Annotated in this window: 48 protein-coding genes (1 of these 48 running past the window's edge); 31 read left to right on the top strand and 17 right to left on the bottom strand. The window is 46.3% G+C overall.

Annotated elements, in window-relative coordinates; translation table 11 throughout:
- Nucleotides 1-347: 347 nt before the first annotated feature.
- The 7 genes from trpA to trpB all read right to left on the bottom strand — a co-directional run bounded on the left by trpA (nt 348) and on the right by trpB (nt 6,906).
- Nucleotides 348-1,124, bottom strand: coding sequence for a tryptophan synthase subunit alpha (trpA, locus tag M2134_RS13660; RefSeq protein WP_280752035.1), 777 nt, complete (start codon nt 1,122-1,124; stop codon nt 348-350).
- Nucleotides 1,125-1,126: 2 nt separating this feature from the next.
- On the bottom strand, nt 1,127-1,759 hold the full coding sequence (locus M2134_RS13665; protein ID WP_280752034.1) for a phosphoribosylanthranilate isomerase: 633 nt from the start codon (nt 1,757-1,759) through the stop codon (nt 1,127-1,129).
- Nucleotides 1,756-2,568, bottom strand: coding sequence for an indole-3-glycerol phosphate synthase TrpC (trpC, locus tag M2134_RS13670; protein ID WP_280752033.1), 813 nt, complete (start codon nt 2,566-2,568; stop codon nt 1,756-1,758). The genes M2134_RS13665 and trpC overlap by 4 nt, the downstream gene beginning before the upstream one ends.
- Before the next feature lie 85 nt (nt 2,569-2,653).
- Nucleotides 2,654-3,649, bottom strand: coding sequence for an anthranilate phosphoribosyltransferase (gene trpD / locus M2134_RS13675; protein WP_280752032.1), 996 nt, complete (start codon nt 3,647-3,649; stop codon nt 2,654-2,656).
- Nucleotides 3,646-4,221 carry an aminodeoxychorismate/anthranilate synthase component II gene (locus tag M2134_RS13680; RefSeq protein WP_280752031.1) on the bottom strand — a complete coding sequence of 192 codons (576 nt, stop codon included), beginning with the start codon at nt 4,219-4,221 and terminating at the stop codon, nt 3,646-3,648. Before M2134_RS13680 ends, trpD begins: the two co-directional genes overlap by 4 nt.
- Nucleotides 4,222-4,260: 39 nt before the next feature.
- A complete protein-coding gene (locus M2134_RS13685) occupies nt 4,261-5,682 on the bottom strand; it encodes an anthranilate synthase component I family protein (protein WP_280752030.1) in 1,422 nt (473 codons plus the stop codon).
- A gap of 36 nt (nt 5,683-5,718) precedes the next feature.
- Nucleotides 5,719-6,906 carry a tryptophan synthase subunit beta gene (trpB, locus tag M2134_RS13690; RefSeq protein ID WP_280752029.1) on the bottom strand — a complete coding sequence of 396 codons (1,188 nt, stop codon included), beginning with the start codon at nt 6,904-6,906 and terminating at the stop codon, nt 5,719-5,721.
- 355 nt (nt 6,907-7,261) lie between these two features.
- Here trpB and M2134_RS13695 point away from each other — a divergent pair, with 355 nt between their 5' ends.
- Nucleotides 7,262-8,530 carry a hemolysin family protein gene (locus M2134_RS13695; protein ID WP_280752028.1) on the top strand — a complete coding sequence of 423 codons (1,269 nt, stop codon included), beginning with the start codon at nt 7,262-7,264 and terminating at the stop codon, nt 8,528-8,530.
- Between the two features lie 17 nt (nt 8,531-8,547).
- Here the strand turns inward: M2134_RS13695 and M2134_RS13700 are convergent, their stop codons facing one another.
- Nucleotides 8,548-9,708: an MFS transporter gene (locus tag M2134_RS13700; protein ID WP_280752027.1), complete on the bottom strand. Its 1,161-nt coding sequence runs from the start codon at nt 9,706-9,708 to the stop codon at nt 8,548-8,550.
- A gap of 28 nt (nt 9,709-9,736) precedes the next feature.
- Entirely contained in the window at nt 9,737-10,615 is an 879-nt protein-coding gene (locus M2134_RS13705) for an AraC family transcriptional regulator (RefSeq protein ID WP_280752026.1), read from the bottom strand.
- Nucleotides 10,616-10,773: 158 nt separating this feature from the next.
- Between M2134_RS13705 and ftsH the strand changes: the two genes are divergently transcribed.
- Together ftsH and M2134_RS13715 are read left to right on the top strand one after the other, a co-directional pair.
- Nucleotides 10,774-12,606 carry an ATP-dependent zinc metalloprotease FtsH gene (gene ftsH / locus M2134_RS13710; protein ID WP_280752025.1) on the top strand — a complete coding sequence of 611 codons (1,833 nt, stop codon included), beginning with the start codon at nt 10,774-10,776 and terminating at the stop codon, nt 12,604-12,606.
- An 11-nt stretch (nt 12,607-12,617) separates the two neighbouring features.
- Nucleotides 12,618-12,929, top strand: coding sequence for a hypothetical protein (locus tag M2134_RS13715; RefSeq protein WP_280752024.1), 312 nt, complete (start codon nt 12,618-12,620; stop codon nt 12,927-12,929).
- 146 nt (nt 12,930-13,075) lie between these two features.
- Here the strand turns inward: M2134_RS13715 and M2134_RS13720 are convergent, their stop codons facing one another.
- Nucleotides 13,076-14,146, bottom strand: coding sequence for a nitronate monooxygenase family protein (locus M2134_RS13720; protein WP_280752023.1), 1,071 nt, complete (start codon nt 14,144-14,146; stop codon nt 13,076-13,078).
- A gap of 277 nt (nt 14,147-14,423) precedes the next feature.
- Here M2134_RS13720 and M2134_RS13725 point away from each other — a divergent pair, with 277 nt between their 5' ends.
- Entirely contained in the window at nt 14,424-14,975 is a 552-nt protein-coding gene (locus tag M2134_RS13725; protein ID WP_280752022.1) for a DUF3332 domain-containing protein, read from the top strand.
- Between the two features lie 132 nt (nt 14,976-15,107).
- Complete coding sequence (locus tag M2134_RS13730) at nt 15,108-15,938, top strand: TerC family protein (RefSeq protein WP_280752021.1); 831 nt, start codon at nt 15,108-15,110, stop codon at nt 15,936-15,938.
- Here the strand turns inward: M2134_RS13730 and M2134_RS13735 are convergent, their stop codons facing one another.
- The 3 genes from M2134_RS13735 to M2134_RS13745 are packed head-to-tail and all read right to left on the bottom strand — an operon-like array spanning nt 15,939 to nt 19,330.
- Entirely contained in the window at nt 15,939-16,742 is an 804-nt protein-coding gene (locus M2134_RS13735) for an EFR1 family ferrodoxin (RefSeq protein ID WP_280752020.1), read from the bottom strand.
- A 31-nt stretch (nt 16,743-16,773) separates the two neighbouring features.
- Nucleotides 16,774-17,958, bottom strand: a complete 1,185-nt coding sequence (locus M2134_RS13740) for a DUF418 domain-containing protein (protein WP_280752019.1) — start codon at nt 17,956-17,958, stop codon at nt 16,774-16,776.
- Between the two features lie 34 nt (nt 17,959-17,992).
- A complete protein-coding gene (locus tag M2134_RS13745; protein ID WP_280752018.1) occupies nt 17,993-19,330 on the bottom strand; it encodes a sigma-54 dependent transcriptional regulator in 1,338 nt (445 codons plus the stop codon).
- 502 nt (nt 19,331-19,832) lie between these two features.
- Between M2134_RS13745 and M2134_RS13750 the strand changes: the two genes are divergently transcribed.
- The 4 genes from M2134_RS13750 to M2134_RS13765 are packed head-to-tail and all read left to right on the top strand — an operon-like array spanning nt 19,833 to nt 24,842.
- Complete coding sequence (locus M2134_RS13750; RefSeq protein WP_280752017.1) at nt 19,833-20,432, top strand: rhomboid family intramembrane serine protease; 600 nt, start codon at nt 19,833-19,835, stop codon at nt 20,430-20,432.
- A 52-nt stretch (nt 20,433-20,484) separates the two neighbouring features.
- Nucleotides 20,485-21,936: a hypothetical protein gene (locus tag M2134_RS13755; protein ID WP_280752016.1), complete on the top strand. Its 1,452-nt coding sequence runs from the start codon at nt 20,485-20,487 to the stop codon at nt 21,934-21,936.
- Nucleotides 21,911-23,287: a GDSL-type esterase/lipase family protein gene (locus M2134_RS13760; protein ID WP_280758209.1), complete on the top strand. Its 1,377-nt coding sequence runs from the start codon at nt 21,911-21,913 to the stop codon at nt 23,285-23,287. Before M2134_RS13755 ends, M2134_RS13760 begins: the two co-directional genes overlap by 26 nt.
- Nucleotides 23,274-24,842, top strand: a complete 1,569-nt coding sequence (locus M2134_RS13765; protein WP_280752014.1) for an MBOAT family O-acyltransferase — start codon at nt 23,274-23,276, stop codon at nt 24,840-24,842. Before M2134_RS13760 ends, M2134_RS13765 begins: the two co-directional genes overlap by 14 nt.
- Before the next feature lie 63 nt (nt 24,843-24,905).
- Here M2134_RS13765 and M2134_RS13770 read toward each other — a convergent pair whose 3' ends face one another.
- Entirely contained in the window at nt 24,906-25,481 is a 576-nt protein-coding gene (locus tag M2134_RS13770) for a superoxide dismutase (protein WP_280752013.1), read from the bottom strand.
- Between the two features lie 196 nt (nt 25,482-25,677).
- On the opposite strand from M2134_RS13770, the gene nfo reads away from it, so the two are divergent.
- The 7 genes from nfo (at nt 25,678) to M2134_RS13805 (ending at nt 36,216) form a co-directional block, all read left to right on the top strand.
- Nucleotides 25,678-26,514, top strand: coding sequence for a deoxyribonuclease IV (gene nfo, locus M2134_RS13775; protein ID WP_280752012.1), 837 nt, complete (start codon nt 25,678-25,680; stop codon nt 26,512-26,514).
- Between the two features lie 194 nt (nt 26,515-26,708).
- The gene (nhaD, locus tag M2134_RS13780) at nt 26,709-28,118 is read left to right on the top strand and encodes a sodium:proton antiporter NhaD (protein WP_280752011.1); all 1,410 of its coding nucleotides are present in this window, start codon (nt 26,709-26,711) and stop codon (nt 28,116-28,118) included.
- A 12-nt stretch (nt 28,119-28,130) separates the two neighbouring features.
- Nucleotides 28,131-29,786: a C69 family dipeptidase gene (locus M2134_RS13785; protein WP_280752010.1), complete on the top strand. Its 1,656-nt coding sequence runs from the start codon at nt 28,131-28,133 to the stop codon at nt 29,784-29,786.
- Nucleotides 29,787-29,816: 30 nt separating this feature from the next.
- Nucleotides 29,817-30,305: a porin family protein gene (locus tag M2134_RS13790; RefSeq protein WP_280752009.1), complete on the top strand. Its 489-nt coding sequence runs from the start codon at nt 29,817-29,819 to the stop codon at nt 30,303-30,305.
- Between the two features lie 216 nt (nt 30,306-30,521).
- A complete protein-coding gene (locus M2134_RS13795) occupies nt 30,522-31,202 on the top strand; it encodes an ABC transporter ATP-binding protein (RefSeq protein ID WP_280752008.1) in 681 nt (226 codons plus the stop codon).
- A 156-nt stretch (nt 31,203-31,358) separates the two neighbouring features.
- On the top strand, nt 31,359-33,704 hold the full coding sequence (locus M2134_RS13800; RefSeq protein WP_280752007.1) for an ABC transporter permease: 2,346 nt from the start codon (nt 31,359-31,361) through the stop codon (nt 33,702-33,704).
- Between the two features lie 136 nt (nt 33,705-33,840).
- Nucleotides 33,841-36,216, top strand: a complete 2,376-nt coding sequence (locus M2134_RS13805) for an ABC transporter permease (protein WP_280752006.1) — start codon at nt 33,841-33,843, stop codon at nt 36,214-36,216.
- Nucleotides 36,217-36,407: 191 nt separating this feature from the next.
- Here M2134_RS13805 and M2134_RS13810 read toward each other — a convergent pair whose 3' ends face one another.
- The gene (locus M2134_RS13810) at nt 36,408-36,872 is read right to left on the bottom strand and encodes a hypothetical protein (protein WP_280752005.1); all 465 of its coding nucleotides are present in this window, start codon (nt 36,870-36,872) and stop codon (nt 36,408-36,410) included.
- 212 nt (nt 36,873-37,084) lie between these two features.
- Here M2134_RS13810 and M2134_RS13815 point away from each other — a divergent pair, with 212 nt between their 5' ends.
- The 5 genes from M2134_RS13815 to M2134_RS13835 all read left to right on the top strand — a co-directional run bounded on the left by M2134_RS13815 (nt 37,085) and on the right by M2134_RS13835 (nt 44,206).
- Entirely contained in the window at nt 37,085-37,318 is a 234-nt protein-coding gene (locus tag M2134_RS13815) for a hypothetical protein (RefSeq protein ID WP_280752004.1), read from the top strand.
- A 134-nt stretch (nt 37,319-37,452) separates the two neighbouring features.
- Entirely contained in the window at nt 37,453-38,277 is an 825-nt protein-coding gene (panB, locus tag M2134_RS13820; protein ID WP_280752003.1) for a 3-methyl-2-oxobutanoate hydroxymethyltransferase, read from the top strand.
- A gap of 35 nt (nt 38,278-38,312) precedes the next feature.
- Nucleotides 38,313-41,165 carry a M16 family metallopeptidase gene (locus tag M2134_RS13825; protein ID WP_280752036.1) on the top strand — a complete coding sequence of 951 codons (2,853 nt, stop codon included), beginning with the start codon at nt 38,313-38,315 and terminating at the stop codon, nt 41,163-41,165.
- A complete protein-coding gene (locus M2134_RS13830) occupies nt 41,165-41,617 on the top strand; it encodes a DUF4268 domain-containing protein (RefSeq protein ID WP_280752002.1) in 453 nt (150 codons plus the stop codon). The genes M2134_RS13825 and M2134_RS13830 overlap by 1 nt, the downstream gene beginning before the upstream one ends.
- Before the next feature lie 60 nt (nt 41,618-41,677).
- Nucleotides 41,678-44,206, top strand: coding sequence for a M1 family aminopeptidase (locus M2134_RS13835; protein WP_280752001.1), 2,529 nt, complete (start codon nt 41,678-41,680; stop codon nt 44,204-44,206).
- A gap of 322 nt (nt 44,207-44,528) precedes the next feature.
- Here the strand turns inward: M2134_RS13835 and M2134_RS13840 are convergent, their stop codons facing one another.
- Nucleotides 44,529-45,716: a DUF4861 domain-containing protein gene (locus tag M2134_RS13840; protein ID WP_280752000.1), complete on the bottom strand. Its 1,188-nt coding sequence runs from the start codon at nt 45,714-45,716 to the stop codon at nt 44,529-44,531.
- 166 nt (nt 45,717-45,882) lie between these two features.
- On the opposite strand from M2134_RS13840, the gene M2134_RS13845 reads away from it, so the two are divergent.
- Nucleotides 45,883-46,920 (top strand): DUF6383 domain-containing protein, encoded by a 1,038-nt coding sequence (locus M2134_RS13845; protein ID WP_280751999.1) that lies wholly within the window; start codon nt 45,883-45,885, stop codon nt 46,918-46,920.
- Between the two features lie 95 nt (nt 46,921-47,015).
- Here M2134_RS13845 and M2134_RS13850 read toward each other — a convergent pair whose 3' ends face one another.
- Nucleotides 47,016-49,322, bottom strand: coding sequence for a TonB-dependent receptor (locus M2134_RS13850; protein WP_280751998.1), 2,307 nt, complete (start codon nt 49,320-49,322; stop codon nt 47,016-47,018).
- A 625-nt stretch (nt 49,323-49,947) separates the two neighbouring features.
- Between M2134_RS13850 and M2134_RS13855 the strand changes: the two genes are divergently transcribed.
- From M2134_RS13855 to M2134_RS13895, 9 genes are all read left to right on the top strand, one after another.
- On the top strand, nt 49,948-50,826 hold the full coding sequence (locus tag M2134_RS13855) for a DUF3078 domain-containing protein (protein WP_280751997.1): 879 nt from the start codon (nt 49,948-49,950) through the stop codon (nt 50,824-50,826).
- A gap of 143 nt (nt 50,827-50,969) precedes the next feature.
- Nucleotides 50,970-51,479 carry a TlpA disulfide reductase family protein gene (locus tag M2134_RS13860; protein ID WP_280751996.1) on the top strand — a complete coding sequence of 170 codons (510 nt, stop codon included), beginning with the start codon at nt 50,970-50,972 and terminating at the stop codon, nt 51,477-51,479.
- Between the two features lie 88 nt (nt 51,480-51,567).
- Nucleotides 51,568-53,262, top strand: a complete 1,695-nt coding sequence (locus tag M2134_RS13865; protein ID WP_280751995.1) for a 5'-nucleotidase C-terminal domain-containing protein — start codon at nt 51,568-51,570, stop codon at nt 53,260-53,262.
- Between the two features lie 12 nt (nt 53,263-53,274).
- On the top strand, nt 53,275-53,940 hold the full coding sequence (lipB, locus tag M2134_RS13870; RefSeq protein ID WP_280751994.1) for a lipoyl(octanoyl) transferase LipB: 666 nt from the start codon (nt 53,275-53,277) through the stop codon (nt 53,938-53,940).
- A gap of 205 nt (nt 53,941-54,145) precedes the next feature.
- A complete protein-coding gene (locus M2134_RS13875; protein WP_280751993.1) occupies nt 54,146-54,739 on the top strand; it encodes a sigma-70 family RNA polymerase sigma factor in 594 nt (197 codons plus the stop codon).
- Nucleotides 54,740-54,823: 84 nt separating this feature from the next.
- A complete protein-coding gene (locus M2134_RS13880; RefSeq protein WP_280751992.1) occupies nt 54,824-55,000 on the top strand; it encodes a hypothetical protein in 177 nt (58 codons plus the stop codon).
- A gap of 71 nt (nt 55,001-55,071) precedes the next feature.
- Nucleotides 55,072-55,722: a ribulose-phosphate 3-epimerase gene (gene rpe, locus M2134_RS13885; protein ID WP_280751991.1), complete on the top strand. Its 651-nt coding sequence runs from the start codon at nt 55,072-55,074 to the stop codon at nt 55,720-55,722.
- 111 nt (nt 55,723-55,833) lie between these two features.
- The gene (locus M2134_RS13890) at nt 55,834-57,006 is read left to right on the top strand and encodes a ComEC/Rec2 family competence protein (protein WP_280758210.1); all 1,173 of its coding nucleotides are present in this window, start codon (nt 55,834-55,836) and stop codon (nt 57,004-57,006) included.
- Nucleotides 57,007-57,052: 46 nt separating this feature from the next.
- A protein-coding gene (locus tag M2134_RS13895; protein WP_280751989.1) for a bifunctional oligoribonuclease/PAP phosphatase NrnA crosses the window boundary here: on the top strand, nt 57,053-57,671 show its 5' portion. Its footprint extends 431 nt past the window's final position; 619 of the gene's 1,050 nt are visible here — the first part of the coding sequence; its start codon is at nt 57,053-57,055; the stop codon falls past the right edge of the window.

Below are 57,671 nucleotides of genomic sequence, written 5' to 3' on the forward strand. Positions count from 1 at the left end.
GCTTCGGGGTTGCTTGTATAGTAGGTCTTGTCTATCTGCCTACCTACCACGGGTTTGCTTCGCTACACCCGCGGTTACGAATAGGAAATCCCTGCAGGATTTATATGAAAACCTTCCAATTTTGTAAGATTTGGGAAGATTTCTTAGTGATAAAGTAGTATCAAAATTTCTCCTCCTTTGCTAAGGAGGAGAAATTTTGTCACTACTTTTATATTCTTTATGATTGTAAAATCTTCAATTTTTCTCCGATTTGAAGAAAAAGCCCGATACCATCTGTGCCAACCTTTCCTATTTCCTTTCTTCTTTCTTCTTTCTCCCTTCTCCCTTCTCCTTTTTCCTATTTCCTCTCAATTCCGGCCTATTGCTGTCAGTAATTGTGTGACGGCTTCTTGAGGGGTGTTGTTGTCTTTCAACAGGCGTACGAATTTGCTGCCAATGATTGCGCCGGACGAATGGGCTGCGGCGCTGTCGAATGTCGTCTTGTTGCTGATGCCAAAACCTACTAAGCGTGGATTACGCAGTTGCATGGCGTTGATGCGGCGGAAATAGGCTTGCTTTTGTTCGTTGAAATCGGCTTGCGCTCCGGTGGTGGAGGCACTCGAAACCATATAGATAAAGCCATCCGTGTTTGCATCGATTTGTCGTATTCTCTCTTCCGATGTTTCGGGAGTGATCAGCATAACTATCTTTAGGTCATACTTTTCAGCGATAGGCTTGTAGTCCTTTATATAATCTTCGTAGGGCAGATCCGGGATGATCACGCCATCGACCCCCACTGCCTGGCAGTTTTGACAGAAGGCGTCAAAGCCATATTGCATAATGGGATTCAGGTATCCCATAAAGAGGATCGGTATGGTGATCTCGCGGCGGACGTTGGCGAGCTGTTCGAATAATAGCTTTAGCGACATACCGTTGCGAAGCGCCTGCGTGGAGGATTGTTGAATCACTTCGCCATCGGCCATCGGATCGGAAAAGGGAATGCCGATCTCAACCATATCAATGCCTCCTGCTTGTAGGGCATGTAATACCGGGATTGTATCGTTCAGATGAGGGAAACCGGCTGTGTAATAGACCGACAGTATGTCGCGTCCTTTTGTTTGCAATAGATGTGTAATGCGATTCATGTTTACTTATTTTTATTTGTTTGAATAGATTGAATAAACTTATTGAGTTTGTGGGGCTCTTTGAGTCCCGGAGCGGTTTCGAAACCACTATTCAGATCGATACCGGCCCAAGCGGGGTGGTGGAATCGTTGTATGTGTTCCGTGTCTTCCGGCCCAATGCCCCCGCTTAACAGGAATGGGGTAGCTCCTTTGTAATGGGCTAAGAGCGACCAGTCGAACTGTTTGCCGGAGCCTCCATAGTATTTGCTTTTGGTGTCGAAGAGAAAATAGTCCGCATGATCTTCATAGACGGCCGTTTGTTGCAGATCGTCTGCCGTTTCGATGGAAAAGGCTTTGATGACAGCGATGCCCAGCTCTTGCAGGTGGCGGCAAAAGGCTGCCGACTCATTCCCGTGAAGCTGTACATAGTCCAGCCGAAACGCTGCGACTCTCTCCCTGATCTCTTGAAGCGAGGGATTCACAAAAACACCAACCCGTTTTGGTTCCTTACCCGCAAGGGATGTGGGGAGGACAGGCACTTCGGAGAGATACCTGGGCGATTTCTTATAAAAGATAAAACCCATCCAGTGGATGTTCAAGGCTGCCACCGCCCGGATATTTTCCGGATCCGTCATGCCACATACTTTGATAATCATGATAGTTCACTTATAAAGTTCGACAAAGCGATTCCCGGATCGGGCCTTTTCATAAAGGTCTCTCCGATTAGGAATCCTTGGAATCCCACCTTTTTCAGGGCTTTTACATCGGCGGGCGAAGAGATTCCACTCTCCGCGATCAGTAGCGGGACCTTGCCGCTATCGAAGGTGCTACCGGCCTGCTGCATCTTCTCTGCCAGACGAAACGAGTTATCGATTCGGGTGTCGAAGGTGCCCAGGTTGCGGTTGTTGACGCCGAGCATATCGACGTAGGGGTTCAGGTAGGTCAGTTCGCTTTCCCGGTGAATCTCCAGTAATACCTCCAGTTGCAAGGTGTGAGCTGTTTCCGCCAGGGTGAAACACTCCTCTGTGGTGAGGCATGAGGCGATCAGCAACACGGCGTCCGCTCCCATGATACGGGCCTGAAAAAGCTGGTAGGGATCGACGATGAAGTCTTTCCGCAATAGGGGCAGTTTTACCTGCTTGCGCGCCTTTTGCAGATCGCCTAAGGAGCCTCCGAAAAACTTTCCGTCGGTAAGCACGGAGCAGGCAGAGGCGCCTTGTTGTTCATAGAGAGGGACGACATGGTTCACCTCCGCGCCAGGATGTATCCAGCCTTTGGAGGGGCTTTTGCGTTTGAACTCGGCAATGATCCCAAAGGGGGAGGCAGCTAACGACTGCCGCATCGATCGGGTAGGGCGGTCGAGGCGATCGCTACCCATAATAAGCAATGCATTTAAGGGGATGGCCTCTTTCTGTCGTGCCACCTCGATGCGCTTATTGGCTATGATTTGGTCTAAAATGTCCACGTTTTGAATGATGAATGATGAATTGGAGCGAAGCGGAAATCGCTTAGCGAAGCGTAAAGCAATGAAGAATATCAATTATCAACTATCAATTATTAATTAATAAGAATCTATAAAATGTCTCTTGTGCTTTTCCGCTTTCCAGGGATTCCCGGGCTTCGGCGAGGCAGTCTTCGAGGCTCTTTTCAGGGCAGATCACCCGGATGGCAAAAGCTGAGTTGGCTATGACGCAGTTCTTTTGCGCTTCGGTTGCCTGGTTGTGGAGCACCTGATGGAATATTTTCGCAGCCGCTTCCGGCGTATCGCCTCCTTCCAGATCCTTTTCCGTGCAACGCTTGAATCCCAGCTCTTCGGGTGTGTAGATCTTTTCTTTTTCCGGTGTGGCAATCTTAAACGGAGCAGTGAGCGATATCTCGTCGTACCCATCCAGGCTATGCACGACCGTGAAGCGGGTGCCGCTCTCCTGGTAGGTGTAGTTGTAAAGCCGGAGAAGTGATAGGTTGTAGACGCCTAATAACTGATAGGTGGGGATGACCGGATTGACCAATGGCCCCAGCATATTGAAGAAGCTGCGCACGCCGAGATTCTTTCGCACACCCGCGACAGCCTTCAGGGCCGGGTTGAAGAGGGGGGCGTGCAGGTAGGCTATGTTGCAGGCCTCCATGGAACGATGTAGTTGGCCGATGTCGGTGGTGAATCTGACGCCGTGCTGCTCCATCACGTTGCTGGCACCGCTCACGGAGGTAGCACCGTAGCTGCCATGTTTTACTACCTGATAGCCTGCTCCGGCAACCGTGAAACAGGATGCGGTGCTGATGTTGAAGGTGTTTTTGCCATCACCTCCCGTACCGACGATATCGATGGGCCGATAGGCAGAGAAATCGACCGGAACGCGCATCTCCAATAAGGCTTCCCGGAATCCGGTTAACTCCTCGACGGATATGTTACGCATCAGAAAGACGGTGATCAGACTGGCGATCTGTGTGTCGTTGTATTTGCCGGAGGCGATGTTTTCGAGGATATCGCGTGCCTCTTCGCGGCCTAAGTACTGGTGTTCAAATAACCGATATAATAACTGTTTCATTTGCTGGTGTCTCCTATCCAATTTTTGATGATTTGTTTTCCTTGCGGGGTCAGTACCGATTCGGGGTGAAACTGAATCCCTCTCACGTCATATACCTTATGGCGTAAGGCCATGATTTGTTTGTTTTCGTCTTCGGCGGTCACCTCGAGGCAGTCCGGCAGGTTCTTTTGGGAGACGACCCAGGAGTGGTAGCGTCCGGCACGAAAACCGTTTTCCAATCCCCTGAAAATCAGTTCGTCTTTTCGGGTCACCCGTATGTCGGAGCATACGCCGTGGTAGACCGGATCCAGGTTTTCCAAGGTGGCGCCGAAAGCCTCGCCAATGGCTTGCTCGCCCAGACAAACGCCCAGGATGCTTTTGGTGGGTGCGTAATGGCGGATGAGTGGGAGCAGGATGCCTGCTTCGGCGGGAATGCCCGGACCGGGGGAGAGAAGGATTTTATCGTATGCGTCAATCTTCTCTAAGGATATCTTGTCGTTTCGGTACACATCAGCTTCTACACCCAGCTCTTTCAATAGGTGAAGCAGGTTGTAGGTGAACGAATCGTAGTTGTCGATCAATATTGTTTTCATCTCTTTTCTGTATGTATTTTATAAATATCAAAACCGCTATTAATTCTGAAGCTCTTCTGCCAGGCTGATGGCTCTTTTCAGGGCACCCAATTTGCTGTTCACCTCTTCGAGCTCGCGCTCTTCCCGACTCTGGGCCACGATGCCTGCTCCTGCCTGGTAATAGAGCACATTGCCCCGGCTCACAAAGGAGCGGATGGTGATGGCTTGATTGAGGTTGCCATCGAGACCGATCACACCGATGCAGCCGCCATAGGCACCGCGGTTGTGGCGCTCGATTTCACTAATCAGCTGCATGGCACGCACCTTGGGGGCGCCACTTAGGGTACCGGCCGGGAAGGTGTCGATATAGCTTTTGATGGGGTTGCTGCCGGGATTGATCTCGCCGCTGACGCGCGACACCAGATGGATCACATGGCTGTAGTATTGCACCTCTTTGTAGAAATCGACCTGTACGTGGTGTGCGTTGCGGCTTAGGTCATTGCGGGCGAGGTCTACCAGCATCACATGCTCCGCATTCTCTTTCGGATCGGCCAGCAGCTGCTCCGTGCGTTGCTTGTCGATAAGCGTATTACCCGTGCGAAAGGCCGTTCCGGCAATGGGATCGATGGATACTTTGCCCTCTTTCACCTTACAATGTGTTTCGGGCGATGAACCGAATATACGAAATCCGCCGAAGTCGAAATAGAAGAGGTAAGGCGAGGGGTTGATACGCCGTAAGGCGCGGTATACCTTAAAGTCATCCCCTCGGAAGGGCTGCTCAAAGCGGCGGCTTAATACGATCTGGAACACGTCGCCCCGCAGGCAATGTTTGATACCCTGGCGTACCATCTCTTTATACTCCTCATCGGTGATGGGCGATGTCTCCTTGCCTTCGGTCTGAAAATTATAGGAAGAGAAATTCCGGTTTTCTATCAGTGTCTCTATCTCTTTCAGGTTGCTTTTCTCATCGGCGGATAGTAGTTCGACGATGGTGAGTTCGTTTTTGAAGTGATTGAATACCAAGACGTATTTGTAAAGGATGTAGAGCATATCGGGCGCGTCGTTCTCCTCCTGATGCGTCTCTTTTACGGGGATAGGCTCGAAATAGCGTACGGAGTCGAATGCTGTGTACCCAAAGAGGGAACAAACCTCTTTGCCTTTGCCCTCTATCCGGATGCTGGCGATAAAATCGTTGATGGCATCGATGGTGGAGTGTTGTTCGTTTAACTCTCTGACCACCTGCTTTCCGTCGGGAAAGGTCAGGGTGCTTTCGCCGTTGTTTACACTGACGCTGCCTATCGGACAAAGGGCTATATAGGAATGGCTATTCTCATTGCCATGAAAATCGGAACTCTCCAATAGGGCCGACTCCGGATAGATATCTCTAACCTTCAGGTAGAGACTGACCGGGGTATGCATGTCGGACATAACGCATTTGCAACGCGTCGTGTAGGAAAATGGACTATCTATTACTTTCTTCATCTTAAGTATCAATTATCAATTATCAATTATCAATTATCAATTATCAATTGCCGAATCCATATAGGTCTGTATATCCTTATCGCCTCTTCCAGATAGCGTAAGCACGATGATCTCGTCGGGATTAAACCGCAGTTTGGGTAATGCACCCAAGGCATGCGCGCTTTCCAAAGCAGGGATAATACCTTCCAATCGGGTGAGCTCGTAGGCCGCCTGAAGTGCTTCGTCATCGTCAACGGCCAATACCTGGGTGCGTTTGGATGTGTACAGATGCGCGTGGATGGGACCAATACCTGGATAGTCCAGACCGGCTGAAACGGAATAGGGCTCTTCGATCTGTCCGTCTTCGGTTTGCATAATCAACGTACGGGCGCCGTGCAGGATGCCCTCTTTTCCCAAATGGATCGTGGCTGCGCTCATGCCCGAATGGATGCCTTTGCCTGCGGCTTCCGCCAGGATGATCTTTACCCGTTCGTCGTCCACATAGTGATAGATCGTGCCGGCGGCGTTGCTGCCACCGCCTACGCAGGCCAGCAGATAGTCGGGGTAGTCGCGTCCCTCTTTTTCCATCAGTTGCTTTTTGATCTCTTGGCTAATGACCGATTGCAGGCGAGCCACCATGTCCGGATAGGGATGGGGACCGACGGTAGAGCCTATGATGTAGTAAGTGTCTGAGGGGTTACAGCACCAGTCGCGGATGGCTTCGTTCGTGGCATCTTTCAGTGTCATATTACCGGAGGTGACCGGGCGTACCTCCGCTCCCAGCATCTGCATACGCTCCACGTTGATATGCTGGCGTTCTACATCGGTTTTTCCCATATACACCACACAGGGCATATTCATCAGGGCACAGACCGTCGCGGTGGCTACGCCGTGTTGCCCGGCACCGGTTTCGGCGATGATACGGGTTTTCCCCATACGACGAGCCAGCAGGATTTGTCCGATCGTATTGTTGATCTTGTGTGCTCCCGTATGATTCAGGTCCTCCCGTTTCAGGTAGATGCGTCCGCCATAGCGTTCGCTCAGCCGTTTGGCCAGGTAGAGTGGGGAAGGGCGCCCTACATAATCGCGAAGCAATTGGTCGAATTCCTCCCGAAAGCTCTTGCTTTCTAATACTTCCAGGTAGGTGTTTTGCAACTCTTCAACACATCGGTGTAGTATTTCCGGGATGTAAGCTCCACCGAATTGTCCATAAAATCCATTTTTGTCTACTTGATACGTTTTCATTTTCTTATCATTTGATTGAATTGTTTTGATATGCGCACAAAAAAAGAGGTCTGCCGCAGTTGCGACAGACCTCTTCGAATCCTATATTCCTATTTTTAGTATATATACATACGGCCCTCGTTCCCTACGACTCTTTGAGTAGTTTGAAACGCCACCACCAACATGTATTTACTAAATTTGTTCTCATCTGTTTTTTGATATTCTGGCGACAAATATACGGCGTCTTTGATAAAATGCAAACAAATGAGCGATATTTTTTACTTTTTTTCTAAAAGTGACTGTTTCTGAAATCAAATTTACAGTTCGTTTGTTATTAATGTGTATGTTTGTTAGAAACTTTATATTATTCACTTAAATGGAAATTGTCATAATTCTTGGCCTTATCTTATTAAACGGAGTCCTTTCCATGTCAGAAATCGCTTTAGTGTCCGCCCGCAAGGCCCGGTTGGAAATCGATGCAAAAAAAGGAAACAAATCAGCCAAAACAGCCCTGGATCTGGCCAACGAACCGGATCGTTTTCTGTCCACCGTACAGATTGGTATTACCCTGGTTGGCATCTTGACCGGTCTCTATTCGGGTGAGGCGTTTGCTGCCGACTTTGCGGAGGTGATTGCCGGTGTGCCCGCGTTGCAACCCTATGCGCTGGGCATTGCGAAGACAACCATTGTGGTGGTGGTTACCTATCTTACGTTGATTCTCGGCGAGCTGGTGCCGAAGCGTATTGGCCTGCGTTTCGCGGAAGCGGTTTCGAAGCTGATTGCCAAACCGATGAATATACTCTCGAAGATCTCGGCTCCTTTGGTGTGGTTGCTTTCTGTGAGCACTAACTTTGTTGTGCGTCTGTTTGGTCTGAAGCATGTGGAAGAAAATAAAGTGACCGAAGAGGAGATCAAAGCGATCGTGCAGGAAGGCTTGGATGACGGTGAGATTCAAGAGGTGGAGCAGGATATTGTTGAACGTGTCTTCAACCTGGGCGACCGCAATGTCGGTTCGATTATGACGCATCGGAGCGAACTGGTTTGGCTGGATACGGACGATAGCGTGGCGGAGATACGTGAAAAGGTGCAGGAAAACTTATATAATATTTACCCGGTCGCCTCCGGAAAGTTAGACGATCTGCAAGGAGTTGTCTTCCTGAAGGATCTGTTTTTATACCTGGAGAAGCCTGGCTTTGCGTTGAAAGAGATTATTCGGCCGGCCACTTATCTGCCGGAGAATCAAAGCGTGTATAATGCTTTGGCGCAATTCAAGCAGGCATGTGTCAAATACGGTATTGTGACCGATGAGTTTGGCGGAATACAAGGGATCGTGACCATGAAGGATATCCTGGAAGGGCTGATCGGGCAGATGCCCGAAGCCGGTGAGGAGATGGAGATTGTGGAACGTGAAGATGGCTCCTGGCTGGTCGACGGACAGCTTTCTTTCTATGACTTCCTGGCCTATTTCGATTTGGAAGATCTTTATGCCGACCATGATTATAATACCCTAAGTGGTTTGATTCTGGAAATATTGGAGCATGTGCCTCATACCGGTGAGCGACTCGAATGGCTTACCTTCCGCCTGGAAATTGTCGATATGGATGGTGCGCGCATCGACAAGGTATTGGTTTCGAAGAAAGAATAGGTCGCTGCCGGGACGTATCAGGTATTTTTTTTATTCAATTGCAGTAGGACGAAAATCAATCCCGGAATAAAGAATACAGCCGCCGACACCAATAGGGCGGCCCGGAGTGAGTACATATCGTTCAGCCATCCGATGAATGGTGTTACGGCTGCAAATATCAGGCGGATCACGAAGTTGCGGATCGAGAGCACCGTGGCGCGCATTTCCGAGAAGGTCATCTGGTTGATATATCCTTTCAGGATAGGGGTGGCGAATCCGCGGAACAGGTAAAAGATGAACAGTACAGCCAATCCCCAATAACTCAGGTTGTAAGCCAATGCGACATATCCCCCGATAATAAAGAAAAGAATGAGTAGGCTTGTTTTCTGTATCCCGAAATAGCGTTCGATCCGATCGGAATAGAGCGCTGCAATGCCGACGGTCAGATTCAGTACCGTCCAGATAATGCCGAAATACTCCGTCGGTGTTTCCAGATCGATCAGGAAGGGTTGCACAAACCAGGCCATCGTCAGCGTGGCTGCACCGATCACGCCCGAAAACAGAATGTTATAACAAAGCTTCTTGTTCGTGATAAGCGCGTATTTGATAATGCGAAGTATCTCGTTGACCGGGTTCTGTACCTGCGTCTTTCCCGTATATTCTTTGAGAGAAAAAGCCGCCGGAATGCCGATAAAGGCGATCACTACTTGCCCGTAGAAGGGATAGCGAAGCGAAGAAACCGCCAACAGTCCGCCAAGGATACCCGCCACCGCTTCGGCGAAATTGCCGATCATGGTGATGCGTCCTTCATAACGCATATAGAGGTTCTCTTTTTTATAATGTGCCGTGGTGTCGTAGAGCAGGGCGGAGTCGGCACCGTTGACCAGCGTTTGTCCGATACCGAGCAGTAGTTCGGCCAGGATAAAGGCCTCGAATGTATTGGTGCAGGAATAACAAAGGTATCCGCCAAAGAAAAGAAAACATCCGCTTACCAGGCATTTCTTACGTCCCCAGACATCGGCCAGGTAGCCGGAAGGTATTTCCAACGCAACGGCAGCGACGGAATAAACACTCTTCAGGATAAACACATCCTGAAGACCCAGCCCGTGATCTTCGTAAAAGAGTACGATGATCGGCATCACCAGGCTGAACCATTTGGAGAGCTTAATCAGGTAAAGCGCTATGATATTTTTTTGCATCTGTTTTTGAAATCAGACGCGAAGATAGTCAACATTTACTATTTCTGTATTGCATTGGAGTCATCCCCGCGTATTGTTTGAAGTATCGTCCGAAGAACGAAGGGTTGGAAAAGTTATACTCTTCGGAAATCTGCAGGATGGTTTGTTGCGTGGCACGCAGAGAGGTTTTGATGGCGATGATCACTATTTCGTTGATCCAGTCGAGGATGTAACGGCCGGTTACCTGGTGGATTACCGTCGACAGGTATTTAGGCGTAAGACAGAGTTTAGCAGCATAGAAAGCAACGCTCCGTTCTTTTTTATAATGTTCAAAAAGGAGTTTGAAGAAACGATCCGTCAGTTCCTCCTGGCGCGTTTTTGTTTGGGTGAAACTACCTTTGTATTCGGTTTCATAAACGGAAAAAACCATGATCAATAAGGAGAAAATAAGGCTTTTTACCAGTTCTTCCTGGTAAGGATGGTTCGTAAGGTTATGGTGTTTGACTATGAGCGTATGGATATCAAGAATAGATTGCATGGCCTCCTCTTGCACCGTAATACAAGGGTTTTCGTTGAGTTTGAGGATGAAGTCATAATCGGTAGGCGACGGGTAATCGGCGATAAAATCTAACGGGAACAATAAAATTTCACAGAAAAAATTGTCACTCTGCTCTAATCCGCAGATGATCTGTCTGGGGATGATCGTTAGAATCTGCCCCTTTTCTATCTTCATTTCCCGGTGATTCAGGCGGAAACGGGCACCCCCTTTCAGGCAGGCAAGCATCACTACACCATCGAATATAAAAGGCTTTTCGATGGATATTTCTCCGGGGATCAGGGTGGTTGTGTCGAACAATACAAAGTTGGTTACGGCAAATATATTTTCCGTAGAACTGTTTTTTTCCAGTGCAGAGATCGACTTTGCCATAGCGGTGTTATTTAGGCATAATAGTGAATACTATACAATGATACAATATTTCCCTCAAAAAAAGAAATATAGGACATTTCTTTGTCTGCTTCTGTTATCATAGTCCGGCTCAAACTGCCGATTTTTGCTTCGTATTAATCATTAAAAGAGAAATAGTCATGGCAGAAGATAAAAAAATGCAGAACAACTCGTATTATGCTGTCACAATTATGCTGTTAGTATTATTGCTGATGAATATTTTTCTGTTTCCGAAGATCCTGGAGAGACAGATTATAGAAACCGACTACGGTACCTTTATCGGGATGGTTGAAGCGGGAAAGGTGAAGCAGGTGAAGATAGAAGACAATAGGATCTACTTCTTGAGTCTGAACGAAGAAGGTGAAGAGAAGGTTTACCAGACAGGGGTAATCCAGGATCCCAACTTAGTAGAACGGTTGCTTTTGGCAGACAGTGTGAATGAAAATGGGAAAATCATTTTTACCCGGAGTATTCCGCGTGAGAATTCTCCATTATTGAGCTTTCTGATGATGTGGGTGTTGCCCGCTTTGTTATTCTGGATCATCTGGCGTTCGGTCAGCCGGACAATGCAAAACAGGATGGGAGGTGATAATGTGATGTCGTTTGGCAAAAGCGGTGCGAAGATCTATGCCGAATCTGAGGTAAAAACAAGCTTTGATGATGTGGCCGGGCAGGATGAAGCGAAAGAGGCATTAAATGAAATTGTCGACTTCCTGCATAATCCGAAAAGATATGCCGAGATAGGCGCCTCATTGCCTAAGGGCGCTTTGTTGGTAGGTCCTCCGGGAACAGGGAAAACCCTGATTGCCCGTGCGGTTGCCGGTGAAGCCAAGGTGCCGTTCTTTTCGATCTCCGGTTCTGAATTTGTACAGATGTTTGTCGGAATGGGTGCAGCCAAGGTGCGCGATCTTTTTAAACAGGCCAATGAAAAAGCGCCCTGTATCATCTTCATCGATGAGATCGATGCGATCGGCAAGAAGCGGGATACCGGCCTGGGAGGTAACGATGAGCGGGAACAAACCCTGAATCAGCTTCTGACAGAGATGGATGGTTTTGACGGCAAAAAAGGGGTAGTCATCCTGGGTGCAACCAACCGTCCGGAGTCATTGGATAAGGCCTTGTTGCGTCCGGGGCGTTTCGATCGCCGTATCCAGATGGAACTGCCCGATTTGGAAGGGCGTAAAGCTATTTTGGCTGTTCATTTGAAAAAGGTGAAACATGAGGAGGTCAATCTGGAATTGGTAGCCCGCGCTACTGCCGGATCGTCGGGGGCAGAGATTGCCAACATTGTCAATGAAGCAGCCTTGCGTGCTATTCGTCTGGAGCGTAATAGTGTGACGACCGAAGATCTGGAGGAATGTGTGGAGGTGGTGATTGCAGGTGCCCAACGGAAAGGGAAAGTATTATCCGACCAGGAAAAGAAATTGGTGGCATATCATGAAATCGGACATGCCATAGTAGCGGCTAAACAGACCGAATCAGCTCCGGTGCATAAGATTACTATTATTCCACGCACCTCCGGTGCCCTGGGATATACGATGCAGGTGGATGCCGGAGAACAAAATCTACTGAGCAAAACGGAACTGGAGAACCGGATCGCCACCCTCACCGGAGGGCGTGCCGCTGAAGAGGTGATATTCAATACTATTACGACCGGGGCTTCGAACGATATCGAACAGGCAACCAAATTGGCACGTGCCATGGTGACCCGTTTCGGGATGAGTGATGAACATGACATGATGGCGCTCGAGACAGTCAATAATCCCTATCTGGGCAGTGATACGACACTGGCCTGTTCAGCAGATACGGCGGCACAGGTCGACAAAGAGGTATTGCAGATCATTAAAACGGCTCACAAAAAGGCAACGGAGATCATCCGGGACAATATGGACAAGATGCACGCATTGTCCTCTTTCCTAATCGAAAAGGAAACGATTACCGGCGATGAGTTTATGGAAATACTGAACAAGTAAATGCTCGATCGATGCGATTCGCTATTTTTCTGGATAATATCAACCTTGAACATGCTGCCGGTAATGCCAAGCGGGTATATCTGTTCGATCTGTTTGACGACCTGATCGTTGCCGCGGGGAATGAATTGTTATTTATGCGGAACGCGAACTATGTACTTTTGTGGCTATTGAGTAGAAAAGTAATATGTATATATATAGATGGTTTGGATGAGAGCCTGCGAATGTTGTACACGCAGGCCGGAATAGAAGTGAAAACGTTGAGCGAAATAAAAGATAATCCGTTGTTGGAGGCTATTTTATTTGCTGAAGGTGGCAGCCCTTAAGAGCTGACCCAAAAGTTCGGAATTTGAATTAAAACACAGAGACACGGAGAACACGGAGTTTTTATTAGTAAAAAATCAATACTCTGTGCTCTCTGTGTCTCCGTGTTAAATCGCTATATACGTTGTTATCGTCACTTTTGGGGTAGCTACGCCTTCGCTATCGCTTGGGCAAAATCAGCCTTCAGCCTGTCGACAACCTCTTTCACACTGCTGATCTTTTCAGCCAGGTAGGCGTTCTTGCCAGCAAAAGCATATCCTTTGCGCATATTCCCTTTGGCGGCATTATAGAGCGCCAAAATGATGCAGTAGGGGCTTTTGGTGTAGTCGCAGGTGCGGATACAGTTGAAAGGACATTTTTTCGGTTTCTCTTTGCCTTCGGCTACACGTTGGATAAATTCTCCGTCTAACGCGCGGCCAGGCATGCCCACCGGGCTTTGGATAATACGGATATCCTCTTCATGCGCGTCGACGTACACCTTTTTGAAGGCGTCCGCCGCGTCACATTCCTCTGTTGGCACGAAAATCGATCCCATCTGTACGCCGGCTGCGCCCATTTTTATAAAGCGGGCAATGTCTTCACCGGTGGCGATACCTCCGGCAGCAATGACCGGAATATTTTTTTCCTCCTGATAGGAGTTGGCTACTTCCAATACTTCAGGAATGATTTGTTCGAGCGAGAAGTGTTCGTCCTCGATCTGGTTGTTCTTAAAACCGAGATGACCTCCGGCTTTAGGTCCTTCCACTACGATCGCATCCGGCAGGTAGTTGAAGTTATTTTTCCATTTATCGCAAATAAGACGTGCAGCGCGCGATGATGATACGATCGGTACCAGCATGGTTTTGCTGTCTTTTTGCAGGTAGGAGGGAAGGTCGAGCGGCAATCCGGCTCCGGCAAAAATGACATCGGTCTTTTCTGCAATGGCCGTACGCACCATGTCTGAGAAGTTTGAAAGGGCCACCATGATGTTGACACCGATCACCCCTCTTGTTTTTTCGCGTGTCTTGCGGATCTCTTCGCGAAGTCCCTGGATACACTTCTCCATGTAGCTGCCTGCAACATTCGGATAGAGAAGGCCCAGACCGGCTGCGGATATAACACCCACGCCCCCTTCGTTGGCAACAGCCGAAGCTAATCCCGACAGAGAGACACCAACACCCATGCCCCCCTGAATAATTGGCAATTTTATTTCATACTTGCCGATAAAAAATGATTTCATACAATACTTTTTGAGGATAAGATAATACCTGTGCCGATTTGCTTATTGCATACGGCTTTGTGAAAAATAAAGAAGTTTCGTAGTTCCATGTATAAACTAACTTGTTTACGGGGGCAAAGGTAACTATTTCTGCGAACTCCGGGTTATAAATAAACTTAAAGCATTCAGCCTGCCACATATCTTTATATTATGGATAAGTGGAAAAAAGGAATAAAGGCTCTCGGATTCAGGGAAAAGTTTTTATCTTCGCAGGTAATAATTAATAAACGTGTAAATTATGAAAAAAAGAAGTTTGATCTCTTTGGTTGCAGTAGGGTTAGCTTGCAACATGTTGTTTTCTTCCTGTATCGGTTCGTTTGGTTTGTTTAATAAATTATTGGATTGGAACCGTAGCCTCGACAGTAAATTGGTGAATGAGTTGGTCTTTGTCGCTTTCTGTATTGTGCCTGTTTATGGTATTGCGTACGCGGCAGATATTCTGGTGTTGAATTCGATTGAATTCTGGTCGGGAACAAACCCGGTGGCAGATGTTGGCACTGTGAAAAACATTGAGACAGACAAAGGTCTTTATGCTGTGGAAACCAAAGAAAACGGCTACCAGATCCAGAAAGAGGGCGAAGAAGTGATTGACTTGGTTTACAATCAGGAGAATAAAACCTGGAGCGTGGAGGCAAATGGTGAAAGCACCGACCTGCTTCGTTTCGAAAGTGATGACGAAGTGGTGATGTTTCTGCCCGACGGAACAGAGATGCCGGTGGAACTAAACCAGGCAGGCGTATTGGCTTTCAAACAAGCGGTTGAACATTCAACCTATTATGCCGCGCGTTAATAAAACGATCTAACGATTTTAGCTATACAATCCCTGGAAGACCTATTCTTTCAGGGATTTTCTTTGCAACAAATGGCCGGAAAGGAGTGTTCTAACCATATAGAACCGTTTTACACAAAGAAGATATACCCTATGGAAATCTTACAAACCTTCCTTTTGCCAAGCGCCTGGCTGGCCTTGTTGACACTCACTTTTCTGGAGATCGTATTGGGCATCGACAATATCGTCTTTCTCTCCATTATGTCGTCGAAGCTTCCGCTCCATCAGCAGCCACGTGCCCGGGCGATAGGGCTTGGCCTGGCTATGTTGGCTCGGATCGCCCTCCTGTTTGGTATCTCTCTGTTGATGCAATTGACGCAGCCATTGTTTCACTTCCAGACCTCCTGGATTGAAGGGGCGGTGACGGGACAAAGCCTTATTATCTTGGCGGGCGGTCTGTTTTTGTTATACAAGAGTGTGACCGAGGTACACGACAAACTGGAAGGAGGCCAGGAGGAGAGCGGTAGGCCAGGCTCCCGAAGTGGCTTCTGGGCCATCATTCTTCAGATTGTCGCTTTGGATATTGTCTTTTCTTTTGATAGTGTATTGACGGCGGTCGGCATGGTGAGCTTCAGGGATTTTGGTTATGCAGGTGCTATGACCATTATGATAACAGCTATTGTTATTGCGGTTGCTTTGATGCTGTTTTTCTCCGGTCCTATCAGTCGTTTCGTTAATCAGCACCCTACCATACAGATGCTGGCGCTTTCGTTTCTGATACTTATCGGTGTGATGCTGTTGGTCGAAGCTGCCCATCTGTCGCAGTTGGTGGTGTTTGGTCGTGAGGTTAATGAGATACCGAAGGGATATATCTATTTCGCTATCGCTTTCTCATTGGGCGTAGAGGTGCTCAATATGAAATTAAGTAAGAAGTCTAAGCCGGTACAACTGCATGATTCCCGGATAAAACGAAAGAAGACGTAATCAGGAGGAGATGGCCTTTGCCTTAATATCCGGATGGTGGTAGCGCCCTTTCTTGAGTGATACCTTCCCGTATTCGATCGCCCTTTCCGGGCAATAATGAATGCAGGCTACGCATTGCACGCAGCTCTCTTTCGCCCATTGGGGACGACCGGAATCGCCGATTGTGATGGTCGATGTGGGACAAACCTGCTCGCATATGCCGCAGGAGATACAGTTGTCCGTGGCATAAAACTCATTCTGTTTCACGGCAAATCGCTTAAACAGCGGATAAATCAACCGGCTTTTGACAAACGGAAGGCTGCCTTGCTTATAGAGAAGAGCATCGCTGGGATTAGCCTTATTGATCGCTTCCACGATCTTGCGGATCTGCCTGGGCGCTTCCTGCAACTTGCTTTGCTCGATTTCTTTGGAATCTACATCGAATCCGGGCATCAACACATAATTGTTGGGCATGACGATCGAATAGGCGGCGTGTAGTGGAATCCTTCTTTCTTTCAATTCCTTCCGTAACATATCGCCCGTATAGCCACACTCATCTCCGCAAGTCGAAACGGAATAAATCCGCTGATCGGTGTAGTTCTCCAGCTGCAAGCGTGAAACAAACGCAGAAACAAGCAGTGCCGGTCCCCATGAATGAACGGGATAGACAAAGATTATCTTCTCATCCTTTCGCAAAGTGTAGGAGAGGAGAGGAGCCTCTTTCTTCTGTTCATCGGAGATGGAGATCAATGGCTCGCCAAAAGCTTTTGCAAGTTCCCGGGCGACCCATAGGGAATTGCCTGTTCCTGAGAAGTAAAATATCATGTGTTATCTTTTAAGATGAGTAGGTATCTATTTATTTTTTGTTGCTACCAATCCAGGTTGCCTTTCTCCATACCCATTCCGCCGGGCCGTGCGTATGATTTTTTAACCACCAGCGGCAGAAGAGAATTTGGAAAATCAATAACAAGATGCCGACGCCCAGGCTGGCGGTGTCGTTCAATACGCTATACAAGCCTAAGCCGGGACCAAAATAAATCAGCGATCCCATAATCGATTGCATCAGGTAATTGGTCAGACTCATGCGACCGAGCGGCGTGAGTCTCCGCAATATCTTTTGCAGGTTTACGGTTTGCCATGCTATCATGATCACGGATACCCATACCCACATAAAAGCAAAGTTACGCAAGGAGGAGACGATCGTATTCATTGGAGTCAACAGGGCTTTTCTCTCAATGAATCCAGGCAATGCATCGGTCAGGAAATAAAGAGGCACTACGCAAATCAGAGCTACACACAAGCTGGTAATCCAGAAATTACGATTCTTTTCCCAATGCTCGAAAAGTTGTTTGCGTCCCATGACATACCCCAACATAAAGAGGGCAGCCGTCTGGAAGAAACGTCCGTATCCCCAGGCCCAAAGCAGGCTGAATAATTGACCGTTCCACAGATTCGATTTGATCATCTCCCAGAAATTACTTCCTTCCAGGTAGGGATACATGGCCGTGGCATAGGCACCATATGCTGGTCTGCCCGCTTCAAGTGCCGGATTCATCAAAGCATAGATATATTTTCCCCACTCCATCGGTTGAAGCATCAGGATACAAGCAATAATCAGGATCGTCTTGTCTTTTAGTTTACATACGGGTATTAAGGTGAATCCGACAATCGAATAAAGCACCAATACCTCACCGGGAAAGAAGGCCGCGTTGACCTGTCCGATCAGGAAAAGCAAGACCATGCGCCAGGCAAAACGTCCTCGGAAGTCTTTTCCTCGCTTCTCCTGGTTGTTGAACATGATGTAAAAGCTAAAGCCGAACAATAAAGCAAAGATAGCGTACGCTTTTCCGGCAAACAGGAAAAACAGCATGTCCCAGATCGTATTGTCCAATGTCTGCATAAAAGTGGATTCCGGAGTCGGGAAACCATATAGGTTGAAATGCTCTATGTTATGCAATAGCATAATGGCCATCACGGCAAATCCGCGCAAAGCATCGGCAACCTCAATGCGAGGCTTGGAAGATAAAAGTGTGTCGTTCATGTGATTTTTAGATTTTAGAGTAATAGTCTTAAAACTATAATTTATACTGTTTCATTTTATTATAAAGTGTTTTCCGGTCTATACCGAGCAGCTTTGCCGCTTTGGTCCGGTTGTTATCCGATTCTTTCAATGCCTGTTGAATCAGTTCTCGCTCATGATCTTCATTGCGCAGAGAGATGATGGGTGAACTGTTTTTTGTCGGAATGGTCACCTCCTCCGGTAACTCCATGGGGGTGATATAGGGACCGGTCGCCAACAGGGTGGCATAACGGATCACATTCTTCAGCTGTCGCAAATTGCCCGGCCAGGAATAGTCTTCCAGTATACGCATCGCCTGCGTATCGAAGCCGATGATCTCTTTCTGCAATTCCCGGTTAGCCTGTTGTAGGAAGCTATCGGCAAAGAGGTAAAAATCTTTTTGTCGCTCGCGCAGCCCCGGAATACGAAGCGTGAACTCATTGATGCGATGATAGAGGTCTTCGCGGAAGTCTCCTTTGGCGATCGCTTTTTGCAAATCCTCGTTGGTGGCCGAAAGCAGGCGCACATTGATCGATATCTCTTTGTTGCTCCCTACCGGTTTGATCTTCCGCTCCTGCAAAGCGCGCAAGAGCTGCACTTGTATTTCGTATGTCAGGTTTCCGATCTCATCCAAAAAAATGGTTCCGCCATCGGCAGCCACAAAGGCACCGGTTTTGTTTTCGATAGCTCCAGTAAAAGATCCCTTTACGTGTCCGAAAAACTCAGAAGCAGCCAGTTCGCGGGGAATGGCACCACAGTCTACGGCTACGAATGGTTTGTTTTTTCGTTTGCCATGTTCGTGAATATAACGAGCCACATATTCTTTTCCCGTACCACTTGCCCCGGTGATCAGAACCGACATATCAGTGGGTGCTACCAGGCGGGCATGTTCATGCATTAAGATCGATTCGCTGCTCTCGCCAACCACGTAGTTGGCCAGCGGAGAAGAGGATGTGTCTATGGGTTTCTTGGCTGTTTGAGCTGTTTTGGGGGTGTCTTCTTTCAATAGATCATTGATCTTGACCAATAGATCAGTCGGATTGATGGGCTTTTCGATGTAATCGGAAGCGCCCAGTTTGATCGACTTAACGGCGGTTTGGATTTCCGCGTAATTGGTCATCATGATAAAAGGAAGCATGAAAGGAAGCTCGTTTTTCCATTGTAGTAATTCTATTCCATCTCCGTCAGGCAAACGCAGATCAGAGATGACAAGGTCGAAACGCTCGCCTTTAATCTTCAGTTTGGCATCGGCTACCGAGAGAGCTGTGCTTATTCGGAATCCTTTTTTCCCCAACCAGGTTGCCAGCATTAAGGAAAAAGTTACATCATCTTCAACTATTAATATATAAGGCATATTTTTTTATTCCTACAGTTCCCAAAACTACAGCAACAAAGATAAGTCAAAAAGTATAAAAACAAAAAAGAACATCTCGCTAGATGTTCTTTTTTTTTGTGTTCAGTCAGTCGAAAGTCAAACTTTCGCATTTACGGGGATAAATGTAGAAACGTATTTCACTTAATAATATAGAAAATAGCGTGCCAGAAAATAATTGAGAGGAAAATATATGTCTAATCCGTTGTGTGTGAGTCGTTACAAATTTTTCTCCACCAAAAGCTAATTTTGGCATCTTTGAGGTGGGGTGTGGAATAATTCCCCACTACGGGGAAATGTTCCCCGTTTTTTACCCGTAAAACACCTTGATCTATCTCAAGATTACCTTCCGCTTTTTGAGACCTGGTGTATTTTTGTCATGCTCTTTGGGAGGGACTAAAAAAATTCTCACCCGCGTGAGAAAAAATTCTCATGCGGGTGAGAATAAAAAAGACACTATCTTTGCTCCCAAAAAATAGAACTCATGATCACTTATATACTTATTGGTATTACGCTTTTGATTTCTTTCAATTGCTTTTCGAACCGGAACCTGTTTTTGAAACTGGCTTTTGTGCCCTATCGGGCGGTGAAGAATCATGAGTGGTATCGCTTGGTTACGCATGGTTTTGTGCATGCAGACTCGATGCATCTATTGGTTAATATGTTTACATTCTGGTCGTTTGGTACCTATATCGAAAAGTATTTCAACTATATGGGCATGGGGTCTATGGCCTATCTCGGATTGTATTTTGGTGGGATGATTGTGGCTTCGCTCTTCGATGTGGTGAAACAATATAATAATCCCTATTATATTTCGGTAGGAGCTTCGGGGGCTGTGTCTGCTGTGCTCTTTTCATCTATTCTGTTTAATCCCTGGGGGAAAATACTTTTGTTTGCCATTCTGCCGATTCCGGGCATTCTGTTCGGTGTACTCTATCTTGTTTATTGTCAGTATATGGCCAAAAAAGGAGGCGATAATATCAACCATAACGCACATTTTTATGGGGCTGTTTTCGGCTTTGTTTATCCGATCCTGCTCAATCCGATGTTGCTGAAAGGATTTCTATCGCACTTCGGACTGTGATTGATTATTTCCTTTTTCTACCTATCTTTGCACCCTCGTAAAGAAAACGCGCATGAAGAATAATAATTATATGGGGCGATTGCTGGCTTTGTTGGCATTAACAACAGCTATGTGTATAGCTCTATATGGTTTACCCGGAGAAATAGGAGGATTTAAGATTCGGAAGGTAGACCTCCTTTCCGATATCCGCGTGAAACAACAGCAGACCTCTTCGCTGGATTCAATCAAACAACTATTAACGCAACAACCCGATACCCTTGTGGCAGAGGTGGTCGCGGAGCCTGTAGAAGACAAGGCTCAGGCAGATTCCAGTGTTTTGCAACGCCGGGACTCTTTGTATAAAGCCTCACGCCAGGCTGCCAAGAAGTCCTCTGCTGTTTATATCGAGGACTATTCGCCGGAGCATATCGGCCTAAAACGCTTCTATCGCGCTTTGAAAAACTGTCGTAACATGGGGCGTCCGGCGCGTGTTGCCTTTATGGGCGACTCCTTTATTGAAGGTGATATTATGGTGGGCGATTTCCGTGCCGCCATGCAAGAGGAATTTGGTGGACGTGGGGTCGGATTTGTGCCTGTCACCTCGGTGACCGCTCAGTTTCGTCCGACGGTAGAGCATAAAGCCAACGGATGGAAAACCATCTCGATGTTGAAAAACAAGAAGCAGCCTTTTGTATTGCCCGGAACCATTTTCCTGCCGGAAAAAGAGGGTGCTTCGATCTCGCTAAAGAATGTGCGAAACAACGCATTATTACAGGAGGTGGAATCGGTTGGATTGATTTATGAAGAGAATCAGCAAACCACGATGAAGCTGACATGGACCGATGGAGGCGCGCCCGACACCATCGTTGCCCAGCTTCCCTATACGGAGAAGATCGCCTTAAACCAGATAAAAGGGAATATTACCCAGGCCTCGTATAGCTTCACCGACACGAAAGGCTTTCGTGCTTTGGGCGTTGCTCTCGAAGACTTTTCGGGGGTGGTAGTTGATAACTTCTCTTTGCGAGGCAATTCGGGGATGATACTCGATCGCCTGAATAAGGAGAGATGCCTGGAGTTTGCCGAGATACGTCCTTACGACCTGATTGTGTTGCAATATGGATTGAATGTGCTTAGCTCGGAGGTGCTCGATTATGGTTGGTATCGTCAGCGTATGATCAACGTAGTGGAACACTTGAAGGAGTGCTTCCCGGATGCCGATATTCTTTTGCTTGGCGTGACCGACCGCAGCCATCAGGTCGACGGGGAATACGAAACCATGCCGGAGGTATTGACGCTCTTGCATGCCCAACGGCAGATAGCCCAACGCACCGGCATCGCTTTCTGGAATATGTTCGAGGCGATGGGTGGCGAAAACAGTATGGTGCAATATGTGGAGAAAAACTGGGCGAGTAAAGATTACACCCACTTTGGCTTTCGCGGAGGGCGTGAGCTGGCCAATGCTCTTATGAAAGCAATACTTTTTGAAAAGAAATTCTATGATGAGGCAGATACGACACCGAATTAATCCGTTTTTCCTGTTTTGCCTGGGAGGAGCGGCTTTTTTATTGCCTTTTCTATCGATGGCCAGTAAAAACAGCTCCTTTCTGCGATGGATGGAAGGGGAGGAGTTGGCTCCTGTCTTGCCGATATCGCTTGAATCGTTTCCTCCGGTAACGATTCCTGTTGTGGACTCCTTGTGTCGATTGGATGATCAGGCTCATTCGTTGGATGCCTTCTTTAGGGAGTTGGATTTGTTGTCGGGACGAAAAGATACGGTGGTGAATATCGTTCATTTAGGTGATTCGCATATCCAGGCGGGCTACTATAGCGGACGTATCATGAGACGCTTGCACGAAGTGTTCGGCAATGCCGGCAGAGGATGGGTGGCTCCCTTTAAGTTGGGTAAATCTAACGAGCCCGATGATTATTTTATTAAATCGGTCGTACAAGGTTGGGATGTCGGACGTATTATCCAGGATAATCCGAAGGTGCCGGTTGGCCCGGGAGGAGTCGGTATTCAGGTGGTATCCCCGTCGATCAATCTGGATCTTATTATCGGGCCTGTCAACGGAGCCGGTTACGCTTTCAACCAGGCCGTTCTCTATCGCAGTGAAGATTCCATGCCTATGTTGCCGGCAGGAACCTGGAAAGACTCGGTGCGCGTGTCGTTTTCCGATACGACTGTTCGGCATACGATCCTGGCAGATACCTTTCGTCTTTCCTGCCTGACGGATACCCTATTTGTGCAGAGCACGCGCCGCAAACAGGGAACAGATACGCTGCTTCCTGCATCGGCCTTTTCCAATACCTATTATGGTTTCAATATGATGAATGGAGGAGCAGGGCTTCTTTACCATTCCATCGGGGTGAACAGCGCGATGTTTACCCATTACACCCGTTTGGATTACCTACGCCAGTTGTCGATGCTCAAACCCTCCCTGTTGATTGTTTCGTTGGGGACGAATGAGTGCTACGGCAGGCGCTTTAATAGTGCGGAGTTTACGGCACAGGTACGCGACTTTATCCGCCTGGTGAAACAGGAATTGCCTCATACGGCTCTTCTGTTGACAACGCCGGCAGAATCCTATAAGCGGGTGACAATAAATAAGAAACGCACCTATGTACGCAATGAAAATATCGAACGGGTGGCGAAAGCCCTTGTGGATGTAGCCCACGATGAGGGGCTCTCCTGCTGGGATCTGTTCGCGGCAACGGGAGGTAAAAATTCCTGTCGTACCTGGTATAATAAGAGGCTTTTTGGTCGCGACCGCATTCATTTTACCAAAGAGGGGTATTATGAACAGGGCGAATTGTTTTTCAGAGCATTTATCAATAGTTATAATGAGTATATAAATCGTACGCATGTTACATCCTAATTGGTTTCCATCCTTTTTCTCGCCGGATAACTTCCATTTTTCTTCCGAGAAGCTGGTGGATTTGCTTGTATACAACCGGGAGGCTCCCCTGCTATTTAGCAGTGGGTTGTTCTTTTTCCTTTTTATAGGATTCCTGATTATTTATATGTCGTTACGCAACAACCGGACAGCCCGCATTGCCTATGTGGTCTTGTTCTCGCTCTATTTCTATTATAAGAGCAGTGGGTTTTGGTTTATCCTGTTGTTGATCACCGCTACGTCCGATTTCTATATTGCGCAGGGCATAACGAACTTTACTTCCATTACCAAGAAGAAAATGCTGGTAGCGCTCAGTCTGATTATCAACTTAGGCATGTTGGCCTACTTCAAATACTTCAACTTCCTGTATGATATAGGGGTTTCACTGGTGCATCAAATAGGGGCGCTTATCGGAAATGAGGCTTATCAGGCTGTCCCGGTGAAGCGTTTTGATATTTTCCTGCCGGTTGGTATCTCCTTTTTTACTTTTCAGAGTCTTAGCTATGTGATCGATACCTATCGCGGAAAGCTACAACCGCTGAGAAAATGGATGGATTATCTTTTCTATGTATCCTTCTTTCCGCAGCTGGTGGCCGGACCGATTGTGCGTGCCCGTGACTTTATACCTCAAATGTTCAAGCCGCTGAAGGTGACCAAAGCAGAGTATGGTGAAGGCTTGTTTCTGGTATTTTGCGGACTGTTTAAGAAGGTGATCATTTCTGATTATATCAGCATCAACTTTGTGGATCGTATTTTTGATGCGCCCTTGCTCTACACCGGGTTGGAGAACCTGATGGGGGTCTATGGGTATGCCTTGCAGATCTATTGTGACTTTTCCGGTTATTCCGATATGGCCATCGGGATAGCGTTGTTGCTGGGCTTCCGCTTCAATATCAACTTCGATTCGCCTTATCAATCGGCCACCATCACGGAGTTTTGGCGGCGTTGGCATATTTCCCTTTCCTCCTGGCTGAAGGATTACCTCTATATCTCCTTGGGGGGAAATCGGAAGGGGAAGGTGCGTACCTATTTGAATCTGATGGTGACGATGATCTTGGGAGGGTTATGGCATGGCGCCTCGATGAATTTCATCATCTGGGGCGGATTGCATGGCGTTTCCCTGGCTATTCATAAATTTGTGATCGCGCGCTTTAGTAGCTTTAAGAAGGTAGGCGAGGAGATGTCGCCGCTTCGTCGGGTGTTAGCGACGGTGTTTACGTTTCATTTGGTTTGCTTGGGCTGGATCCTGTTTCGAGCCGATTCCTTGCAAACGGCCGGACAGGTGTTGAATCAGATCTTCCATCACTTCCACCCGGAGATAATCGGGCAGTTTATTGTTGGATACAAAGGCGTAACCTTTTTGATGGCTTTAGGCTTTATCCTTCATTTTACGCCGAAGCGGTGGGATATGAAAGCCCGAACTTTTGTGACCAATGCTTCGCTCTTTGTACAGGCATTGATACTGGTGATCTTGATCTTTATCATTATTCAGGTGAAGAGTGCCGGGGTGCAGCCTTTTATCTATTTCCAGTTTTAGTTTATTGCGAGTTGAACAAAATAAAAGGGCTACCCGTTTTCGGATAGCCCTTTGCATTATTTCTTAGTATCTTTCTTCTACTTTCTTCCAGTCGACAATCTTCCAGAGGTTTTTCAAGTGATCGATACGGCGGTTCTGGAAATCCAGGTAATAAGCATGCTCCCAAACGTCGAAGCCTAATAGCGGTTTGAGACCTTTCGTTACCGGATTACCTGCGTTTGATTCTTTTACGATCGACAGTTTGCCATCTTTATCCGCAGCCAACCATACCCAACCCGAACCGAATTGAGCAACTCCTTCGGCTTCGAATTTCTGCTGGAATGCTTCAAACGAACCCCATTCTTTCTGAATAGCCTCTGCTAATTTGCCGGAAGGTTTGCCGCCGCCTTTGGGTGAAAACTGGCTGAAATATAATTCATGATTCAATACTTGCCCTGCGTTGTTGAAGATAGCTCCGTCGGAACCTTGCACGATCTCTACCAACGAGGCGTTTTCAAACTTGGTTCCCGGAATCAACTCATTCAGCTTAGTCACGTAAGCATTCAGGTGCTTCCCATGATGGAAATCGATTGTTTCTTTACTGATAATAGGAGCCAGTGCGTCGGCTTCATACGGTAATTGCATTAATTCAAATTTCATAACTTCTTGATTTTTATTTATTATTTCACTTGTTGTTGACAACGTTAATAACACACTCAAACATATACTTATCATAGCCGGATTGTTTTAATTAAATTTGTTCCTTTGTAAGTAGAACAGAAAAGGAATTCAAATTGTTTAATCCTAAAAGAAGTTCTTATTTTTATGTTTTCAAACCTATTCAAAATAAACTGAAATGAAGTATATCGGTGCACATGTGAGTGCTACAGGGGGTGTAGAGAACGCCCCGGTGAATGCTCAGGAGATTGGGGCGAAGGCTTTTGCCCTGTTTACGCGTAACCAACGGCAATGGAAATCCGCCCCGCTGACCAAGAAGAGTATCGAATTGTTCAAGGAGCGTTGCGCAGAATATGGCTTTCAGTCCAAGCATATTCTACCGCACGACAGCTATTTGATCAACCTCGGACATCCGGAGCAGGAGGGATTGCAAAAGTCGCGTGAAGCCTTTCTGGATGAGATGCAACGATGTGAACAGTTAGGACTCGACCGCCTGAATTTTCATCCCGGCAGTCACCTCAAGCAGATGAGCGAAGAGGCCTGCCTGACGCGGATCGCCGAGTCGGTCAATTGGGTATTGGATCAGACCGAAGGCGTGGCGGCGGTGATCGAAAATACGGCGGGGCAGGGCTCGAATCTCGGATACACATTCGAGCATCTGGCCTATATTATTGACAAAGTAGAAGACAAAAGCCGTATAGGCATTTGCATCGATACGGCGCATACCCTGGCTGCCGGCTATGAGATCCGGACGAAAGAGGCGTTCGAGGATACGTTCCGTAAGCTGGATGAGATCGTGGGCTTTAAGTATCTGATGGGTATTCACCTGAATGATTCCAAGAAGGAATTCAATACGCATGTCGATCGTCATGACAGTATCGGAAAAGGGGTGATGGGGAATGATTTCTTTGCCTTTATTATGCGGGACGAACGCTTTGATGACCTGCCTATTATACTTGAAACACCGGATGAATCCTTGTGGAAAGAGGAAATAGCGTATCTCTATAGTCTATAAAAAAATGAAGGGACGGCTTTCACAAGTCACCCCCTCTACATTTAACCAAAACCTTAACTATGAAAGTACAAATATAAACACAAATCCGGATATTTGCAAGAAGTAGAGGCCTTCTTATGTTTTTTAACAAAAAACTTTTTGAGCGGTGATTTGTTTTTACTTTTGTATTCATGTAATTCAAAAAGCGAAGAACGATGTATGTATTGATGCCTATCATTTTTGTCCTGGGAATTGTGGCAATTGCCCTGGAAGATAAGATCCGGGTGAATAAAGCGGCGACCGCCTTGTTTATGGCGATTTCGATGTGGTTAATCCTGATGTTTGATGCGTATAATATTTTTATCGTTCAGGCGAGTCCGATCTTTCAAGGGTTCCTGGCCGACAATCCGGATATGGCCTTACTACCGGTTCATGAGCAACTGGTGCATTTTATATCCGATAATAATATCGTTTATCATCTGGGGAATGTGGCAGAGACGCTGTTCTTTGTGATGTGCTCCATGTTGATCGTTGAGATTATCGATAAGCATGGCGGCTTCCGTTCGATGACCGGCTATATTGCAACGACCAACAAGCGACGGCTGTTGTGGTATATCTGTTTTGCTACTTTCTTCTTTTCCGCATTGTTGGACAACCTGGCGGCGGCCATTGTGATTATGGCGGTTCTCCGTAAGCTTGTGCCCGACAGGACAGACCGTTTGAAATATGCCTGTATGGTGATTATTTCCGCCAATGCGGGTGGGAGCTGGTCGCCGATTGGCGATGTGACGACCATTCTATTGTGGGTGGGTAAGAACCTGACGGCCTGGCATCAGATCAGCCATTTGTTTATCCCTGCTTTGATCAATATGCTGGTTCCGCTTACGATCGCTCATTTCTGGCTTTTCAAGAAGGGAGCCAAACTGCGTCAACCGGGCGAAGAAGATCCGGAGGATGAGTCTGTTCCGGCGATCCCTCACCATGCCCGGCGGACTATCTTCTGGATAGGTATCCTCTCCCTGGCGTTGGTTCCTGTTTTCCAGATTGTGACCGGCTTGCCTCCTTTTCTTGGCGTATTGACCGGACTGACGATTCTCTGGATCTATACGGATGTGATGTATAGTCGCCTACGTATGCGGGAGGCACATAAATTGCGTATATCCCGGTTGCTTCCGAATGTCGATCTGGCGACCGTCTTCTTTTTCCTGGGCATACTGATGTCGGTCAGTGCTTTGGAAACCTCAGGCCATTTGGCCTTGATGTCGGGATTCTTAGACGAACATATACATCAGCCTTATCTGATCAGCTTCCTGATTGGGATTCTCTCTTCCTGTGTGGACAACGTTGCCTTGGTAGCTGCGACGATCGGTATGTATCCGATAGCCGATGTGACGGCGGAGTTGTCGGCCTATACCCAGTTTTTTGTGACCGATGGTGGCTTTTGGACATTCCTGGCCTATTGCGGTGTGACAGGGGGTAGCATCCTGATTATCGGTTCGGCAACGGGTGTTACCGTGATGGGGATCGAGAAAATTAGTTTTATGTATTATTTCAAACGCTTCACAGGTTTAGCATTATTAGGTTATCTTTGTGGGGCAGGAGTATTTATGCTCTTATTTGCTTAAACGTTATATATTATGAAAAAGAAATGGACAACATGTGGGATTACCTTGTTAATCCTTTTATTTGCAAGTGTTAAAACAGAAGCGTGTACCGGACTATTGGTCGGTAAAAAGGCTTCGGTAGACGGATCGGTGATGATTAGCTATTCGGCTGACTCCCATTCCCTGTATGGAGAACTGTATCGCTGGCCGGCAGCCGTATGGCCTAAAGGCAGCATGCTGAAAGTAACGGAATGGGATACTGGTAAGCCGCTCGGAGAGATCCCTCAAGTGGAACAGACCTATTCGGTGATTGGCAATATGAATGAATACCAGGTGGCCATTACGGAGAGTACCTGGGGTGGGAGAGAAGAGCTGGTGGATCCTAATGGTCTGATCGACTACGGTAGCCTGATCTATATAGCTCTGCAACGTTCCAAAACGGCACGTGAAGCCATCGAGGTGATGACCGGCCTGGTACGCGATTATGGCTACCACAGCAGCGGCGAAAGCTTCTCGATTGCCGACAAAAACGAAGCCTGGGTGATGGAACTCATCGGAAAAGGACCGGGAAAGAAAGGCGCGGTTTGGGTAGCGATCCGCATTCCGGACGATTGCATCTCGGCACATGCCAATCAGGCGCGTATCCAACAAATTCCTTTCAATGATAAAGAAAACTGCCTCTATGCACCGGATGTGGTATCCCTGGCGCGTGAGATGGGTTTTTACAAAGGAAGCGATAAGGATTTTAGCTTTGCGAAAGCCTATAACCCATACGATTTCAGTGGACTGCGTGGTTGTGAAGCCCGCGTATGGTCTTTCTTCCGTAAGTACGATAAAACGATGGACAAGTACGCGGACTTTGTGAAAGGTGATCCGACTAAAGAACCGATGCCGCTTTATATCAAGCCCGACCGTAAACTGTCGGTACGCGATGTGCAGGATGGCATGCGTGATCATTACGAAGGAACAGACTTGGATATGACGAAAGATGCCGGAGCAGGTCCTTATAAGGTGCCTTACCGTTGGCGGCCGATGAACTTCACCGTGGATGGTGAAACTTATGTAAACGAACGCGCTATTGCTACGCAGCAGACAGGTTTTGTGATTGTTCCCCAGATGCGCGACTGGCTGCCCGATCCGATCGGTGGTGTATTGTGGTTTGGCGTAGACGACGCGGATATGGCTGTTTTTGCTCCGCTTTATTGCGGCATCCTGGATTCTCCGGAGTGCTACCGCGTAGGCAATGGCGATATGATGAACTTCTCCTGGACCTCTGCGTTCTGGATCCATAACTGGGTGGCCAATATGGCGTATCATAAGTATAGCTTTATGATTGAAGATATCCGTAAGGTACAACGCGAACTGGAAGACAATTTTGAAACGGTGCTTCCGTCTATCGACCAGGCAGCGAAGGAACTGTACGCGAAAGATCCGATGCAAGCCCGTATGTTCCTAACCTGGTTCAGCACGACGACGGCCGACAACGCTACCGAGCGCTGGAAGAAACTGGGCGAATACCTGGTGGTGAAATACATCGACGGCAATGTAAAGAAAGAAAAAGAGGGTAAATTCCTTGATAATGGACATGGTCTTTCGGCCTATCCCGATTTCCCGGGCTACGATGAAGAGTATTATCGCAGCATCGTACGTTCGGCAGGCGATCGTTTGAAGGTGAAAGAGATTAAATAGGATATTATTATTTACTAAAAATGTTTAGGTATGAAAAAATGGATGGTATTAGTTTTAATGTTGGTTAGCGCAAGTGTTTTTGCCCAAACGGAGAAAGGGCAGTCGTCTGTAGGCGCTAATGTGGGGTATACGTTCGATAGCGAACAAGTTTCCCTGGGAATTGATTATCGTTATTCCATCACGGACGAAGTGCGCATCGCGCCTTCTATTACTCACTTTGTGAAGAATAACCATCTGAGTACGTGGAATTTTGATGTGAACGCGCATTACCTGGTGCAACTAAGTGATGTGTTTGGCTTTTATCCGTTGGCAGGCCTTAGTCTTTCGTTATGGAATGCAAAAGACATCACGCTTTTTGGGAAAAAGGATGCTAACTTTAATCGTTTTGGCATGAATGTCGGTCTGGGTGCCGAGGTCTATGCCACGCAGAACATCACGGTAGGCCTTGAAGTGAAGTATCATATCATAAAAGACTTCGACCAGGCATTGATTGCTGTGCGTGCGGCCTATGTTTTCTAAGAGTCGATAATCTTCCATATAAGAAGCGCGGGTAGTTGTTATCCGCGCTTTTTTGTTCCCTTTTGTCAAATAATTATACACCACTGTCCATTTTTTGGACATCGTTAAAAGTGGTCTTTTGTTTATATTGTTGAATGACAGCGGTTTGGTTGTTTTGGCACGCTGTTTGAATGTAATAGGTAAAAGAGAATAAATAAAACATTAAACTATACAGTCATGATTAAAATTGAGAACTTAAGCAAGTTATTCCGTACCGAAGAAGTGGAAACAATCGCGTTGAACAATGTATCCATCGAAGTGAAAGATGGCGAGTTTGTGGCTATTATGGGACCTTCGGGTTGCGGTAAATCAACCCTGTTGAATATCCTGGGATTGTTAGACAATCCGACTTCGGGCAACTATTACCTGGGCGATCTGGAAGTAGGCCATCTGAAAGAGAAAGAACGTACGCAGGTGCGCAAAGGGAATATCGGCTTTGTCTTCCAGAGTTTTAACCTGATTGACGAACTGAACGTATTCGAAAACGTAGAGCTTCCGCTTACCTATCTGAAGATCAAAGCGTCGGAACGCAAGCAGATGGTGAACGATATCCTCAAACGAATGAATATCAGTCACCGTTCGCATCACTTCCCCCAGCAGCTCTCCGGTGGTCAGCAACAGCGTGTGGCCATTGCCCGTGCGGTGGTTTCTAATCCGAAGATGATCCTGGCGGATGAGCCGACCGGTAACCTCGACTCGAAGAATGGGCTGGAGGTGATGGACCTCTTGACCGAACTCAACAAAGAGGGAACCACCATTATCATGGTGACTCACTCCAAACACGATGCCAGCTATGCCCACCGGGTGATCAACCTGTTCGACGGTAGCATCGTCTCTTCCGTGAGTGAATTTATCTAAACACAAGAGTAGTTAAGTAATTATAAATGCACAATATACATCCTGCCTGTGAAGGTCGGATGTATTCTCTTCAAAACAGGAAAACACCATGTTGTTGCATGGTACAGGCTCTTTATACTCTGATGTGTAGTGATCATTCAACTAAAAAACAAGTTTATGAAAACGATTATCCGCAATTTCCTCAGTGTGATCCGCCGCTTCAAAATGGCGACACTGCTCAATATATTAGGTCTTTCCGTTGCTTTTACGGCTGTGATCATCATCATCATGCAGGTTTTATGGGATCTGAGATTTGATACCCATGACCCGAATGCCGATAATATCTACCGGGTAGAAGCTCTTTTCAATGGACGTCAGATAGCTATCGTACCCCGCCCGTTGATAGAGGAGCTGAAGACTTTTTCGCCATACGTTGAAGCCTCTGCCATCAGTATGGGGATGGAGGCTGTATCTGATTGGCCCTTTACCGTAGAAACTGCAGGGACAAGAAATACATTCAAGAGCCATATAAAGGGTGTCACATTCGATTATATGCGTGTCTTTCAGTTTGATATGATAGAAGGAAGTATTGATAAACTCCACGAACCCGATTATGTCCTGATCCCACAAAGCCTGGCCAATATAGTGTTTGGAGAGGAACCGGCTATCGACAAGCAACTGATCAATGAAGGATACAAATGGATTGTCGGAGGCGTATACAAAGACTTTCCGACCAATAGCAGCGTGCGCAATGTGATTCTCCGGAAATTACATGATAAGGAAAACCTGGAAAGCTGGGGCAACCTGAATTATGCCGGTTATGTACGTGTGACGCCCGGTGCCTCTCTCGAACAAATCTTGGAGGAATATTGGACGGAAAAGACGAAAGAGACCGATGGAGAGATGGGAGGCATGCCCGTTACCTATAAAGTAGTCCCTTTGAGGGATATACATTTTAATACCTATACCGAATATGATGAGGTGGCGGATAAGACAAGCTTTTCAACCGTGGCCATACTCCTGGGGATTGCTTTTGTGATTCTTTTGATCGCGGTGATCAATTTCACCAATTACAGTATTGCCCTGACCCCCTTACGTATCAAGAGTATAAATACCCAGAAGGTGCTTGGGGCGGCAGACGACCGATTGCGGACCTCGTTAGTGGCTGAGGCAGTGCTAACCTGCCTGTTTGCCTGGGGTATAGCTCTTTTCATAACACATCAGCTGGCGTCGACCTCCGTCGCACAGCTAATAAATACGGATATGGCACTCGCTCAGCATCCGGATATCATTCTGGGAATGGGGGGGATCGCCCTGTTGGTGGGACTTATTGCAGGTATCTATCCCGCCTTTTATATGACCTCTTTCGCGCCGGCATTAGTATTGAAGGGCTCTTTTGGTCTTTCTCCTAAAGGACGTCAGTTGCGCAACGGGCTGGTAGGTGTTCAGTTTGTTGCTTCGTTTGCCCTGATCGTTGTCGCTTTGTTTATGTATTTACAGATTCATTTCATGAAAAATAGCTCATTAGGCTATGATAAAGATCAGGTGATTGTAGCAAATTTAAGCAACGATGTGCGCAATTCTTTGCCGACTTTTACCAATATTCTCAAAGAATCTCCCGCGGTTGAGAGTGTTAGTTACGCAGGCACCCTCCTGTCGGGAACCGATATCCATAACACTTGGTTGCGCGAAAATGAAGGAAAGAAATTCATGTTTCAAGCCATTGCCGTGAATACGGATTTCTTGGAGACAATGAATATTCCCTTACTCGATGGGCGCGATTTCCTGCCAGCCGATAAGAAATCAGAGGACTTTGTGTATATCTTCAATGAGAGAGCCCGGAAAGAGCTTGAATTGTCGTTGGGCGATAATGTAAGCGACGGGGAGGTGATCGGTTTTATTCCCGACCTGCATGTGGCCACTTTGCGCAAAGAGCTTGAACCGATGGCTTTCTACCTGATAAACGACCATAACCTCTGGCAAACTGAATGGGCTTACATCAAGATAAAAGCAGGCTCGGATCTGTTTAAAGAGATGAAGCTGATAGAGGAGGCTTTGGAGAAGATGTCGCCCGATTATCTTTTTAATGTGACCTTCTACGATGATCTGATAAACTTTGCCTACATGAAAGAGCAGCATATGACCTCACTGATCTCCTGGTTCAGCCTGATCGCTGTCTTAATATCTATGGTAGGTGTATTTGGTTTGGTGGTGTTCGAAAGCGAATACAAACGCAAAGAGATCGGTGTACGCAAGGTGTTGGGCTCGACTACCGGGCAGATCCTGGCGATGTTCAACAGGCGATATGTTAAGATCCTGGTGATCTGTTTTCTTATTGCCACACCAATTGCCTGGTATGCCGTGGCGCGCTGGCTGGAGAGTTTTGCTTACCGTACACCTATCTATGTGTGGGTGTTCCTATTCGCTTTCCTATTGATTACTGCCATTACCATTGTTACGGTTACTTTCCAGAGCTGGCGGGTGGCTTCGTCTAATCCGGTGGACTCGCTGAAGAGGGAATGATTTTAGTGATTAGTGGTTAGTGATCAGTGATCAGTGATCAGTGATCAGTGATCAGTGATCAGTGATTAATAACTAACCACTAATAACTAACCACTAATAACTAATAACTAATCATTAAACACTAATAACTGATTACATGAAAAGTATTATACAAAACTTCTTTGTTATCCTGCGGCGTTTTCGGGCTGCCACGTTGTTGAACCTTTTAGGGTTGTCGGTTGCGTTCGCTGCGTTTATCATGATCCTGATACAGGTGAATTACGAACAGAGTTTTGATACCTGCCACCCGGAGTCCGATCGTATTTTTCTGGCTACGATCAAACATGACGGATCCGAGTCGGCGTATGAGAACAATATACAATCACGGGGTTTTGTCGATGAATTCATTGCTTCATCGCCTACAATAGAGGCAGCAACCCTGTATAACCCGTTTATACCCGATATCTACATTGCGGTGGGGGAAGGGAGCGACCGGAAAGGTTTTCAGGAAAAGCTGGTGACCTGTTATCCGGACATCACCCGGATTTTCGGTTTTGTCTTTACGGAAGGAAGCGGTGAAAGCCTCCACGATCCGGAGAAAGTGATTATTCCGGAATCGATGGCACGCCGTTTTTATGGAGATGCTCCGGCCGTTGGGCAAATGATCCATATAAATGAACTGGTCTGGACCAAAACATTGAAGAACTATACCGTAGGCGGTGTCTATAAAGATTTTCCCGGAAACACCCAACTCGACAATGTGATCTACGGAACGATCGACAACACGATGAAGGGTGACTGGATGTCGGGTAATTTTCTTTGTTATGTGCTTCTAAGCGATAAAAATGCGGCAGGTCCTTTTATGGAAGAGTTTAATAAATCGTTTGATTTCTCTCCCGTTTGGAATCCGAACGGGGATAAACTGAGCCTTGCGTTAATGCCTCTTACGGATATTCATTACATGTCGAATGATAGTAGCTTGTTTAAGTTGAACAACAAAAACACGGTACGATTGCTGTTTACCATAGCCCTTTTAATCATCATCATCGCGGCGATCAACTTCACCAATTTCAGTATTGCCCTGGCACCTTTGCGTATCAAAAGTGTGAATACCCGGAAGGTGTTCGGTAGCTCGACTGCGGAACAGCAACGCCTCCTGTTGACAGAGGCCATCGGCATCACCTTTTTTTCCTGGCTATTGTCGCTGGCTATCGTTTGGCTGTTGAACAAGAATCACTGGGTGTATTTCTTGGATGCCGACCTGAGTCTGTCGCAGAATCTGCCTTTGATTCTTATCTCTGCCGGTATAGCTCTGTTGATCGGCTTTGTAGCAGGCTACTATCCGGCCCATTATATGACCTCTTTTCAACCAGCCGTCGCCCTGAAGGGCAACTTCGGCACCTCGCCCTCGGGCCGTATATTACGAAAAGGATTGGTTGGTTTTCAATATATCATCTCCATCGGACTGATCATCGCTGCGCTATTTATTCAGTTGCAGAATCACTTTATGCGCTCGTATGACTACGGCTTTGACAGAGACCACCTGGCGGTAGTGGAACTGAACGGTGCTTTTTATGCAAACAACCGGGACACCTACGTGAACCGATTGAAGCAACATCCGGGTATTGACGATGTGGCATTCTCTAAACAGAAGTTAGGCGCGCGCGATGGGTATACCACCTATGGCTTGGAATATAATGACCAGTCTTTCTACGGATATGCCTTGGAGGTATCTGCCTCTTTCCCTCGTGTGATGGGGATTCCGATAGTCGAAGGGCGTGATTTCCTCCCGACGGATGAACAGATCGGCGAGCTTCGGTTTATTTTCAGCAAGCCTATCCAGCAAGCCATAGGCATGCATCCGGGTAGCAACCTGAAAATGACCTCTTGGGGCGCTTCCGGTTCGACCATTGGTATAACCGAGGATATCAAATTCACCTCTTTGCGGCAGGGCGAAGACCCGATCTACTTTATGCTCAATACCGGTGTGGCGCTTCCGGTTTCGTATATTCGGATACATGCCGGCGCGAACATACCGGAAACGGTCGATCATATCCGGCAGGTTGTTGCCGAAATAGATCCTACCTTCCCGTTTGAACTGGAGTTCTACGATACGATATTCAACCAGCTCTATCAGGCGGAGCTCTCGATGACCAATGCCGTTACCCTTTTCAGTATCCTGGCTATTTTGATCTCTGTTGTCGGGGTGTTCGGACTGATTCTTTTTGAGACTGAGTTCCGGAAGAAAGAGATAGGTATTCGTAAGGTGATGGGTGCGCGGGTTCGGGATATTCTTCTGATGTTCAATAAGTCCTATATGACCATTGTTTGTGTTAGCTTTATCGTGGCCGCGCCTATTGGCTACTATTTTGTAGACAGGTGGCTGGAAAACTTCTCTTATAAGACACCTCTTTATTGGTGGGTATTCCCGTTGGCATTCCTATTGGTCGCGCTTATTACAATCGGTACAATCACTTTTCAGAACCTCCAGTCGGCTCATGCCAATCCGGTCGATTCGATTAAGGCGGAATAGGGATTACCGTTTGTTTATGTTTCAATTTGATAGTACCCTTTGTTTTTACACAAAAACAAATTAGCATTTTGTCAAAAACGCCTGACTATTTTTCCGTATCCCTAGGGGTATCTAAAATTAGTCAGGCGAGTAACACTTTTTAACGTATCATATTGTACAGCAAAATCGCCTTTTTGCTTACATATTGATTTTTAAGTAAGTTTGAAACGCAGTCGCAGGCGTCCCTCTTGGAAATCCCAATTGAGCAGCTTGAACTGGCCTATTTCGGAGGTATTATAGACATGTGCTCCTATGCAGGCGCATACATCATAATCGCCCACACGGACAATGCGCAATGTCTGGCTGACATCTTCGGGTAGTTTGCGCAAATCGACCAATTCGGCCGCTTCCTGTAGAGGCATAAATTCAGTGGTTATCGGTAGGTGGCGATCGATCACTTCATTCACACGGTTTTCCACTTCCGCCATCTGCTCCGCTGTCGGTATTTGTTCCAAATAGTAATCACACTTGCTTTTCTTACGTTCTATATGTGTATTCATAGAACGCTGACAACCGAACATACGTACCATTGTCTGATTCAGGATGTGTTCTGCGGTATGCATACCTGGATTTTGATATTCTTTGTTGCTTTTGTTGATATCTGTTGTATCGATCATAGGAATTGGATGTTTAATTAGCATTTTGAAAAGCGAAATTATCAAATAAAAAGGATATTCAGAGGAAAATCTGAAAATAAAGCATCCCTCCGACAGGGTTGCCTATCAGATTGAAAGAGGGGAGGTGTTAACCTGTTAGAAAATAAAAACAAACTGAAAGCTTTACTTGTTATTATTAAAAAGCATAGAAATAATATATAAACAAAAGAATTATGACACCAAAAAGAACTTACAAGGCGACTGCTAAACAGGAACCTATACGATTAGTTAAAAGGTATTTGAAACATTTGTCTTTTGATGAGTTGGAGACCGTGATTGGCTGGGCCGAACGTTATCGAAAAGAGAAATTAGGTAATGAAGAATTGCAACTGATTAAACAAAAAGAACAGTTGGAATTAAAGCTCAGAGAGCTGAAGGGAATAGATGAAAAGATAAATGAGTTTTGATGCGTAAGGAAATGCAAACGTGTTAGGCAGGCTGTTTTTCGTGACAGTCTGCCTAATCTTTTTTTATGGAAACGGTTTCTGATTGATTATTTCTTTACCTTTGCCCGCTGTAGCTATAACTTAAATAATAGATTATGTCAGTTGCAAAAAGAGATTCAGAAAACAGAAAGGTGACAACACATCGCCTATTCGAGATGAAACAGCGGGGAGAAAAAATTTCCATGCTGACAGCTTATGATTACTCCATGGCTCGTATTATTGACGAGGCAGGGATGGATGTTATTTTAGTGGGCGACTCCGCCTCAAACGTAATGGTTGGCAATGTGACCACATTACCGATTACGTTGGATCAGATGATTTACCACGGTAAGTCGGTAGTCAACGCTACTAAAAGAGCGTTGGTTATTGTTGATATGCCGTTTGGTACCTGTTCGGGCAATCCGTTGAAATCACTGGACGCTGCTATTCGAATCATGCAGGAGACAGGAGCCGATGCTCTGAAGATTGAGGGTGGAAAAGAAATCGTAGAAGATGTAAAAAAGATAATAGACGCGGGTATTCCGGTGATGTCGCATTTAGGATTAATGCCGCAATCGATCAATAAGTATGGTACCTACACGGTGCGTGCGAAAGAAGATCAAGAGGCTGAAAAATTGATAGCAGATGCCCATATGATGGAAGAGATAGGATGCTTCGGTCTTACCTTGGAGAAAATACCGGCTGCGCTGGCAACCCGTATCGCATCCGAACTGAGTATCCCGGTGATTGGCATCGGAGCCGGAGGGGGTGTCGATGGGCAGGTGTTGGTGATGCACGATATGCTGGGACTGACCAAAGGCTTCTCACCACGATTCCTGCGCCGTTATGCCAACCTGGAAGAGGTGATCACCGGTGCCGTACAAAACTATATCGAAGATATAAAACGGCAGGATTTCCCGAACGAAAAAGAACAATATTAAAATATGGAATGAAGAAAACATATTTTACTCTTATGATGTTGACCAGTACGCTGTTATTAAACGCGCAAACACCCGAATCTTTGCAAGTAAAAGAATACACCTTACAGAATGGGCTTACCGTTTGGTTGAATGAAGACCATAGCCAGCCCAAGGTGTTTGGTGCCGTATTGGTAAAAGCAGGGGCAAAAGACTCTCCTGATACAGGGATTCCGCACTATTTCGAACATATCATGTTCAAAGGAACGGAAAAGATCGGCACATTGAATTATGCCGAAGAGAAGCTCTTATTGGATTCCATCGAAGTAAAATATGAAACGTTAGCCCGGACGACAGATCCGGCGGAGAGAGCGCAGATACAGCAGGAGATTAATGCCTTAAGCGTAAAAGCCGCTGAGTATGTGGTGCCGAATGAGTTCGACCGGTTGATCACGCGTTATGGCGGATCCGGATTGAATGCCGGCACTTCGTATGACTATACGGTCTACTTCAATACCTTTTCTCCGCAATACTTTGCTCAATGGGCAGAGATCAATAGCGAACGGTTGCTGTCGCCGGTTTTCCGTCTTTTCCAGAGTGAACTGGAAACGGTTTATGAAGAGAAGAATATGTATAGCGATATGATGGGCAGCCAGGCGATCGAGCGGTTGACGGAACGTTATTTCCGCCCGCATCCCTATGCCTATCCAATATTGGGAAATACCGAAAACCTGAAGAATCCAAGCCTGAAGGAGATGCGGAAGTTCTTCGAAACCTATTATGTAGCGTCTAATATGGGACTCATTCTCTCCGGCGATTTCGATGCGGAAGAGGTGATGCCGATCCTTGAGAAAACCTTTTCACGTATTCGCCCGGGCAATATCCCCCAAAAGGAGCCGGTTGAATTGCCCGATTTCAACGGAAAGGAATCGGTCGAGATAAAATTTCCCGTTCCGGTCGTAAAAGCGGTGGGACTGGGATTTCGTGGCGTTCCGGCGAATCATAGCGATCAGGTGGCGCTGAATATAGCCGTAGGCCTGTTGAACAACTCCAATGGCACAGGTTTTCTGGACAAACTCATGGTCGACGGCCAGGTTTTATCAACCATGGCGTTGAATGAAAGCATGAATGAAGCAGGGATACTGGGTGTCATTGTTATCCCGAAACTACTTTTCCAAAGCAATAAAAAAGCGGAGAAGCTGGTGTGGGAGGCTATCGATAAGATTAAAAACGGCGACTTTAGTGAGGAAACATTCCAAAGCCTCAAATTGGAACAGAAGCGAGAGTATATTTCCAGCCTGGAAGATATCAATTCGCGCGCACAGATGATGATGCGCATCTATTCACAGGGCAAGAGCTGGCACGACTATATGGAAAGCCTGACGGCCATCGACCAACTGACACGGGAAGATATCAGTGCGATTGCTCGTAAGTATTTCTCCGAAAACCATCTGCATGTCACGAAGAAGACAGGGAAATACCCGAAAGAGTATCTGCCGAAGCCTAAGTTTGCACCGGTTACTCCGCCGCACAGGGACTCTTCTTCCGTGTATGCCCGGGAATTGGAGAAGCTTCCGGTGAAAGAGATACAACCGCGCTTTATTGATTTTGAGAACGATGTAGAGCAAATCAAACTGCAGGAGCAGGCAACCCTGTTTGCCACTGCCAATCCGGTTAATAACATCTTCACCTTGAACCTTTCGTATGGTGTAGGTACGCTCGAACGTCCGGTATTGCCCTATCTGGCGAGTTACCTGAATTACATCGGAACAGAACAGAAAACATTCAATGAGTTTCGCGAACGCTTGCAGGTATTGGGTAGTACCCTCTCGTATGAAGCAACCGACCATGACTTTATCGTGAAGGTAACAGGCTTCGACGATCATTTTAAAGAGACCGTAACCATGGTTTCCGAATTCCTTACGTCACCTAAAGCGGATGAAAAGAAAATCAAGCAGGTGATCGATGAAGCGAAAATAATGGAGAAGGGCTTTGTGAAATCGAATGAGAACCTGGCCAAAGCCTTGCTTGAGAAGGTGAAATACGGGGAGCACTCACGCTATCTGAAGAAGTTGCCTCTTTCCGAAGTGAAGAAACTGAAAGGAGCGGATTTGTTGAAAGAGTTTGCCTCCGTACAGCAAGTAGCTTGTCATTTCCATTACACCGGTACACTTGCGGCAACCGAGGTGGCCGATGTATTGAAAGCAACCATGCCCCTTACCATGCAAACCGCGAGCCAATCGCCCATATACCGCGAGTCGTTGGCATACGATAAACCAACAGTCTTCTTCCTGAATATGCCGGATCTCTCGCAATCCATTATCTATGGATATACCAAAGGGGATCAGATAACCGATATGCACTTGCGCCACGCATCCAGACTTTTTGCCGGTTATTTCGGTGGCGATATGTCTTCTATCATGTTTCAGGAGATCCGCGAGTTTCGTTCGTTTGCCTATCGTGTATCGGCCTCTTATGTTGTTCCTCCGTTTAAACAGGCCGGACAGCCTGGTGAGTTCCTTACCTTGTTATCTACACAGGGCGATAAGACCCTGGATGCCCTGACTGTATTGGATGAATTGATCAAAAATATGCCGGAGAGACCGGAGCGATTGGATGCCTTCAAGCAGACATTGAACAACTATATCAGCAACGATTATCCCTCTTTCCGACGCATATCCTCCAAACTGGCCTCTTACCTGCGTGAAGGATACAAAGAGGATCCGAACAAAGCCTACCTGGCCGATATTCAGCAGATGCAAATGGATGATATCATCCGTTTCTATGAATTGAATGTAAAGGATAACCCAATGGTTTATATGATTGTGGGGAACTCCAAGCATATTGATATGAAGCGCTTGGCACAGTTTGGTACCATTGTAGAACTGAAGAAGAAAGATATCTATCGCTGATGTATAGCCGCGACGAACTGAAGCAGTTGAAAGTAGAGTTCTGGGAGGGTTTTGCCGCCTATTGTGAGGTGCAGCCCTATCTGCGTGGGCGAAAGAAGATGTGGCGACTCTACGATACAAAGGTGAAAGGGGTGGAGATGAAGTTTGATGCCAACCGCCGGGGTGCCTATGTTATTCTTGAAGTGAATCACGCTACGGAAGACAGCCGGCTTGAGATGTTTGAAAAGCTGACCTGGTATAAAGAGGCATTGGAGAAGGGCATGGAAGAATTGATCTGGGATATCTGTTTTGTGCGCGAATCAGGTGAACAGGTTGCCCGGATTTATACCGCTCACGAAGGAATAGACATACATCGGCGTACGCATTGGGGAGATTTCTATCGCTTTATGGCAACGCAGATGTATCAATTAGAGAAAAACTTTCTGGCAATAGCCGACTATCTCAGAGACTGAAAAGAGAGAGTCCCGGCTTCCCGGAAAGACAACATAGTTTAATTCGTAAATCTAATCGGTATGATAAAGACAAAGAGCTTTTTAGGCCTGTTATTGATGTGTGTATTGATCTCTTGCCAACCATCTGAAAAAGAGGATAAATACGGTCATTTATTAAACCAAGGCGTTAGCGCAGAACTGGCAGAGTTTAGAAAAGAGAACTACCGGGAAATAGCCTATTCCCTACACTTTGATATTCCCGATTCACTCGAACAACAACTCCAGGGCAATGCAAATATTTCGCTTACTGTAGCCAACAACCAACCGCTTATTCTTGATTTCTTTACAAAAGAAGAGTGGATAAAAGAAGTTGTTTTGAATGGCGAGTCGATTGATTACCGGTTAAAAAACGGACATATATTTATCTATCCGCCGGAAGGCCGGGAAGTGTCCAAGCATACGTTATGTGTCCGCTTTGCCGTCAACAGCCACTCCCTAAACCGTGAGAATGAGTTTCTGTACACCTTACTTGTCCCCAATAAAGCCCACACGCTGTTCCCCTGCTTCGATCAACCGGATCTAAAAGCAAATTATACCCTTTCCCTGCATCTGCCCAACGGATGGGAAGCCGTTAGCAACAGCCCGGTAGAGTCTGAAAAAGACGGAGTGATCCGTTTCCGGGAGACAGAACCGCTTAGCACCTATCTCTTTGCCTTTGTTGCCGGAAAGTTCGATACCGAAAAGCAGGAACGCAACGGTCGTGAAATAACCCTTTACCATCGGGAAACCGATCCCAAGAAGGTCGCCCAATGTCCTGACATTGCTAAAGAGGTCTTTGATGCTCTGGAGTGGATGGAAGAATACACTACGATCCCTTACCCATTTGCCAAATATGACCTGATTATTCTTCCCGGCTTTCAATTTTCAGGTATGGAACACACTGGGGCTACTTTATACGCAGATCGCCGTATGTTCCTAAACGAGCAACCTACATTAAACGAACGGCTTAGCCGGAGTTCCCTGATCGCTCATGAGACGGCACATATGTGGTTTGGCGATTATGTCACCATGAAATGGTTTGATGACGTATGGACCAAAGAGGTCTTTGCCAATTACTTTGCGGCACGCATGGTTGAGCCATTGTATCCGACTGTCAACCACGACCTGAACTTCCTACGCAGCTATTACCCGGCCGCCTATTCGGAAGACCGAACCGCCGGTACCACCTCTATCAAGCAGGAGCTCGATAACCTAACAAACGCAAGCCTTATCTACGGACAGATCATCTACAACAAATCGCCGATAGTCATGGAAAAGCTGCTCGGCAGGCTGGGGGAGGAGTCTTTCCGTAAAGGCATTCAGGAGTATCTTCATACCTATGCCTATGACAACGCTACCTGGGAGGAATTGGTAGCTATTTTTGATAAATACACGGAGGAAGACCTGGAAGAATGGAGTCATGTGTGGATACATGAAAAAGGTATGCCGGAGATCGAGGCACATATCGAAAACAAACAGTTGGTTGTTACTCAATCCGATCCCCTGAATCGGGGACTCATCTGGCCACAGGAAATAAGCTATACCCTGGTGGATGGGAACAGCCGGAAAACCATCCCCATTGTCTTTCAAATAGATTCACCCTCCATACGCATCGATCTTCCAGAGGCAAACAACCCCATTATCCTGCCTAATAGCGACGGAAAGGGATATGGCTATTTCCCACTCAGCGAAGCCGATGCCCGTCATGTCATGGTGGAGTTAAAGAGAAGCCGGGATGATGTCTTCAGTGGTTCTCTGTTGATCATCCTGTATGAAAATGTGATCCGAAAAAACATAGATCCTCAATGGTATGTGCAAGAGATATTGAGTTATATCTCCCAAAAGAACAACCCTTTACTAAATGCCATGGCACTAAGTAATATGGCTCGTTGTGTACAGCTATTCTCCATCGATACCCCTCCGGTCGAAAAGGCTTTGTGGCAGATGGTACATACGCATCCCGACCGCTCATTCCGCCTGCAGGCATTCCGTACCTATGCCTCCCTGGCCGATAGCAACGCGGCCATCGACCGCCTCTATACGGTATGGAAAAACAAAGAGCAACCGGGTGCTTGCCTGTTAAGCGAGAATGATTATACCGACCTTTCTTATAAGATGATGATGTATAAGCCCGACCTCTTGTCGGATATTTATCAGGAACAAACTAATCGGATTACTAATCCTGACCGCCGGGAACAATATGCCTTTGTTTCGTCGTTTATAAAGCCCAATGATAATGATCGCCTCGCTCATTCTGTTGTATTGTCGTTGACCGTAGGGAAATATAGTGAACCTTGGATCATCAGTGCGTTGAACTATCTCCATCATCCTAAATTTCAAAGAAAAGAGGGAGTTGCTGTGGCTGACTTTGTGGGTATGGGATTAGTGAAATTAGACGATATACAAAGAGAAGGCGATATTTTCCTGCCCACCAATTGGGCACGTGCGATATTATCCAATTATACTTCGGAAGAGGCTCGCCAAGGCGTTGAACAAGTCTTGAGCGAAAAAGAGTTCCATCCCCTGTTAAAGAACAAAATCCTGCAACAGGCAGATCATTTGTATAGATAAAAAAGGGGAAAGGAGAAAGGAGAAAGGAGAAAGGGGCGTCTTCAGATATAGTAAGATGTGAAGGTGTACGGTCGCAGATGCCGCATAGCGGCAGTCTGTAAACAGCCCCGTGCGGAAGCGCGGGGAAAAGGATAAATAAAAAAAGCGCCGCGTAGCGGTGCTATGTAACAGTCGTCAAAACAGACACATAGCACCGCTACGCGGCGCTGTTGATTGTGCGATTCATTACCCCGCGCTTCCGCACGGGGCTGTATACAGATCGCCGCTATGCGGCGTTTGGGCACCCTTAAAAATCATCCAATCTTGGAAAATTAAAAGGTGTTTATTGTACGGAAACAGTCAATGGGTTATTCACCTTTTCGGTGAATTCACGCATATAGGTAAACCAGGCTTCGGGTGATTCAAAGCCATAATTGCTCCATCCACCACCAAAATAGTAGGTATAGGCACTGCCCGGCTTGTAATCGCTGATAGCTAAAACGTGTCCATGGGCAAGAGTCGCCTCTTTCAGCGGTTGCGTGCGGGGCACAACAGCACCTACATAGATTTGTCCGTTTACCGGGTCGATAGGATCTGCATAGGCTATATATCCTTTTTCGGCATTGGCTTCGTACACTTCACTCGGTGCATGCACGACAATACCAGAGGCCAATGGGGTAGTTTCTGTCAGGTTGTCGAAACGAATGACCGCTTTGTTGAGCTGCGAACCCGCGTCGAGCGAAATGATGCGGTTCTCAATCACATTTTCGTTTTCGCCTACCGTTAATGGGTTGTAGGTCAAAGAGACTGTGAAGCGCAAAGGACCATTATCCAATAGTTTATACTCTTTGTACGCATAGGGCATGATGAGTCCGTCGGCATTCATCAATGCTGAGGCACCGGCGCCTAAAGTCGGTCCTACCGAATAATAATCGAGTCCATCACCATGGTCCACATGATAAGAAACCGATTGGTAAAGTTCCTGCGCGGCTTTCGGGTCTGTCTTCCGCAATTCGGCAATTTTAGTCAGTGTCTCCGGATTCAGCTCTTTCGCGTAGCGAGCTTCTACCACCGGGTGGGAAACCTTCTTCGTCCAGATGTCATAACCAAAAGCACGCTCGCCTGTTGCTTGAAGTGCCGGTCCGTAGGCACGAAAAGCCACCCGGTCGTTTTCCCAGGCGATGTCGTCTACGCGTTCCGGATAATGCTTACCGGTTGCCAGGGTTGCTACGGCTTGGGGTGTTCCCTCTTTAATGGTATAAACACTTTTGCCGTCAGCCTTTGCACAGGCCTGGAAGATCAATTTGTTGTCATGGGTGATCTGGTAGGGTGTTTCAAGACCACTCTCGCTCACGATGATAAAGCCATTGGCATATTTCGTTTGAATCGTGGCTGTTTGGTCGGCAGGGATCTCTACCATCTCCTGGTGTCTCTCCAAAGCAAGGGGGTTAGAAACTGTGATCTGCAGATCTTTTTTCTCGTTACAAGCAATGAACATGGTCATTGCAAGGAGCAAAATCATTTTTTTCATGTGTGAATGTTGTTTTAAAGGTAATATTCTTGGGGACAAAGATAATGAAAGTCGAACGCAGCGCCAAACCAAGAATTAACCGATAAACTAAAAGAAAAGGGTGGGGGATATGAAAGAATTGTCTAATTTTGCTATTCAGACAAATCCTAATATAAGATAGATGATTATGGACAAGAGATTATTTTATGTGGTTATGGCCTGCTCTCTTCTGATGGGCTCTTCGGTGTATGCTCAATTTGATCCTTCCGCCACGCGGGCAGGGACCACCTCTGAGTGGGTGGTGGAGTTTTTCCGGGTAAACAATCCGAACTCGTTTCTGTATGAAGATGCCAATAGTAACTATTCAAAAGAGAAAGGCATGAATTACCTGGGCGTGGAAGGTAAAGGCGATGATAACAATAACGCCATGCTTATTAAATATACACGGGGAAAGATCATGCCGCAGTATCTGGTGATGTTGGGGAAATCAATCGAATATGAAACAGAGATGTTATGCCCTCTCTGTCATGATCCGGCTTGTATCCATTCCAAAGAAGAGGTGAGTTATACCTCTGCCCGTTTCTTAGTCAGCCTGAAAGACTCGGTAGCTCATTACCAGGACAATAAAGCGATGTTGGAGAAGTTCGTTTGGAACGGTTATCCGCGCCTGGCTTTTGTCGAGGGCAAACTCTATGGCGATTCGGTACTGGTGATACAAAACTCCTCCTTGTCGGCGGAAGCCAACCGGATCAATGTGGTTGATGTCGACGAGCAGGGGGAGGGCAAACATACGCCTGTGTTGTTCTCTTTCCGATTGCTCACAAACGAAAATGAGGATGGTGAATTTATGATTGAGTCGTATGCCGATCGGTTGGGTGCTCATCAAGCGGAGTGGATCAAGATACAGAACGGGGTTCCTGTAGTTGTAGAAACCACCTTTGGCGCGAACCGGTTGAGCGAAGGCGAAGTGTTTGATTTGGCCTATTCACAACATGACCCTGTTGCCAATTTGGAGGTGCCTGAGGTGAATGTGAAAGTGATCTCCGGGTATGGCTCGGTGACCATCAAAGGAGCAGCCGGCAAACGGGCAACGTTGGTGAATACGGCAGGACAGCTGATTATAAGCCGTCGCCTCTCGTCCGATGAAACCGTTATCACGGCACCGGCAGGTGTTGTGATTGTGTCGATCGACGATCAGATCTCTACGAAGGTATTAGTGAAATAAGAACGCATAGACAGATCTTTATATAAAAAAAGAATCTTCGGCTTAAGGATAAGTCGAAGATTCTTTTTTTATAGAGGCTATTAGCTGTTTGTTTTTTAATAGGTCAATTTACATCCCAAGAAGAAACTTCTCGGAAGCGATGGACCGTAGATATACCCGGCATCGCGATCGGGACCTTTGTCGTGGTCGCTTTGGAAAGCGTTGAATAGATTCTGTACTCCGCCGTTCAGTTGGAAGGTGGTTGTCTTGAATAGGGGGATATCATATGTCAGCTTAACGTTCATATCAAAGAAATCGGGTGTTGTCTCTTCGCGATCTTCGGCAATGGCTCCTTTGAAGTGTTGCACCAGCATGCTGCCCGTATAGGTTCCCGTCAATGAGATGCCCAGGTTCTTTACCGGCGTAAGGGTCGAGGTGAAGTAACCATACAGATCGGGAGAACGAAACATTTTCTTCTGTGGCACGACGTTTTCGTTTTCGCTCCACGATTCCGGCTCTTTATAACGGCTTTGCTGAATGGTGGCTCCAGCCTGGATTTGCAACCAGGAATAGGCCATTTTGGCTTCCAGGTTAATACCCATGACGCGGGCACCGGAACCGTTCTGCCGTTCCAAGAGGAGATTGCCCTGGGTGTCGTGGCCGTTCTCTTTCAGGATAAACACATTGCGCAGGTCGGTGTAGAATCCTTCCACTAAGAAGTTGGTCTGCACCATGCCGAAACGGCGATAGAAATCGACCGAAGCACTTAGGCTTTGTGAGTTTTCTTCTTTCAGATCGTCAGCCAGGCTAATCAATGCTACGTCGCCTCCAACGGCTGTGATATGCAGGTCTTCGTCGAATGCCTGAGGTGCGCGGAAGCCGCTTGAATACGACAGGCGCAGGTTGATATCTGCTGTCGGATTAAAACGCAGATTAGCCCGTGGGCTGAAGATGGCATGGTTGATCAGGTTATGTTTATCCAGACGGCCACCAATTAAGATACTCCAGCGGGCATTCTTCCATTCGTTCTGTACAAACGCACTTTCGATATGTGTTGTCTGCTCGATCGTGCGGTTGTATCCCAACATACGATCTTGTAGGTCATCGTAATGATATTCCAACCCTCCGGTGAACTGTGCCGGCATAAAAAACAAATGATCCATATCCAGTGAGTACTGTGCGCCTCCGACAAAGGTCAGGTCGGTCGTGTTGCCATAGGCCTTGTCGTTGTATCCGGCACCATAGTAGCTATTGCGTTTGGTGTGTTGTGCCGAGGTGTATAGGTTGAGTCTATGCTTGTAGTCTTTCGAGAAAAGGTCGAATTTCAAGCCTCCTCCGTTGATATCGTGGTCGGTCTGTTCCGTGATATCTGTTTCGTGGGGTTGCAGATCGAGCTTGTTTCCGCCCCGGCGAAATTCGGCAATGTTATGGTATTCGAATGTTAGTTTTGAATAGGTACTTGTTTTTAGGTAAGAACGGAATCCCAAGGTGCGGGCATTCAGCATACCCAGCTCGGTGAAGCCATCGCCGTCGTGGTCGTAAGCCGAACGATACCGCTTTTGTCCGAACACATAGATGCCTGCCTTATGGTCGTCGGTGACCAGCGAGACGTTGAAGGTGGTGTTGTTATCCGGTCGTTCACCATCGATCATGGTGAGAGAATGAGCCACCTGTGCCGAATTGCGCAGAGGCTCTTTGGTGATAATATTGATTGTGCCGGCGATGGCCGATGAACCAAATAGGGCGGAGCCACCTCCACGCATCACCTCCACGCGTTCGATCATATTTGCCGGAATCTGTTCCAATCCGTACACCCCGGTCAACGCACTGAAGATAGGGCGGCTATCGACTAAGATCTGTGTATAAGGTCCTTCCAATCCATTGATACGCACCTGTTGAAAACCACAATTCTGGCAGTTGTTTTCGACACGAATACCCGGCTGAAAATTCAGTCCGTCTGCCAGTGTGGTGGAATGGGTGGTCTCAAAGGTTTTCGAATCGAGCACATTGACCAGCGAAGGAGCCAGGCGCCGGGTTGTTTCGTTGCGATTGGCCGATACGACCACTCCATCCAGTGAGATGGCGTCCTCTGCAGCTTCAAAATTCACCTCTAAGGTATTGCCTTTTTTTAGTACCACCTCGATCGTCTGTGTGATGTATCCCAACGACTTCATGGATAGTTTGAATTTTCCCTCCGGAAGATTTTTTAGGTAGTAATGTCCGGTGGCGTCGGTCATCGTGCCGATGGTGGTGCCTTCGATGAATATATTAATAAAGGAGAGGTGTTCGCCTGTTTTTTTGTCGACTACGTGTCCGATAATATTGGCATCCGACGGGTTTAATACTACTTCATCATCGTTGGCGAAAAGCGTGAATGAGGGTATGAATAACAATAATAGCAATAGGGATATAATCTTTTTCATCGTTTAATATAATTCATGTAAATAATTAGGGTACGCATCAAAGAAAGAGTCCTTTGATACATACTTTTTTTAAGAAACGACCTGCGAACAGGTATTATGTATGAAATGTAGTTAAACGATAGGGGGAGCCCTAAGCGAAAGACCTTTCAGACAGGAACTGCTGAAAGAAGAGGATTCTTTGTGAAGAAATACAAAGAGTATAGATTGTTTTACCTTTTCGATTTGTAAAGAATGAACAGCACCGTCTCCTGCTGTAATGGAGGATAGTGTGTGCAGAAAGAGTGTTTCGGCTAACGAATTGTGGGAGTGCGCTGTTTTAAATGGGTGGGAGTGGGCAATGGGTGTGCCGTTTTCCATGTGAACGTGTACGTTGTACGAGGTGCTTCCGTAGTAAACCAGGAATAGAACCAATAGCAGCCATTTACACCAAGTATATCGTTTTTGTTTCACCCGATAAAATCTATATTTTTAATCGATCGCAAAAGTACAATAAACTATTCATATAGCAATGGCTTAGCCCCGGAACAAACAGGGATACAACCGATCGAACGCTGAACAAAAGATTATTTTAGTTGTTTTATTAACAGATAAAACATAGATGTATAATTTAAAGAAAAAAAGAAAGATGAAACGTTTAGTATGGGTGTTGGTGGTAGTTTTTTCTGTTACAACCGTTTATGCGCAAGATGATCAGGGTTATAAGGATGGCGAATGGGTATTGTCGGGCGTGACGGGTGTGAATCTGTCGCAGACGGCAATGACCAATTGGTCGGCCGGGGGAGAGAATTCCGTTGCCGGGAATGCTTATTTGAATGGCTCGTTGTTGCGTAAGAGCGGGAACTGGCTTTGGCAAAATGCGTTAGTGTTGGATTATGGCTTGTCGCAGAATAAATCGGACGGAACGCGGAAAACCAATGATAATATCAATTTCACGACTCAATTGGGTTATTCAACCAATAACAAATGGTTCTATACGCTGATGGGTGACTTCAAGACTCAATTTGCGCGTGGTTATAAATACCCTGATCGCGAGAATTATATTTCAACCTTTATGGCTCCGGCCTATGCCAATCTCTCTTTGGGGATGGAGTTTCGTCCGAAAGCGAATTATTCGATCTATCTCTCTCCGGTTTCCGGGAAAATGACTTTTGTCAGCGATAAGACCCTGTCGGATTCGGGAGCGTTTGGCGTGGATCCGGGGAAGCGTTTCAAGGCGGAGTTTGGGGCTTATCTGAAAGCGCGTGCCGAACAAGCGGTGATGGAGAATGTGAATCTGGTGACTACGCTCGATTTTTTCACACCCTATAGTGATCAGTTGGGTAATATCGATGTCAACTGGGATGTTTTGATTAGTATGAAGGTCAATAAATTCCTTTCGGCTACACTAAACACTACCCTGAAATATGACAACGATGTAAAGACCGTCGATGGCGAAGGCAATCGCAAAGGAGCGAAAGTGCAATTTAAGGAGGTCTTAGGGGTTGGGATTGCTTATCATTTTTGAGAAGGCAGTGCGCAACTTTTTCATCCCTTGATTGTATTGATTTGTAAGAAAAACGAATTGATACAGTCAATTTTATCTCCTGAAATGAAAAGAATTTGTTCGATTACCTCTATCTTTGTGGGAAACAAAAAACCTCTGTAGATATGAAGATCCATTTGTTGACGCTTTCTTTGGTCATGACCATTTTTATGGCGAGAGCACAAAATGCCGAACAGGACATTGTGATGGTGGGTGATGTTATGCCATCTTTTACGATAAAGCTCGATGATGGGAAAGAGATCAAATCTGCTGCTTATGCGGGTAAAGTTATTCTAATCAATTTTTTTGCCACCTGGTGTCCTCCTTGCCAGAAAGAATTGGCAGAAGTGCAAGAAAGCTTATGGCCTAAATATCAAAACAATAAAGATTTTGTTCTTTTGACGATCGGACGTGAGCATTCGGAGGCAGACCTGCTTACCTACAATGAAAAGAAAGGATTTACCTTTCCATTGTATCCGGATAAGGACCGGGCGATTTATGGTGCATTTGCAAAAAGTCTGATTCCCCGTACCTATTTGGTCGACAAAAAAGGAAAAGTAGTGATGGGTATAATTGGATTTAACCAGGAAGAATATCAGAAACTGTTAGCTAAAATTGAGGAATTGCTAAAATAAAAAGGGAGAGTCATCTCCCTTATTTTGTTTATTTATGAAATATAACAGGAACATACAACGATTGTTCTTTTATATTCTATGCTGTTTTATGCCCAGTGTTTTACCGGCACAAACAGAAACGATAGAATTAAAGTTCATAGAGACCAGCGATATACATGGGCATTATTTCCCATTTGATTACATAGAACAACAAGAGTCTAAGGGCGGATTGTCGCGTATCTATACTTATGTGAAGCAACAACGTGAACTGTTTGCTGAAAATCTCCTTCTGTTTGATAATGGCGATATCCTTGACGGTCAGCCCTCTTCTTATTATTATAATTATATAGATACGGTTTCGGCGCATTTGTGTGCTGAGATGATGAATGAGATGCGTTATGATGCCGCCACTTTCGGGAATCATGATATTGAAACAGGCGAAGATGTCTTAAACCGGTGGATACGACAGTGTAACTTTCCATTAGTTTGTGCGAATCTCTTAGGTCGCTCGGATAGAAGCGTCTATACGCAGCCTTATGCCGTTTTTGAACGGGAGGGAGTCCGTATTGTTGTCTTGGGATTGACCACGGCGGCTACTCCGCTTTGGCTATGTAAGAGTCTTTGGGAAAATTTATGTTTCTATGATATAGAAAAGGCGGCTCAACACTGGATGCAGGTTATTCGTGAAAAGGAAAGCCCTGATATTGTAATAGGTCTTTTCCATTCGGGGAAGGAGACGCGTATCCTGTCTGATCGTTATAAGGACGACTTCTCCATGCAAATAGCCCGGCAGGTGCCCGGGTTCGACATTGTGATGATGGGGCATGATCATATACCCTATTGTGAAAAAATTGTCAATGTGGCAGGCGATAGCGTCTTGCTGGTTAACCCTGGATATGGTGGGATGCAAGTGGCAGATGTTACCGTAAGGGTTCATCGAACCGATGGACTGATTACCGGTAAAAAACTGCATGGAGAGTTGGTCGATATGGAATATGTCGTGCCGGATAGCTCTTTTCTGGAAAAGTTTAACTACGCACACCAGGTTACCAGGCAGTTTGTCTCTGAGAAAATAGGGGTCTTTACGGAGACGATAACAACACGTCCTGCCTATTTTGGCTCTTCCGCCTTTGTGGATTTTATTCATGAATTACAATTGGAGATAAGCGGGGCTGATATTTCATTTGCCTCTCCTTTATCTTTTGATACGCAAATCGAAAGAGGGAATGTCCGTATTGGAGATATGTTCAAACTTTATAGGTATAAGAATCTCATCTATACTATGGAGCTGACAGGCCAAGAAATTAAGAATTACCTGGAAGAGTCTTACGGCATATGGACACAACAAATGACATCTCCCGATGATCACATGTTGCTATTGAAAAACAGTAAGTGTGGCGGAAAAGAAATGTTTGCCAATATGTATTATTCTTTCGATTCGGCAGCCGGTATTGTCTATACGGTGGATGTGACGAAGAAAAAAGGAGAGAAGGTCCATATATTATGCATGAGCGACGGAAGGCCGTTTTATGAAGAAAAGTTTTATAATGTAGCCTTGACCTCTTATCGGGGGAATGGTGGTGGAGATCTTCTGACAAAGGGTGCCGGTCTTTCAATCGATGAGCTGGATAGTCGCTTGAAGGCGATCACGAAGCATGATTTTCGCTATTACCTGATTGAGTATATAAAATTACATAAAGTCATACATCCCCACGAATTAAATCATTGGAAGTTCATACCGGAGGAATGGGTCACCATAGCTACGGGAAGAGATTATCAGTATTTATTTGGTGAAGAGGAGTAACCCCCATCTGTTATGGCACATTATATTTATTCGGATTTAGGACGTATCGATTACGCGGACGCATTGGAACGTCAGACAGCCACGTTCGATCAGCTGTTGGATGCAAAGAAAAGAGGCGAGCCGGGTGAACCGGTGCTCTATTTTTGTGAACATAATCCTGTGTTTACCTTAGGGAAAAGCGGAAAGAAAGAGAACTTGTTGATTCCGGAAGGGGTATTGAAAGAACGGGGCGCTTCGCTCTATTATATCAACCGGGGAGGAGATATCACCTACCACGGTCCCGGACAGATTACCGGATACCCGGTGTTTGACCTGGAGAGATGGCCTATCGGACTGAGGGAGTATATCCACCGCCTAGAACAGGTGATCATCGATTTCCTGGCCTTGTATGGTTTGAAAGGGGAGCGGCTGGAGAATGCGACCGGGGTTTGGATCGATCCGGAGGTGAAAGGAAGAGCACGTAAGATCTGCGCTATCGGTGTGAAGAGCAGCCGTTTTGTGACCATGCATGGCTTTGCGCTGAATATAAATACCGACTTATCCTATTTTTCCCTAATAAACCCTTGCGGATTTATCGATAAAGGAGTGACTTCCTTAGAGCAAGAACTGGGCGAAAAACAGGACTTTGAAAAGGCTAAAGAGGAGTTGCAGAAGTGTTTCTCTATCTATTTCCCGTAATTAAAACAGAGGAGTTTGTACTGAAAACCATCCGTTTTGTTGTGAAAACCCGGGTAAAAGGGACAAATAGACCACTTTCAGGAAGAAATAATTTGTTCGGATGAAATAGTTTTCTTTAATTTGTGTTCGAAATAATCTATGTTTAACTAATAAAACGAATTGCCTATAGCTTATACATTACTCTATAAATCAAATTATATAAGTAATGAATACATTGAAATCAATGACCGACGAGCAGTTGGTTGTTTTGTATGCTAAAGGTGAAAACGCAGCTTTTGACGTATTACTCAATCGTTATAAGAAAAGCATCCACTCCTATATTTATTACATCGTACACAACAGAGACCTGACGGAAGATATCTTTCAGGAAACTTTCGTGAAGGTAATCATGACCATCAAGCAGGGACGTTATACGGAAAACGGCAAGTTTAAAGCCTGGATCACCCGTATTGCGCACAACCTGATTATTGACCATTTCCGCCAGGAACGCAGTGAAAATACCCTTTCCAATGATGACGTAGAGGTAGACTTGTTCAACAATATCAAATTATGCGACCGCACGATAGAGGACAAGATGGTACGTTCACAGGTGCTTTCGGATGTAAAGAAATTGATTCGTTTCTTGCCGGAGAGCCAGCGTGAAGTGTTGGAGATGCGCTATTACCAGGATTTAAGCTTCAAAGAAATTGCAGATCTGACCGGTGTCAGCATTAATACAGCGTTAGGACGCATGCGCTACGCCATCTTGAATATGCGTCGCATGGCGGAAGAGAACCGAATGGAACTCTCTTGGGCATAATAACTTAAGAAATTATGATTTTCATACAATAAAGTTGAGGCGTTGTCGTTTTATAGGTAAACAACAATAAAAAAAGGTTTGCCTATGAAGAGAATATCTACTCAGCGTATGTTTGAAAATAGTAACATAAGAAAAAGCAGCCGTAAAAAGGCAACAGGCACTCCGCGTCAGCAGACGTTGGATTTTTTAGCTCAATTTGCACGGGTTTACAGAGTTGAACCTGCCTTACGACAGGATCTCTGTTCGTTCGTTTTGAACTAAGAAGCTGCAAAAAGAGGATACCCCCGGGGGATATCCTTTTTTTGTATATATTTGCAAAAAACTTTAATGAAATGAAACATTTGGTAGCTCCGTCTCTGCTTGCCGCAGATTTCCTTCGTTTACGGGAGGAGATAGAAATGATTAATAAAAGTGAGGCCGACTGGCTTCATATGGATATTATGGACGGGGTGTTTGTTCCCAATATCTCGTTTGGTTTCCCTATTCTTCAGGCGGTGAAAGAGGTTTGCACCAAACCGGTCGATGTGCATCTGATGATCGTTGAGCCCCATAAGTATGTCAAGGAGGTAGCTGCCTCGGGTGCCTATATGATGAATGTGCATTATGAAGCCTGCACGCATCTTCACCGAACAATTGGAGCTATCAAAGAGGCTGGTATGAAAGCGGGGGTTACCTTGAATCCGCATACGCCCGTGCACCTATTGGATGATATCTTGCAGGACTTGGATATGGTTCTGTTGATGTCTGTCGATCCCGGATTCGGTGGACAAGCCTTTATTGAGCGTTCTTTAGAAAAGACAGCCACCTTGAAATCGATGATTCGGGAGAGAGGATTAGAGACGCTGATCGAGGTAGATGGCGGCGTTACGCTGACGACCGGAAAGCAGCTTGTTGAGGCGGGTGCCGATGTGTTGGTTGCCGGTAGTTTTGTATTTAAAGCAACGGATCCGATCCAATCTATTAAAGAGCTGAAAGACTTATAATAACGGGACGATCAGGCCCGGGAAACTTGACACTTAACTATGATTGCAGAGATACAAAAGCGGCCTTTTGTACGATTACTGCTTTTCTGGACAATAGGCATTCTATTTGCGATGAATCTTCGCTCTGATCTCCTTGTGGGCGGATTGTTATTGATTCCCTTTGCTTTGTTTATTTCTGCTATATTTTTTTCCCTGTTTGACAAACCTCTCCTTTCCTATGCCCACCGCTGGATGTGGGGATGTGTGATCGCCTTTTTAGTCATGGCTTTGGCCGCTTTATATACCGTTTCCCGTGACGATACACCTCCTTTACACGCTTCCCCGGTGAAAGAAAAAGCGATCCTGTTTCGCCAGAGTCTTGTTGAATCGATCGATGAACTCTCGTTGTCGGATGAAGAAAAATCTTTTCTGGCAACGATTCTTTTAGGCTATCGGGAATCGTTACAGCGGGAGACACGCGAGAAATTTGCCGCAACGGGCATCTCTCATATTCTTGCCGTAAGCGGTTTTCATGTGGCCATTGTCTGTGGTTTTATTAGTACCATTTTTGCTTGGCTGCCGAGATCAAAGATAGGTGTATGGCTGCGTTATCTGTTAACCATGACGCTGTTGTGGGGATTTGTCGTGACTACGGGTATGGCTCCCTCCGCCATACGCGCCGGTACTATGCTTTCGTTCTATCTGACGGGACGTGTTCTCCGGCGCGAGTCCGATTCGTATAATACATTGGCCGCCGCCGCTTTTTGTATGCTAGTGTATAATCCTCATTATCTTTTCGATATTGGTTTTCAATTGAGCTATACAGCGGTCTTCTTTATTTTGTATCTGCGTCCCTTTTTCGACCAAATCGGCCCATTACGCAATCCAATTATCAGGACGTTATGGCAATGGCTCGCCGTTTGCCTCTCGGCACAGATCGGAACGATGTTTCTTTCGCTCTATTATTTCAAACGCTTTTCGCTGGTGTTTGTTCTGGCTAACCTGCCCGTTATGTTGTTTTCTACCCTGTTGATACCCATGGGATTGTTATGGCTGCTTTTTCCTGGTTTTATCCCATTGCAAATTGGCGTAGAGAAACTAACTCATTGGACGATAGCGTTTGTCTATCTCTTGTATGAATTGCCGGGTGCTTCCCTTATGATTTCTTTTGATATATACTCTTTGATCACAGGCTATGCGGCTCTTATAGCCGGCTTAGTCTATCTCTTCAAACGACGCCCCTGGCAATTGATTTTGTGTCTCTCGCTTTTTGCAATCCTCTTAATCGAGCGGCTTGTCATATAGGAAACAAAAAAAGATGTACATTTGCTCTCTAAATAAATTTTGCATTATGATTACCAAAATTCTACCTGAAGAGAAAGTTCAAAAAGCCCATAAATACATTGAGAAAGGAAACAGCTTTGTGATTGTTTCCCATGTCTCGCCGGATGGTGATTCGCTGGGATCCTCGCTTGCGTTGTATCATTTCCTGTTGAATTACGGAAAAGACAATGTTTCGGTTATTGTTCCCAATGCGTTTCCCTCGTTCTATAACTGGATGCCCGGTCGGAAAGAGATTGTTATTTATGAGAAATATACTGAATTTGCCGATCAGTTGATTCGAGATGCGGACGTGATATTCTGCCTCGACTTCAACGAGCCCAAGCGCATGGATAAGATGGCGCCGGCGGTATTGGCGTCAGAGGCCCGCAAGGTGATGATCGATCATCATCTGAATCCGGCTGATTTCTGCCGCGTGGAGATCTCGCATCCGGAGATGTCGTCGACCAGTGAGATGATCTTTCGTTTTATCACTCGGATGGCTTATGTGGAATTGATCGATAAGAAAATTGCCGAATGCATATATACCGGCATGATGACCGATACCGGTTCGTTTACCTACAACTCCAACCACCCGGAGGTCTATGTGATCGTTGGTGAACTCATCAAAAAAGGTATCGATAAAGATA

It is taken from the genome of Parabacteroides sp. PM6-13 (genome assembly GCF_029892605.1).
Classification (GTDB): domain Bacteria; phylum Bacteroidota; class Bacteroidia; order Bacteroidales; family Tannerellaceae; genus QVMG01.

Coding starts and splice junctions, on each gene's coding strand:
- trpB (WP_280752029.1), bottom strand. CDS start 6,906: ATGAAAACGTATCAAGTAGACAAAAATGGATTTTATGGACAATTCGGT.
- M2134_RS13845 (WP_280751999.1), top strand. CDS start 45,883: ATGGACAAGAGATTATTTTATGTGGTTATGGCCTGCTCTCTTCTGATG.
- M2134_RS13700 (WP_280752027.1), bottom strand. CDS start 9,708: ATGCAAAAAAATATCATAGCGCTTTACCTGATTAAGCTCTCCAAATGG.
- panB (WP_280752003.1), top strand. CDS start 37,453: ATGTCAGTTGCAAAAAGAGATTCAGAAAACAGAAAGGTGACAACACAT.
- M2134_RS13785 (WP_280752010.1), top strand. CDS start 28,131: ATGAAAAAGAAATGGACAACATGTGGGATTACCTTGTTAATCCTTTTA.
- M2134_RS13840 (WP_280752000.1), bottom strand. CDS start 45,716: ATGAAAAAAATGATTTTGCTCCTTGCAATGACCATGTTCATTGCTTGT.
- M2134_RS13815 (WP_280752004.1), top strand. CDS start 37,085: ATGACACCAAAAAGAACTTACAAGGCGACTGCTAAACAGGAACCTATA.
- M2134_RS13855 (WP_280751997.1), top strand. CDS start 49,948: ATGAAACGTTTAGTATGGGTGTTGGTGGTAGTTTTTTCTGTTACAACC.
- M2134_RS13865 (WP_280751995.1), top strand. CDS start 51,568: ATGCCCAGTGTTTTACCGGCACAAACAGAAACGATAGAATTAAAGTTC.
- M2134_RS13835 (WP_280752001.1), top strand. CDS start 41,678: ATGATAAAGACAAAGAGCTTTTTAGGCCTGTTATTGATGTGTGTATTG.
- M2134_RS13680 (WP_280752031.1), bottom strand. CDS start 4,221: ATGAAAACAATATTGATCGACAACTACGATTCGTTCACCTACAACCTG.
- M2134_RS13890 (WP_280758210.1), top strand. CDS start 55,834: ATGAATCTTCGCTCTGATCTCCTTGTGGGCGGATTGTTATTGATTCCC.
- M2134_RS13810 (WP_280752005.1), bottom strand. CDS start 36,872: ATGATCGATACAACAGATATCAACAAAAGCAACAAAGAATATCAAAAT.
- M2134_RS13705 (WP_280752026.1), bottom strand. CDS start 10,615: ATGGCAAAGTCGATCTCTGCACTGGAAAAAAACAGTTCTACGGAAAAT.
- M2134_RS13720 (WP_280752023.1), bottom strand. CDS start 14,146: ATGAAATCATTTTTTATCGGCAAGTATGAAATAAAATTGCCAATTATT.
- M2134_RS13740 (WP_280752019.1), bottom strand. CDS start 17,958: ATGAACGACACACTTTTATCTTCCAAGCCTCGCATTGAGGTTGCCGAT.
- trpD (WP_280752032.1), bottom strand. CDS start 3,649: ATGAAACAGTTATTATATCGGTTATTTGAACACCAGTACTTAGGCCGC.
- M2134_RS13685 (WP_280752030.1), bottom strand. CDS start 5,682: ATGAAGAAAGTAATAGATAGTCCATTTTCCTACACGACGCGTTGCAAA.
- nfo (WP_280752012.1), top strand. CDS start 25,678: ATGAAGTATATCGGTGCACATGTGAGTGCTACAGGGGGTGTAGAGAAC.
- M2134_RS13750 (WP_280752017.1), top strand. CDS start 19,833: ATGATCACTTATATACTTATTGGTATTACGCTTTTGATTTCTTTCAAT.
- rpe (WP_280751991.1), top strand. CDS start 55,072: ATGAAACATTTGGTAGCTCCGTCTCTGCTTGCCGCAGATTTCCTTCGT.
- M2134_RS13730 (WP_280752021.1), top strand. CDS start 15,108: ATGGAAATCTTACAAACCTTCCTTTTGCCAAGCGCCTGGCTGGCCTTG.
- M2134_RS13850 (WP_280751998.1), bottom strand. CDS start 49,322: ATGAAAAAGATTATATCCCTATTGCTATTATTGTTATTCATACCCTCA.
- M2134_RS13790 (WP_280752009.1), top strand. CDS start 29,817: ATGAAAAAATGGATGGTATTAGTTTTAATGTTGGTTAGCGCAAGTGTT.
- lipB (WP_280751994.1), top strand. CDS start 53,275: ATGGCACATTATATTTATTCGGATTTAGGACGTATCGATTACGCGGAC.
- nhaD (WP_280752011.1), top strand. CDS start 26,709: ATGTATGTATTGATGCCTATCATTTTTGTCCTGGGAATTGTGGCAATT.
- M2134_RS13830 (WP_280752002.1), top strand. CDS start 41,165: ATGTATAGCCGCGACGAACTGAAGCAGTTGAAAGTAGAGTTCTGGGAG.
- M2134_RS13805 (WP_280752006.1), top strand. CDS start 33,841: ATGAAAAGTATTATACAAAACTTCTTTGTTATCCTGCGGCGTTTTCGG.
- M2134_RS13665 (WP_280752034.1), bottom strand. CDS start 1,759: ATGATTATCAAAGTATGTGGCATGACGGATCCGGAAAATATCCGGGCG.
- M2134_RS13800 (WP_280752007.1), top strand. CDS start 31,359: ATGAAAACGATTATCCGCAATTTCCTCAGTGTGATCCGCCGCTTCAAA.
- M2134_RS13715 (WP_280752024.1), top strand. CDS start 12,618: ATGCGATTCGCTATTTTTCTGGATAATATCAACCTTGAACATGCTGCC.
- M2134_RS13755 (WP_280752016.1), top strand. CDS start 20,485: ATGAAGAATAATAATTATATGGGGCGATTGCTGGCTTTGTTGGCATTA.
- M2134_RS13875 (WP_280751993.1), top strand. CDS start 54,146: ATGAATACATTGAAATCAATGACCGACGAGCAGTTGGTTGTTTTGTAT.
- M2134_RS13765 (WP_280752014.1), top strand. CDS start 23,274: ATGTTACATCCTAATTGGTTTCCATCCTTTTTCTCGCCGGATAACTTC.
- M2134_RS13725 (WP_280752022.1), top strand. CDS start 14,424: ATGAAAAAAAGAAGTTTGATCTCTTTGGTTGCAGTAGGGTTAGCTTGC.
- M2134_RS13695 (WP_280752028.1), top strand. CDS start 7,262: ATGGAAATTGTCATAATTCTTGGCCTTATCTTATTAAACGGAGTCCTT.
- M2134_RS13825 (WP_280752036.1), top strand. CDS start 38,313: ATGTTGACCAGTACGCTGTTATTAAACGCGCAAACACCCGAATCTTTG.
- M2134_RS13880 (WP_280751992.1), top strand. CDS start 54,824: ATGAAGAGAATATCTACTCAGCGTATGTTTGAAAATAGTAACATAAGA.
- M2134_RS13745 (WP_280752018.1), bottom strand. CDS start 19,330: ATGCCTTATATATTAATAGTTGAAGATGATGTAACTTTTTCCTTAATG.
- ftsH (WP_280752025.1), top strand. CDS start 10,774: ATGGCAGAAGATAAAAAAATGCAGAACAACTCGTATTATGCTGTCACA.
- trpA (WP_280752035.1), bottom strand. CDS start 1,124: ATGAATCGCATTACACATCTATTGCAAACAAAAGGACGCGACATACTG.
- M2134_RS13860 (WP_280751996.1), top strand. CDS start 50,970: ATGAAGATCCATTTGTTGACGCTTTCTTTGGTCATGACCATTTTTATG.
- M2134_RS13760 (WP_280758209.1), top strand. CDS start 21,911: ATGAGGCAGATACGACACCGAATTAATCCGTTTTTCCTGTTTTGCCTG.
- M2134_RS13770 (WP_280752013.1), bottom strand. CDS start 25,481: ATGAAATTTGAATTAATGCAATTACCGTATGAAGCCGACGCACTGGCT.
- M2134_RS13795 (WP_280752008.1), top strand. CDS start 30,522: ATGATTAAAATTGAGAACTTAAGCAAGTTATTCCGTACCGAAGAAGTG.
- M2134_RS13735 (WP_280752020.1), bottom strand. CDS start 16,742: ATGATATTTTACTTCTCAGGAACAGGCAATTCCCTATGGGTCGCCCGG.